General features: G+C 72.3%; 53 protein-coding genes and 3 pseudogenes (2 of these 56 only partly in view). 31 read left to right on the top strand and 25 right to left on the bottom strand.

Annotated features, from left to right (window positions below; genetic code table 11):
* The 6 genes from ABD350_RS30365 to metX all read left to right on the top strand — a co-directional run.
* Window positions 1–175, top strand: partial view of an ABC transporter permease gene (locus ABD350_RS30365; protein ID WP_382466642.1) — the 3' portion only. 701 nt of this gene lie to the left of the window's left edge; only the last 175 of its 876 coding nucleotides appear in the window; its start codon lies beyond the left edge, outside the window; the stop codon is at window positions 173–175.
* 73 nt (window positions 176–248) lie between these two features.
* A complete protein-coding gene (locus tag ABD350_RS30360; RefSeq protein ID WP_344352044.1) occupies window positions 249–1298 on the top strand; it encodes a taurine ABC transporter substrate-binding protein in 1050 nt (349 codons plus the stop codon).
* Window positions 1285–2103, top strand: coding sequence for an ABC transporter ATP-binding protein (locus tag ABD350_RS30355; RefSeq protein ID WP_344352042.1), 819 nt, complete (start codon window positions 1285–1287; stop codon window positions 2101–2103). Before ABD350_RS30360 ends, ABD350_RS30355 begins: the two co-directional genes overlap by 14 nt.
* Window positions 2104–2137: 34 nt before the next feature.
* Window positions 2138–3022 carry a TauD/TfdA dioxygenase family protein gene (locus ABD350_RS30350; protein WP_344352040.1) on the top strand — a complete coding sequence of 295 codons (885 nt, stop codon included), beginning with the start codon at window positions 2138–2140 and terminating at the stop codon, window positions 3020–3022.
* 187 nt (window positions 3023–3209) lie between these two features.
* Window positions 3210–4571: a bifunctional o-acetylhomoserine/o-acetylserine sulfhydrylase gene (locus ABD350_RS30345; protein ID WP_344352039.1), complete on the top strand. Its 1362-nt coding sequence runs from the start codon at window positions 3210–3212 to the stop codon at window positions 4569–4571.
* Window positions 4572–5717: a homoserine O-acetyltransferase MetX gene (gene metX / locus ABD350_RS30340; RefSeq protein WP_344352038.1), complete on the top strand. Its 1146-nt coding sequence runs from the start codon at window positions 4572–4574 to the stop codon at window positions 5715–5717.
* 25 nt (window positions 5718–5742) lie between these two features.
* Here the strand turns inward: metX and ABD350_RS30335 are convergent, their stop codons facing one another.
* Window positions 5743–6090: a hypothetical protein gene (locus ABD350_RS30335; RefSeq protein ID WP_344352036.1), complete on the bottom strand. Its 348-nt coding sequence runs from the start codon at window positions 6088–6090 to the stop codon at window positions 5743–5745.
* A 287-nt stretch (window positions 6091–6377) separates the two neighbouring features.
* Between ABD350_RS30335 and ABD350_RS30330 the strand changes: the two genes are divergently transcribed.
* From ABD350_RS30330 to ABD350_RS30310, 5 genes are all read left to right on the top strand, one after another.
* The gene (locus ABD350_RS30330) at window positions 6378–7304 is read left to right on the top strand and encodes an ABC transporter permease (protein WP_344352034.1); all 927 of its coding nucleotides are present in this window, start codon (window positions 6378–6380) and stop codon (window positions 7302–7304) included.
* A gap of 59 nt (window positions 7305–7363) precedes the next feature.
* Window positions 7364–9139 (top strand): ABC transporter substrate-binding protein, encoded by a 1776-nt coding sequence (locus ABD350_RS30325; RefSeq protein WP_344352032.1) that lies wholly within the window; start codon window positions 7364–7366, stop codon window positions 9137–9139.
* 11 nt (window positions 9140–9150) lie between these two features.
* A complete protein-coding gene (locus ABD350_RS30320; protein ID WP_344352030.1) occupies window positions 9151–10143 on the top strand; it encodes an ABC transporter permease in 993 nt (330 codons plus the stop codon).
* Window positions 10140–11789: a dipeptide ABC transporter ATP-binding protein gene (locus ABD350_RS30315; RefSeq protein ID WP_344352028.1), complete on the top strand. Its 1650-nt coding sequence runs from the start codon at window positions 10140–10142 to the stop codon at window positions 11787–11789. Before ABD350_RS30320 ends, ABD350_RS30315 begins: the two co-directional genes overlap by 4 nt.
* Before the next feature lie 231 nt (window positions 11790–12020).
* Window positions 12021–12410, top strand: a complete 390-nt coding sequence (locus tag ABD350_RS30310; RefSeq protein WP_344352027.1) for a peptidase inhibitor family I36 protein — start codon at window positions 12021–12023, stop codon at window positions 12408–12410.
* A 107-nt stretch (window positions 12411–12517) separates the two neighbouring features.
* Here the strand turns inward: ABD350_RS30310 and ABD350_RS30305 are convergent, their stop codons facing one another.
* The 8 genes from ABD350_RS30305 to ABD350_RS30270 all read right to left on the bottom strand — a co-directional run bounded on the left by ABD350_RS30305 (window position 12518) and on the right by ABD350_RS30270 (window position 20420).
* Complete coding sequence (locus ABD350_RS30305) at window positions 12518–14887, bottom strand: glycosyl hydrolase family 18 protein (RefSeq protein ID WP_382466641.1); 2370 nt, start codon at window positions 14885–14887, stop codon at window positions 12518–12520.
* A gap of 173 nt (window positions 14888–15060) precedes the next feature.
* Entirely contained in the window at window positions 15061–15471 is a 411-nt protein-coding gene (locus ABD350_RS30300) for a MerR family transcriptional regulator (RefSeq protein ID WP_344352025.1), read from the bottom strand.
* Complete coding sequence (locus tag ABD350_RS30295) at window positions 15468–16898, bottom strand: DHA2 family efflux MFS transporter permease subunit (protein ID WP_344352024.1); 1431 nt, start codon at window positions 16896–16898, stop codon at window positions 15468–15470. The genes ABD350_RS30300 and ABD350_RS30295 overlap by 4 nt, the downstream gene beginning before the upstream one ends.
* A gap of 53 nt (window positions 16899–16951) precedes the next feature.
* Entirely contained in the window at window positions 16952–17536 is a 585-nt protein-coding gene (locus ABD350_RS30290) for an NADPH-dependent FMN reductase (protein ID WP_344352022.1), read from the bottom strand.
* Window positions 17537–17593: 57 nt separating this feature from the next.
* The gene (locus ABD350_RS30285) at window positions 17594–18166 is read right to left on the bottom strand and encodes a GNAT family N-acetyltransferase (protein WP_344352021.1); all 573 of its coding nucleotides are present in this window, start codon (window positions 18164–18166) and stop codon (window positions 17594–17596) included.
* A 48-nt stretch (window positions 18167–18214) separates the two neighbouring features.
* Entirely contained in the window at window positions 18215–18673 is a 459-nt protein-coding gene (locus ABD350_RS30280) for a DUF3566 domain-containing protein (RefSeq protein WP_344352019.1), read from the bottom strand.
* A 645-nt stretch (window positions 18674–19318) separates the two neighbouring features.
* A complete protein-coding gene (locus tag ABD350_RS30275) occupies window positions 19319–19732 on the bottom strand; it encodes a hypothetical protein (protein ID WP_344352017.1) in 414 nt (137 codons plus the stop codon).
* A 115-nt stretch (window positions 19733–19847) separates the two neighbouring features.
* Entirely contained in the window at window positions 19848–20420 is a 573-nt protein-coding gene (locus ABD350_RS30270) for a dihydrofolate reductase family protein (protein ID WP_344352015.1), read from the bottom strand.
* A gap of 270 nt (window positions 20421–20690) precedes the next feature.
* Here ABD350_RS30270 and ABD350_RS30265 point away from each other — a divergent pair, with 270 nt between their 5' ends.
* A complete protein-coding gene (locus tag ABD350_RS30265) occupies window positions 20691–21434 on the top strand; it encodes a class I SAM-dependent methyltransferase (protein WP_344352013.1) in 744 nt (247 codons plus the stop codon).
* Window positions 21435–21479: 45 nt separating this feature from the next.
* On the opposite strand, the pseudogene ABD350_RS30260 reads toward ABD350_RS30265, so the two are convergent.
* Window positions 21480–21948: pseudogene (locus ABD350_RS30260) on the bottom strand (LacI family DNA-binding transcriptional regulator); the annotation flags it as partial.
* 191 nt (window positions 21949–22139) lie between these two features.
* On the opposite strand from ABD350_RS30260, the gene ABD350_RS30255 reads away from it, so the two are divergent.
* A complete protein-coding gene (locus tag ABD350_RS30255) occupies window positions 22140–22538 on the top strand; it encodes a winged helix-turn-helix transcriptional regulator (protein ID WP_344352011.1) in 399 nt (132 codons plus the stop codon).
* A gap of 1262 nt (window positions 22539–23800) precedes the next feature.
* Here the strand turns inward: ABD350_RS30255 and ABD350_RS30250 are convergent.
* From ABD350_RS30250 to ABD350_RS30240, 3 genes are all read right to left on the bottom strand, one after another.
* A complete protein-coding gene (locus ABD350_RS30250; protein ID WP_344352009.1) occupies window positions 23801–24784 on the bottom strand; it encodes a carbohydrate kinase family protein in 984 nt (327 codons plus the stop codon).
* A 44-nt stretch (window positions 24785–24828) separates the two neighbouring features.
* Entirely contained in the window at window positions 24829–26037 is a 1209-nt protein-coding gene (gene metK / locus ABD350_RS30245; protein ID WP_344352007.1) for a methionine adenosyltransferase, read from the bottom strand.
* A gap of 298 nt (window positions 26038–26335) precedes the next feature.
* Window positions 26336–27811 (bottom strand): MFS transporter, encoded by a 1476-nt coding sequence (locus ABD350_RS30240; protein WP_344352005.1) that lies wholly within the window; start codon window positions 27809–27811, stop codon window positions 26336–26338.
* Between the two features lie 360 nt (window positions 27812–28171).
* Here ABD350_RS30240 and ABD350_RS30235 point away from each other — a divergent pair, with 360 nt between their 5' ends.
* Window positions 28172–28543 carry an ArsR/SmtB family transcription factor gene (locus ABD350_RS30235; protein ID WP_344352003.1) on the top strand — a complete coding sequence of 124 codons (372 nt, stop codon included), beginning with the start codon at window positions 28172–28174 and terminating at the stop codon, window positions 28541–28543.
* Window positions 28544–28746: 203 nt separating this feature from the next.
* Here the strand turns inward: ABD350_RS30235 and ABD350_RS30230 are convergent, their stop codons facing one another.
* A complete protein-coding gene (locus ABD350_RS30230) occupies window positions 28747–29925 on the bottom strand; it encodes an IS701 family transposase (RefSeq protein ID WP_344352002.1) in 1179 nt (392 codons plus the stop codon).
* Window positions 29926–30184: 259 nt separating this feature from the next.
* Here ABD350_RS30230 and ABD350_RS30225 point away from each other — a divergent pair.
* Window positions 30185–30307: pseudogene (locus ABD350_RS30225) on the top strand (IS701 family transposase); the annotation flags it as partial.
* Between the two features lie 316 nt (window positions 30308–30623).
* Window positions 30624–32609: a hypothetical protein gene (locus ABD350_RS30220; protein ID WP_344352000.1), complete on the top strand. Its 1986-nt coding sequence runs from the start codon at window positions 30624–30626 to the stop codon at window positions 32607–32609.
* A gap of 75 nt (window positions 32610–32684) precedes the next feature.
* Here ABD350_RS30220 and ABD350_RS30215 read toward each other — a convergent pair whose 3' ends face one another.
* The 3 genes and pseudogenes from ABD350_RS30215 to ABD350_RS30205 all read right to left on the bottom strand — a co-directional run bounded on the left by ABD350_RS30215 (window position 32685) and on the right by ABD350_RS30205 (window position 35071).
* Window positions 32685–33350: a hypothetical protein gene (locus ABD350_RS30215; protein WP_344351998.1), complete on the bottom strand. Its 666-nt coding sequence runs from the start codon at window positions 33348–33350 to the stop codon at window positions 32685–32687.
* An 89-nt stretch (window positions 33351–33439) separates the two neighbouring features.
* Window positions 33440–33891 (bottom strand): annotated as a pseudogene (locus ABD350_RS30210) (transposase); the annotation flags it as partial.
* Window positions 33892–34027: 136 nt separating this feature from the next.
* Window positions 34028–35071, bottom strand: coding sequence for a LysR family transcriptional regulator (locus tag ABD350_RS30205; protein ID WP_344351996.1), 1044 nt, complete (start codon window positions 35069–35071; stop codon window positions 34028–34030).
* Window positions 35072–35254: 183 nt separating this feature from the next.
* On the opposite strand from ABD350_RS30205, the gene snpA reads away from it, so the two are divergent.
* On the top strand, window positions 35255–35944 hold the full coding sequence (snpA, locus tag ABD350_RS30200) for a snapalysin (protein WP_344351994.1): 690 nt from the start codon (window positions 35255–35257) through the stop codon (window positions 35942–35944).
* A 144-nt stretch (window positions 35945–36088) separates the two neighbouring features.
* On the opposite strand, the gene ABD350_RS30195 is transcribed toward snpA, so the two are convergent.
* Window positions 36089–36721: a TetR/AcrR family transcriptional regulator gene (locus ABD350_RS30195; RefSeq protein WP_344351992.1), complete on the bottom strand. Its 633-nt coding sequence runs from the start codon at window positions 36719–36721 to the stop codon at window positions 36089–36091.
* 93 nt (window positions 36722–36814) lie between these two features.
* On the opposite strand from ABD350_RS30195, the gene ABD350_RS30190 reads away from it, so the two are divergent.
* Complete coding sequence (locus ABD350_RS30190) at window positions 36815–37759, top strand: beta-ketoacyl-ACP synthase III (protein ID WP_344351990.1); 945 nt, start codon at window positions 36815–36817, stop codon at window positions 37757–37759.
* Between the two features lie 188 nt (window positions 37760–37947).
* The gene (locus ABD350_RS30185; protein WP_344352111.1) at window positions 37948–39429 is read left to right on the top strand and encodes an MFS transporter; all 1482 of its coding nucleotides are present in this window, start codon (window positions 37948–37950) and stop codon (window positions 39427–39429) included.
* Window positions 39430–39727: 298 nt separating this feature from the next.
* Here ABD350_RS30185 and ABD350_RS30180 read toward each other — a convergent pair whose 3' ends face one another.
* On the bottom strand, window positions 39728–40741 hold the full coding sequence (locus ABD350_RS30180) for a zinc-binding dehydrogenase (protein ID WP_344351988.1): 1014 nt from the start codon (window positions 40739–40741) through the stop codon (window positions 39728–39730).
* 98 nt (window positions 40742–40839) lie between these two features.
* Here ABD350_RS30180 and ABD350_RS30175 point away from each other — a divergent pair, with 98 nt between their 5' ends.
* Complete coding sequence (locus tag ABD350_RS30175; protein WP_344351986.1) at window positions 40840–41433, top strand: TetR/AcrR family transcriptional regulator; 594 nt, start codon at window positions 40840–40842, stop codon at window positions 41431–41433.
* A 290-nt stretch (window positions 41434–41723) separates the two neighbouring features.
* On the opposite strand, the gene ABD350_RS30170 is transcribed toward ABD350_RS30175, so the two are convergent.
* Together ABD350_RS30170 and ABD350_RS30165 are read right to left on the bottom strand one after the other, a co-directional pair.
* Entirely contained in the window at window positions 41724–42623 is a 900-nt protein-coding gene (locus ABD350_RS30170) for a dioxygenase family protein (RefSeq protein ID WP_344351984.1), read from the bottom strand.
* Window positions 42624–42716: 93 nt separating this feature from the next.
* Entirely contained in the window at window positions 42717–43655 is a 939-nt protein-coding gene (locus ABD350_RS30165) for an AraC family transcriptional regulator (protein ID WP_344351982.1), read from the bottom strand.
* Window positions 43656–43833: 178 nt separating this feature from the next.
* Between ABD350_RS30165 and ABD350_RS30160 the strand changes: the two genes are divergently transcribed.
* A complete protein-coding gene (locus tag ABD350_RS30160) occupies window positions 43834–44820 on the top strand; it encodes a LysR family transcriptional regulator (protein ID WP_344351980.1) in 987 nt (328 codons plus the stop codon).
* 123 nt (window positions 44821–44943) lie between these two features.
* A complete protein-coding gene (locus ABD350_RS30155; RefSeq protein ID WP_344351979.1) occupies window positions 44944–46311 on the top strand; it encodes a trypsin-like serine protease in 1368 nt (455 codons plus the stop codon).
* Window positions 46312–46392: 81 nt separating this feature from the next.
* Here the strand turns inward: ABD350_RS30155 and ABD350_RS30150 are convergent, their stop codons facing one another.
* Window positions 46393–46557 (bottom strand): hypothetical protein, encoded by a 165-nt coding sequence (locus tag ABD350_RS30150; protein WP_344351977.1) that lies wholly within the window; start codon window positions 46555–46557, stop codon window positions 46393–46395.
* A gap of 145 nt (window positions 46558–46702) precedes the next feature.
* Here ABD350_RS30150 and ABD350_RS30145 point away from each other — a divergent pair, with 145 nt between their 5' ends.
* The 6 genes from ABD350_RS30145 to ABD350_RS30120 all read left to right on the top strand — a co-directional run bounded on the left by ABD350_RS30145 (window position 46703) and on the right by ABD350_RS30120 (window position 51867).
* Entirely contained in the window at window positions 46703–47662 is a 960-nt protein-coding gene (locus ABD350_RS30145; protein WP_344351975.1) for an alpha/beta fold hydrolase, read from the top strand.
* Window positions 47663–47785: 123 nt separating this feature from the next.
* Entirely contained in the window at window positions 47786–48142 is a 357-nt protein-coding gene (locus ABD350_RS30140) for a PRC-barrel domain-containing protein (protein WP_344351973.1), read from the top strand.
* 34 nt (window positions 48143–48176) lie between these two features.
* The gene (locus ABD350_RS30135) at window positions 48177–48350 is read left to right on the top strand and encodes a hypothetical protein (protein ID WP_344351972.1); all 174 of its coding nucleotides are present in this window, start codon (window positions 48177–48179) and stop codon (window positions 48348–48350) included.
* Window positions 48351–48442: 92 nt separating this feature from the next.
* Complete coding sequence (locus ABD350_RS30130; protein WP_344351970.1) at window positions 48443–49612, top strand: polysaccharide pyruvyl transferase family protein; 1170 nt, start codon at window positions 48443–48445, stop codon at window positions 49610–49612.
* Between the two features lie 33 nt (window positions 49613–49645).
* The gene (locus tag ABD350_RS30125; RefSeq protein ID WP_344351968.1) at window positions 49646–51055 is read left to right on the top strand and encodes an FAD-dependent oxidoreductase; all 1410 of its coding nucleotides are present in this window, start codon (window positions 49646–49648) and stop codon (window positions 51053–51055) included.
* Window positions 51056–51150: 95 nt separating this feature from the next.
* A complete protein-coding gene (locus tag ABD350_RS30120) occupies window positions 51151–51867 on the top strand; it encodes a LamG domain-containing protein (protein WP_344351966.1) in 717 nt (238 codons plus the stop codon).
* A gap of 13 nt (window positions 51868–51880) precedes the next feature.
* Here the strand turns inward: ABD350_RS30120 and ABD350_RS30115 are convergent, their stop codons facing one another.
* Window positions 51881–52129 (bottom strand): hypothetical protein, encoded by a 249-nt coding sequence (locus ABD350_RS30115; protein WP_344351964.1) that lies wholly within the window; start codon window positions 52127–52129, stop codon window positions 51881–51883.
* 174 nt (window positions 52130–52303) lie between these two features.
* Here ABD350_RS30115 and ABD350_RS30110 point away from each other — a divergent pair, with 174 nt between their 5' ends.
* On the top strand, window positions 52304–52528 hold the full coding sequence (locus ABD350_RS30110; RefSeq protein ID WP_382466640.1) for a helix-turn-helix domain-containing protein: 225 nt from the start codon (window positions 52304–52306) through the stop codon (window positions 52526–52528).
* Between the two features lie 98 nt (window positions 52529–52626).
* On the opposite strand, the gene ABD350_RS30105 is transcribed toward ABD350_RS30110, so the two are convergent.
* Complete coding sequence (locus ABD350_RS30105; protein WP_344351963.1) at window positions 52627–53310, bottom strand: PepSY domain-containing protein; 684 nt, start codon at window positions 53308–53310, stop codon at window positions 52627–52629.
* Between the two features lie 145 nt (window positions 53311–53455).
* Between ABD350_RS30105 and ABD350_RS30100 the strand changes: the two genes are divergently transcribed.
* Both ABD350_RS30100 and ABD350_RS30095 read left to right on the top strand, forming a co-directional pair.
* Window positions 53456–54970, top strand: coding sequence for an MFS transporter (locus tag ABD350_RS30100; RefSeq protein ID WP_344351961.1), 1515 nt, complete (start codon window positions 53456–53458; stop codon window positions 54968–54970).
* Window positions 54971–55097: 127 nt separating this feature from the next.
* Window positions 55098–55313 carry a hypothetical protein gene (locus ABD350_RS30095; protein WP_344351959.1) on the top strand — a complete coding sequence of 72 codons (216 nt, stop codon included), beginning with the start codon at window positions 55098–55100 and terminating at the stop codon, window positions 55311–55313.
* Between the two features lie 247 nt (window positions 55314–55560).
* Here the strand turns inward: ABD350_RS30095 and htpG are convergent, their stop codons facing one another.
* Window positions 55561–55749 carry the end of a molecular chaperone HtpG gene (htpG, locus tag ABD350_RS30090; RefSeq protein ID WP_344351957.1) on the bottom strand. 1713 nt of this gene lie beyond the right edge of the window, so the window shows 189 of its 1902 coding nt (coding positions 1714–1902); its start codon lies beyond the right edge, outside the window — the gene reads right to left on this strand; its stop codon occupies window positions 55561–55563.

Here is a 55749-nt window from a genome sequence, read left to right as displayed (position 1 = left end):
CGAGTTGGTCAACGGGCTGCCCGGTATCGGCGGCATGGTCAAGGACGCCGCCAACTACAACAACACTCCCGTGGTGCTGGTCGGCATCATCACCATCGGCGTCTCCGGCCTGATCATCGACGGCCTGCTGCTGCGGCTGGAACGCGCCGTCGTGCCGTGGCGCGGCCGCGCGTAGCACCGGCCCGCAGGCCTTCGCTCAGACACCCCCTTTTCCGTTCCTCCGCTCCCAGCACAGAAACGGCTCTGTCATGTCCCCTGTGTCCCACGGCGCTTCCCGCCGGCTCCTGCTGGCCGGTGCCCTCGCCGCCGTCTCCGCGGCCGTCACCGGCTGCTCCTCGGGTGAGGCGGCCACATCGGGCGGCTCCCGGCGGCTGCGCATCGGCTACTTCGCCTTTCCCAGCGGTGACCTGCTCGTGAAGAACAGGAAGCTGCTGGAGAAGGAGCTGCCCGGCTACCGCATCACGTGGATCAAGTTCGACTCCGGGGCCGCCGTGAACCAGGCCTTCCTCGGCAAGTCGCTCGACATCGCCGCGCTGGGCTCCAGCCCGTTCGCCCGCGGGATCTCGGGCGGTTCACCGATCCCGTACAAGGTCGCGTGGGTGCTGGACGTCGCCGGGGAGAACGAGGCCCTCGTGGCGCGCAAGGGCAGCGGCGTCGCCGACGTCGCCGGTCTCAAGGGAAAGACCGTCGCCACGCCGTTCGCCTCCACCTCGCACTACAGCCTGCTGGCGGCCCTGCGGACGGCCGGGCTGGAGACGTCCGACGTGAGGCTCGTCGATCTGCAGCCGCAGGCCATCCTCGCCGCCTGGCAGCGGGGCGACATCGACGCCGCCTACGTGTGGCTGCCCACCCTGGACGAGCTGCGTACGACGGGTACCCAGCTCACCAGCAGCAAGGAGATCGGTGCGGCGGGCAAACCGACGCTCGACCTGGCCGTGGTGTCGGACGACCTCATCGCCAGGGACCCGCGGGCGATCGACGCCTGGCGCAGGACGCAGGCCCGGGCGCTGCGCCTGCTCGGGTCCGACCCCGACGGGTCGGTGGCGTCCGTCGCGGCCGAGCTGGGCATCAGCGCGTCGGACGCGCGGGCCCAGCTCCGGCAGGGGGTGTTCCTCACCCCGGAGCAGGTGGCCTCCGCCGACTGGCTGGGCACCGACGGCACACCCGGCAAGCTGCTCGCGTATGTCAGCGACACCGCGCGTTTCCTCGCCGAGCAGAAGCAGATCGACAGCGCGCCGGCCGAGGACGCCGTCCGCGGGGCGTTCTACCTCAAGGGGCTGCCCAATGTCCTCAAGTGACGTCACCACGCCCCCGCGTGAGGCCGCCGCCGGGCACGCCGGGGCCGTCCGCCTCGACAAGGTCGTCCACCGGTACGGCCGGGGCGAGGAGGCCTTCACGGCCGTGGGGCCCGTCGATCTGACCGTTCCCGCCGGGGAGTTCCTGGTGCTGGTGGGAGCCTCCGGGTGCGGCAAGAGCACCCTGCTGCGGCTCATCGCCGGATTCGAGCGGCCCACGCACGGCTCGGTACACGTCCACGGTGCCGAGCCTAGGCCGGGGGCGGCCGCCGGCGTGGTCTTCCAGACGCCGCGGCTGTTCCCCTGGCGGACCGTGCGCGGCAACATCGACCTGGCGCTGCGGTACGCGGGCGTCGAGCGCGCCCGACGGCCCGAGCGGCGGCGGGAGTTGCTGGACCGCGTGGGCCTGACCGGGGTGGAGAAGCGCCGGATCTGGGAGATCTCCGGCGGCCAGCAGCAACGCGTCGCCATCGCCCGGGCCCTCGCCGCCGAGAACCCGCTGCTGCTGCTCGACGAGCCCTTCGCGGCGCTGGACGCGCTGACCCGGGAACGGCTCCAGGACGATGTGCGCCAGGTGACCGCGCGGACGGGCCGGACGACGGTGTTCGTGACGCACTCGGCGGACGAGGCGGTGTTCCTCGGCTCCCGCATCGTCGTGCTGACCAGGAGCCCGGGCACCGTGGCCCTGGACCTGCCGATCCCGCTGCCGCGCGGCGACGTCGACGCCGAGGAACTGCGCAACTCGGGCGAGTTCGCCGAGCTGCGCGCGCGGGTGTCCCACGCCGTCAAGGCCGCGGCCGCGGCCTGAACTCCCGTATCCCCGACCCGGAAAGGACACACAGATGAGCCTTCTCAGCGAGCGGCCCGTCCCGGCGCGGCTGCCGGTCACCGCGCTCGGCCCGCACTTCGGCGCCGAGATCCACGGCATCGACCTCGCTCGCCTCGACGACGACGAAGTCCTGGCGCTGCGCGAGGCCTTGGTGGCGTACAAGGTGCTCTTCGTGCGCGGCCAGCACGGCCTGGACGACGCGGCGCAGATCGAGTTCGGCCGCCGGCTGGGCGAGGTCACCGCCGGGCATCCGGTCCACGACTCCGGTGACGTGGCCCCCGAGGTGTACTCGCTGGACAGCCAGGACAACGGGTTCGCGGACGTCTGGCACACGGACGTGACGTTCGTACGGCGTCCGCCGGCGATCTCCGTCCTGCGGGCCGTGGTGCTGCCGCCCAACGGCGGCGACACCAACTGGGCCGACAGCCAGTTGGCCTACGAGTCGCTCTCGCCGGGCCTGCGGGACTTCGTCGACACGCTGACCGCCGTCCACGACGGAACCCGCGAGTTCGGGTACTACCTCGCCCAGCGCCGGGGCGGCCGGGGCAACGTGTGGGAGGGCGAGGTGTTCACCGCGCTGACGCCGGTGGAGCATCCGGTGGTGCGCGTCCACCCGGAGAGCGGACGCAAGGGACTGTTCGTGAACCCCGGCTTCACCTCGCACATCGTGGGTGTCTCGGAGCACGAGAGCCGGGGCATCCTCGACATCCTCTACGCCCATCTCACCAAGCCCGAGCACGTCGTACGGCATCGCTGGCAGCCGGGCGACGTCGCCCTGTGGGACAACCGCAGCACGGCCCACTACGCCAACCGGGACTACGGCGACCGGCACCGTGTCATGCACCGCATCACGCTGCGCGGTGACACACCGGCCGGACCGGCGGCCGTGCGCCGCTGACGGTGGGTGCGGGAGGCCCGGCCGCGGCCTCCCGCACTTACGTCCGTCCAGCGGGCGGACGAGCGTTGCACGCCGATGTCGTTTGTGAAGTCCTCGTTGCACGGTGCGGATCGCGCTGCCACCGGGTGGCGGTGCGTGCTTATCTCGTCGCATCCCAGCGCCGCTCTCCCGCACGAGGAGCACCACCATGAGCAGCCAGCCCGTCGACTCCGTCACCGCCGGTCACACCCCCGAGGAGCCGTCCGCCGCTCCCGGCACCTCGGCCTGGTCCTTCGAGACCAAGCAGGTCCATGCCGGTGCCGTGCCCGACCCGGCCACCGGCGCCCGCGCCACGCCGATCTACCAGACCACGTCGTTCGCGTTCCGCGACACCCGGCACGCCGCCGACCTGTTCTCGCTCGCCGAGCCCGGCAACATCTACACCCGGATCCACAACCCCACCCAGGACGTCTTCGAGCAGCGGATCGCCGCCCTGGAGGGCGGTGCGGCGGCCGTGGCACTGTCCTCCGGGCAGGCGGCGGAGACCCTGGCCCTGCTCACCCTGGCGAGCGCCGGCGACCACATCGTCTCCAGCAGCTCCCTGTACGGCGGCACCTACAACCTGTTCCGCCACACGCTGCCCCGGTTCGGCATCGAGGTGTCCTTCGTGGACGACCCGGACGACGCGGAGGCGTGGCGGGCGGCGATCCGGCCGAACACCAAGGCGCTGTTCGCGGAGTCGCTGGGCAACCCGCGCGGCAACGTGCTCGACGTGCGGGCGGTGGCCGACGTGGCGCACGCGGCGGGGGTTCCGCTCATCGTGGACAACACGGTGCCGACCCCGTACCTGCTGCGGCCGCTCGAACACGGCGCGGACATCGTGGTGCACTCGGCCACGAAGTTCCTCGGCGGCCACGGCACCACCATCGCGGGCGTGGTCGTGGACGGCGGTACGTTCGACTTCGGCGCGCACGCCGACAGGTTCCCGGACTTCACCGAGCCGGACCCGAGCTACCACGGCCTGCGGTACTGGCCCGCGCTCGGCCCCGGCGCCTACGCGGTCAAGCTGCGGGTGCAGTTGCTGCGCGACCTCGGCCCGGCGCTGTCCCCGCACTCCGCGTTCCTGCTGTTGCAGGGCGTGGAGACGCTGAGCCTGCGGATCGAACGGCACACGGCCAACGCCCAGGCGCTCGCCGAATGGCTGGAGCGGCGCGACGAGGTCGCCGCCGTGCACTACCCGGGGCTGCCGTCGAGCAGGTGGTACGAGGCCGGGCGGAAGTATCTGCCGCGCGGTGCCGGTGCCATCGTCTCCTTCGAGTTGCGCGGCGGCACCGAGGCGGGCCGGCGGTTCGTGGACGGCGTGGAGTTGTTCAGCCACCTGGCCAACATCGGTGACGTACGCAGCCTGATCATCCATCCGGCGTCCACCACGCACAGCCAGCTGGACGAGGCCCAGCTGGCGGCGACCGGCACCGCGCCGGGCCTGGTCCGTCTGTCGGTGGGCATCGAGTCCCTCGCCGACCTCACGGCGGACCTGGAGGCCGGTTTCCGCGCGGCCAAGGGCGCGTAGGTGCCCGCCGTCGCCGCTGCCGAGGTGCCCCTGCCGCCGGCCACCGGGGCCTGGCGGGAGGGGGACCCGCCCGGCCGGCGCCGGTGGTACGACGCCGAGAAGCCGCTGCCGTTGGAGTCGGGCGGCGAACTCCCCGGCGTGCGGCTAGCGTTCGAGACCTGGGGGACGCTCGCGGCGGACCGTTCCAATGCCGTCCTGGTCCTGCACGCGCTCACCGGGGACAGTCACGCCGCCGGCCCGGCCGGTCCCGGGCACCCGTCGCCCGGCTGGTGGGACGCCCTGATCGGTCCGGGGCGGGCGCTGGACACCGACCGCTGGTTCGTGGTCGCGCCGAACGTGCTCGGCGGCTGCCAGGGCAGCACGGGGCCTGCCTCCTCGCGTCCCGGCGGCGGGAGACCGTGGGGCGGCGCGTTCCCGTTCCTGACCCCGCGCGACCAGGTGGCCGCGGAGGCCGGGCTCGCGGACGCGCTGGGCATCGAGCGGTGGGCGCTGGTCGTCGGGGGTTCGATGGGTGGGATGCGGGCCGTGGAGTGGGCGGTGTCGTACCCGGCGCGGACGGGCCGGCTGCTGCTCCTCGCGACGACGGCGGCGGCGAGCGCGGAACAGATAGCGTGGGCGGACATCCAGGTGCGGGCCATCCGCACGGACCCGCACTGGCAGGGCGGCGACTACCACGACACCGGCCGCGGGCCGCACGCGGGGCTGGGGCTGGCCCGCCGGCTGGCCCATGTCACCTACCGCAGCGAGCCCGAACTCCAGGTCCGCTTCGGCCGTCTGCCGCAGGGCACGGAGGACCCGTGGAGCGGCGGGCGCTACCAGGTGCAGTCCTATCTCGACCATCACGCGGCCAAGCTGGTACGCCGTTTCGACGCGGCGAGTTATGTCGTGCTGACCGAGGCGATGAACGCCCATGACGTGGGCCGGGGAAGGGGCGGTGCCCGGGGTGCCCTCCGGCGGGTGACCGCGCCCACCCTGGTCGCCGGGGTGGACTCCGACCGCCTCTACCCGCCGGCCCAGCAGACGGAACTGGCCGCGCTGATCCCGGGCGCCGACCGGCTCAGGGTGGTGGAATCGCCGTACGGACACGACGGGTTCCTGATCGAGACCGATCAGGTGGCGGCGCTCGTCGGCGAACTGCTGTCCTGAGACCGGCGGGTTCCCGGCGGTCCGCTCACTCGGGCGGGCCGCCGGGGATGGCGAGTTCGCGGCCCCGGTAGAAACCTTCCCGCTCCTCCACGACGTACGGAGCCATGGCGGCACGCCGCTGCCCCTCGGGCTCGGAGGCCCGCCAGGAGTCGCAGGCCTCCTCGGAGTCCCAGAACGACACTCCGGTGATCTCCTGTCCGTCTCCGGACCAGTACGCGAAGGCACGGCGCATTCCCCGCGGCTGGGCCGCGGGCCGCCATGCCCGTTCGAAGTCCTCCAGGGTGCCCGGCTGGATGCGGCGGGTCGTCACCCAGACGAAGTGCTCCTCCATCGCGTTCTCCTCCGCTATGGCCGTCCGGCTCGTCGGCGCCACTGCGACCACGGTAGGTCCCCGGCGCGGAATGCGCCTGGTGTGACCCTCGTCTCCCTCGATCGGGCGGTTCGCGGCATATGGGAGGGCTTTCATTACATCCACGTCACTACGGAAACATTCCCGCAAACTAACGTTGATCAACCCATCAACCTTGCAATCGCAGGCGTTGCAGGCATTTTGATCTTCCGATCTAATGTCCGGTGTCCGGAGCGGCCACCCCGCTCCGGTGTCATCCAGGGCGCTCCCCCACACCCGGGACGCCCGAGGCGAGTCGGGAGTGCGGCAGCATGGCAGCGGTATCGGTGGCACAGGTGTTCCGGCGTGATCGAGTCGGAATCGTCTCGCTCGCCGTCGTCGGGTTCTTCGCGCTCCTCGCCGTCGCCGCGCCCCTGATCACCGCCCTCTACGGCAAGAACCCCACCGAGCACTACGGGCAGAACGGGACCGGCCTGCTGAGCCCGGAGGGCCTGCCGATGCTGCCCAACGGCGGCATCTCCGCCGAGCACTGGTTCGGCATCGAGCCCGGTCTCGGCCGTGACGTGCTCGCCCAGCTCCTCTACGGCATCCGCACCTCCCTGCTGATCGCCTTCGCCTCGACCGCCGTCGTCGCCGTCGCCGGCGTGGTCTTCGGCGTGGCCGTCGGCTATCTCGGCGGCCTTCTCGACCGGGCGTTCACCTTCGTCTGCGACGTCCTGCTCGCCTTCCCGGCCCTGCTGCTCCTGCTCACCCTGGGCCCGGTCGTCCAGACCCGCTTCGTGGGGCCGGACGAGAGCGAACCCGCCTGGATGCAGTTCACCGTCCTCATCCTCGTCTTCTCCGCCTTCGGCTGGGTGCCGCTCGCGATGGTGCTGCGCACCGTCGTACGGTCCCTGCGCGAGCGGGAGTTCGTCGAGGCGGCCCGGGCGCTCGGCGCGAGCCGGCGGCACATCGTCTTCCGGGAACTGCTGCCCAACGTCTGGGCGCCGGTGCTGGTGCACATCACCCTCGCCGTGCCGGCGATCGTCACCACCGAGGCCGCGCTGTCCTTCCTGGGCGTCGGCATCAACGAGCCCATCCCCGACTGGGGCCGCATGATCTCCCGGGGCGCGGAAGTCTTCTACGACGACCCCACCTACATGGTCTTCCCCGGCGCCTCGCTCCTCGTCTTCGTCCTCGCCTTCAACCTCCTCGGCGACGCCGTGCGGGACGCGCTCGACCCGCACACCGTCCGCTGAGCCCCCGCGCCTTCGCTCACCTTCCCCAGCAATACCCGCACCACGCAACGGAGTTCGTCATGCCCGGATTCACCCCGCGCGCCGCAGCCGTCCCGGCTCTCGCCACCGTCGCCGCCCTGCTGCTGTGCTCCTGCTCCGCGGGGGCGGGCACGGACACGGGCGAGAACAGCACCGCCGCCAAGAGCGGCCGGCGGCTCACCGCCACTCTCGGCACCGCCGAGGACAGCCAGGGCCCCGCCCCGAAGATCCCCGGCGCCCGCGAGGGCGGCACCCTCACCATCGCCAACCCGGTCGACTACACCCACCTCGACCCGCAGAAGATCTATGCCGGCGAGGCCTACAGCACCTCGCTGCTGTGGGGCAGGCAGCTGACGCAGTATCAGATCGTCGACGGCAGGCCCAGACTGGTCGGTGACCTCGCCACCGACACCGGCACCTCCTCCGACGGCGGCCGGACCTGGACGTACCGGCTGAAGGACGGTATCGCCTGGGAGGACGGCAAACCCGTCACCGCGCAGCAGGTCAAGTACGGCATCGAGCGCACCTTCGCCCCCGGCTTCGAGGCCGGCCCCACCTACTGGCCCGAGTGGCTCACCGGCTCCAGGGACCGCACCGAGGCGGTGAAGAAGTACGGCGGTCCCCAGCAGGACGGCGACCTCAAGGCCATCGAGACGCCCGACGACAAGACCATCGTCTTCCACTTCCCCGAGCCGCAGTCCGACGTGCCGTACATGGCCGCCCAGTCCTCGTCCTCGCCGGTCCGGCCGGACAAGGACACGGGCACCGGCTACGACGTGAGGCCCTTCGCCACCGGGCCGTACCGGATCGTCGAGCACAAGCAGAACAAGAGCCTCACCCTGGAGCGCAATCCGCACTGGAAGCCGGCCACCGACCCGATCCGGCACGCCTACCCGAACCGCATCGAGTTCGCCTTCGGCAAGGCCGCCCTCAACACCGCCCAGGAGGTGTTCAACGGCCAGGGCTCGGGCCCGACCACCGTGACCACCAAGAGCACCCTGCCGCCGGAGCTGATCTCCACGGTCGAACGCGACCCCGTCAAGCGGACGTTGGCCGTCTCCGGCAGCCAGGGCGCCTACACCTCGGATCTGTACATCAAGAACGACAGGGTCACCGACCCCGAGGTCCGCAAGGCCATCCACTACGTCTTCCCCCGCCAACAGGCCCGCCAGGTCCTCGGCGGCCAGTACGCCGGCGACTTCGCGACCACCCTGTCGTCACCGGCCGTCGTGGGCTGGAAGAAGTACGACCCCTACCCCGTCGCGCCCACCGGGGACATCGCCAAGGCCAGGGAACACCTGGCCAAGGCGGAGACGAAGGTCACCAAGCTGACGTACGCGTACCCCGTCTACAGCCCGCAGGACGACCAGGTCGCACAGGTCCTCGCCGACGCCTTCGCCAAGATCGGCATCGAGCTGGTGGTCAAGGGCCTTCAGCCGGCCGCGTTCAACGCCCGGGTGTTCCGCAACGACGCCCCGTACGACCTGTGGCTGTCCACCAACTCCGTGGACTGGCCCACTCCCTCGACCCTGCTCCCCGACAGCTTCGAGAGCCACCTCGACCCGCTGTCCAACTCCATCCGCTACGCCAACCCGCGGGTGGACGCGGAGCTGGCCCGCATCGCGAAGATCGGTGACGCGCGGAAGAAGGCCGCGGAACTCATCGACCTGGAGCAGACCGTCATGAAGGACGTTCCCGTGGTGCCCTTCCTCTACACCAGCGTCACCCAGTTCCGCGGCAAGGACGTCGGCGGCGCCGCCATCCACCCGATCTACGGCGCCACGGCCGCGGTCGACCTGTACCTCAAGAACGCCTGATCCCCGCGACCATGACCCGATACCTCGTCACGAGGGCCGCGCAGGCCGTGGCGGTGCTCCTCGCGATCACCGCCCTGGCCTTCGCGCTCTTCTACGCCGCCCCCTCCGATCCGGCGCTGATCGCCTGCGGCCCCAAGTGCGACACCGCGCAGGTCGACGCGGTCCGCGCGAGCATGGGGCTCGACCAGCCGCTCCTGTCCCAGTTCCTCGACTACGTCGGCGGCCTCGTGACCGGCCGCATCATCGCGGACGTCGACGGCACCCCGATCCCCTGCCCCGCCCCCTGCCTCGGCTACTCCTACACCCTCCACCAGCCCGTGCTCGCCGCCATCACCGACCGCCTGCCGGTGACCGTCTCCCTGGCGGCCGGCGCCCTCACGGTGATCGTCGTCCTCGGCGTCGGCTCGGGCCTGGCGGCGGCACTGCGCCGGGGCCGGGCGACGGACCGTCTGCTGTCCGGCTTCGGCCTGCTGGGCGCGAGCGTCCAGATCTACTTCCTCGGCTACGTGCTCCAGCTCCTGCTCGTCTACTCCACGGGCCTGTTCCCGCTGCCGCGCTACGTCCCCTTCGCCGCCCACCCCGCCCAGTGGGCCCTCGGTCTGCTCCTGCCGTGGCTGGTCCTCGGCTTCGTCAACGCGGCCGTCTTCGCCCGCCTCACCCGCTCACAGATGCTGGAGACCATGCACCACGGGTATGTGCGCACGGCCCGTGCGAAGGGTCTGGGCACCCTGCGCGCCCATCTGAAGTACACCGCCCGCGGAGCGGCCGGCCCGCTGGTGCAGCTGCTCGGCCTGGAGGTCGGGGCGCTGCTCGGCGGCGCCTTCATCACGGAGACCGTGTTCGGGCTCGGCGGCGTCGGCAAACTGGCCGTCGACGCGGTGAACGGCAACGACCTGCCCACGGTCGTCGGCACCGTGCTTCTGGCCGCGTTCTTCGTCGTCGTGTCCGTGGCCGTGGCCGATGTGGTGGTGGCCTGGCTGGATCCCCGAGTGAGGCTCGCATGACCAGACGATCCGCTTTGCGCGTACGCGACTTGACGGTCACCTTCGGCACGGCGCGCGGCCCGGTGCCGGCGGTCCGGGACATCTCCTTCGACGTGGCACCGGGAGAGGTGCTGGGACTCGTCGGGGAGTCCGGCTCGGGCAAGTCGACCATCGGTCTGGCCGCCCTGGGCCTCCACGATCCGGCGCGCACCCGCGTCGAGGGCAGCATCCGCCTGGGCGGCGACGGACCGGAGTTGGTCGGTGCCCCGGAACCGGCCCTGAAGCGGGTCCGGGGCGCCAGGGTCGCGATGGTCTTCCAGGACGCGCTGGACGCGCTGTCGCCGTACCACACCATCGGCGCTCAGATCGCCGAGGCCTACCGCGTCCACCATCCCAAGGCGGGCCGCAAGCCGGCGCTCCAGCGGGCGGCGGCGATGCTGGAGCGGGTGGGCATCCCGGCCGCCCGGGCCTCGGACCACCCCCACCACCTCTCCGGCGGCATGCGCCAACGGGTGGTCATCGCCATGGCGTTGGTCAACGACCCGGACGTGCTGATCGCCGACGAGCCGACCACGGCACTCGACGCCAGGGTCCAGCGTCAGGTCCTCGACCTGATCCGCGACCTCCAGGCGGAGACCGGTACGGCCATGGTCCTCATCACCCACGACGTGGGCGTGGTGGCGGCGACATGCCACCGCACGCTGGTGCTGCGCGACGGCGAGGCCCTGGAGGAGGGGCCCACGACGCGCCTGCTGACCTCCGCCGCCCATCCCTACACCCGGGCCCTGGTCCAGGCGGCCCCCACCCTGCGCACCCCGCCCGGCAGCCGTCTGCCCACGGTCGGGGATCCGGAACCGAAGCCCGTTGCGCGGTCCCGGCCGCGTACGGACACCGCCCCCGGTGTGCTGGCCGAAGTGCGCGACCTCCGCGTGGACTACCCGGGCCGGCGCCGTTCCCGCCCGCACACCGCGGTCGACGGCGTGAGCCTGCACGTGGGCCGCGGCGAGACCCTGGGCCTGGTCGGCGAGTCCGGCTCGGGCAAGTCCACGATCGCCAGGGTCCTGGCCGGGCTGCGCCGCCCGACGAGCGGGGAGGTGCGCTTCGACGGCCGGGACATCTCCGGGGCGGCGACGAACGCGCGGCTGCGCCGCGAGCTGAGCGGGGACGTCCAGCTGGTCTTCCAGGACCCGTACGCGTCGCTGAATCCGCGTCACACGGTGGAGCAGATCGTCGCGGCACCGCTGCGCGTCCACACGGACCTGGACGCGGCGGGGCGCCGGGACAGGGCGGCAAAACTCCTTGAGCGGGTGGGTCTGTCCGCGTCGCATCTGCCCCGGCACCCGCACGAGTTCTCGGGCGGTCAGCGCCAGCGCATCGGGATCGCCCGCGCGCTGGCCGTCCGGCCACGTCTGGTCATCGCCGACGAACCGGTCTCCGCGCTGGACGTCTCCGTCCAGGCGCAGGTCCTCAACCTCCTGATGGACCTGCGCGAGGAACTGGGTCTGTCGCTGCTCTTCATCTCCCACGACCTCGCGGTGGTACGGCACTTCTGCGACCGGATCGCGGTGCTGAAGGACGGCGGGCTGGTGGAAGTGGGGCCCCGGGACACGGTGTTCGACACACCGAGCGCGCCCTATACGAAGGAACTGCTGGCCGCGGTCCTGTGACCGGACGACGCCCTGGCCGTCGTCCTGCCCCGGCCCGCGACCGGCGCACCCGGTACCGGCACGCTCCCCCGGCCCCGCCGGAGGACCCGGCTCGCCTCCTTGTGCGGGCAACCGCCCATGACGCCTCACGCGCCCTGGTGCACGCTCTGTCGGCCGTCTTCCGCGGCATATGACACTGCAAGCCGTCGTCCGGTGACACCGACGGCAGAACCCGCGGAAAGGAAACCCCCCATGCACCGTGTCACTTCACTCGCCATCGCCTCCCTCGCCGTCGCGGCGACCCTCGGTACGGCTCCCGCCGCGTCCGCCTCCACCCCGGCCCCGGCCGGGACGAGCGCCGCCGCGGCCTTCCGCTGCGACCCGGGACGCTTCTGCATCTACAGCGGCTGGGACGGCGGCGGTACCCGCTGCCAGTGGGCGTCGGAGAGGGTCGCCAACACCGCCGACCTGTGTTCCTTCATCCGCAACGGCCGGAACGTGCTGTCCGTGTGGAACGGCACCGGCCACCGCGTGCAGTACTACACGCAGACCAACTTCAACGCACGCGTCGGATCGACCGCGGCCGGCCACGGAGGAAACCTGATGGGCACCTACCAGATCCGGTCCTTCCAGAAGCAGTAGGCGCCCGCGGACGTGTGGGGCCCGGGCGGGCGGTCCGCCGTCCGCCCGCCCGGGAGCCGTACGCGACGCCGAGCGCCGTGGTCCGGCTGCTTCAGTCCGTCGTCCGGCTATGTCAGTCCGCCGTCCAGCGCGGTCATCAGCCGGCCGTCCGGTGTGTCGCCGGACATCTCCCAGACGAAAGCGCCCAGCAGTCCCTTGGACTTGATCCAGGCCGTCTTCTTCCCGATCGACCAGGTGTCGTCGAACGACCACCACTGGCCGCCCGGACCGGTGTAGCCGTAGGCCGAGACGGACTGCTCGTCGTGGCGTACGGTCATGGCGGGGAAGCTGGTGATCAGGTTGTGGTAGCCGCGCACCCCGGCCTCGGTGTCGAACTGACCGGGTGCCGCGCCGCCCGCGGCCTGCCACTCACCGGCGGTACCGCCGTCGGTCACGCCCTGCCAGCCCCGCCCGTAGAACGGGAAGCCCACCGTCAGCTTGCGGGGGTTGACCCCGGCGTCGAGATAGGCCTTGACCGCGTCCTCGACGCTGAAGTGGAAGGGGTAGGGGTCCTGGGCGTCGGCGTACAGGTTGGAGGCGTGGCCGGTGCGCCCCGGCTCCCAGGAGTTGTCGCTGCCGGCGCCGTGGAAGTCGTATCCCTGGACGTTGGCGTAGTCGAGCGAGTCGAAGATCCGGGTCAGGTCCCAGCCGGCGGAGATCTTCGCGGGGTCGGCCGGGGTGAACGCGGTCAGCAGCCGGTGCTCGCCGCCGAGCGCGTCGAGCTGCTTGCGGAACTCGGCGAGCAGCGCGGTCAGGTTGGCCTTGTCCTGGGCGCCGTAGTGGTTGCCGGGATGTCCTTCGGAGCCGGGCCACTCCCAGTCGATGTCGATGCCGTCGAAGATCCCGGCGGCCGTGCCCGGGCCGCCCGCGCCGTTGTAGACGGGCAGATCGCCCTTGATCCACACGTCGACGCAGGACTTGACGAACTTCTCCCGGGAGGCCTGGGTGGCGGCGGCGTCCGAGAAGAACTTCGAGTACGTCCAGCCGCCGAGCGACACCACGGCCTTCAGCTTCGGATACTTGGCCTTGAGCTTCTTCAACTGGTTGAGGTTGCCCCGGAGTTTCGCCCAGCCGTCGTCGGCGACCCCGTCCACCGACTGGGCGGCCGACATGGGGCGCGCGTAGTCGGCGTCCGCGTCGCCCGCGCCGGTGCCCTCGTCGGGGTCCTGGGGGTTGGCGGAGACGCCCTTGGTGACCCCCGCCTGGCAGGTAAGGTTCACCGGGTCCAGGTTCTCGAAGGCGTAGTTGACCACGTCCAGCTTGGCGGCGGCGCCGGAGGTGTCCAGGTTCTTCACGAAGTACTGGCGGCCGTAGATGCCCCACTGCGCGAAGTAGCCCACCTTGAGCTGCCTGCCCGGTCCGGCCACGTCGTCAGTGGTGAGGGTCAGGGCGTTCGACGCCGGTGAGGTGTTGTCGGCGGTGTCGCGGGCCCTGACGGTGAAGGTGTAGGCGGTGGCCGGGGAGAGCCCGTCGACCGTGGCCGTCGTGGTGTCCGCGCCGACGGACTTCGCCAGCATGCCGCCGCGGTACACGTCGTAGGCGGCCACCTCCACGTTGTCGGTGGACTCCTCCCACGCCAGGTCGACGCTGGAGGCCGTCTTTCCGGTGGCGCGCAGCCGGCCGGGCGCGGTCGGCGGTGCGGGGTCGGTCGCCGGGTCGACGGTCTTGACGGTCAGCGGGGCGCCGGCCGGTCCCACGTTGCCGCGCGTGTCCTTGGCGCGCACGGTGAACGTGTAACTCGTCGCCGGGGTCAGGCCGGTGACGGTGGCCGAGGTGCCGGTCGTGGTGGCCACGGTGTCGGAACCGCGGAGCACTTCGTAGGCGGCCACGGGGTGGTCGCCGCCCTGTGCGGCGGCCCAGCCGAGTGTGACCGAGCGGGCCGTGACCGCGGTCGCCTTCGGGGCACCGGGCGCGGTCGGCGGGACGTCGGGGGTGCCGTCGCACTTGTCGCCGTTGACGGTGCAGCCCGTGGGCGCGGCGATCGGCCCGTTCGCGATGAACCAGTAGCTGTACGGTTCGGTGCTGCCGCCGGCCGGGACGCCGGCGTTGTAGAAGGCGTTCCTGACGGTCACGTGTCGGCCGGAGACGGTCGCGTCGCCGTTGTAGTGGCCGGTGACCGAGACCCCGGCCGGCAGGTCGAACTCCAGGCTCCAGCCGTTGACGGCGGCCGGGCCGCTGTTGCGGACGACGTACGTTCCCTTCCACCAGGAGCCGTTGTCCTGGCTGGTGAACGTCGCCGTGAGCGTCCCCGCCGCCTGGGCGGGCGCGGCGAGGGCGGCGAGCAGCGCGAGCGGCAGGAGCAGCACGGTGCCCAGGGCGGCGGTCCACCGCCGGATCCGGGCACCGCGACGCCGGGTGTCGGGTCCGGGGTTGCCGAGGGATGCTGCGGACGGGTTTCCGCGAGAGGGTGCGAGCGGTGGTCTGCGCCGGTGGACCATGGTTCTCCCTGTGGTTGTGGGGGTGGTACAGGGGTGAGGTGAACCGTGCGTGCGCGTTGTCTGACCGAGCGCTCACAACGTAGAAGGTCTGGACCAATGCGTCAATATTTCGGCGGGCGCGGGCGGGACGCGGTGTCCGCCCGGGTCGCGGTCGGCCGGGCGGTCTCCCCGTCTCACCGCCGCTGTTGCCCTGTCGGGACCTCCGATCGCAGGAACTCCAGCGAGGACAGTTCGCTCACGGTTGTCTGCAGCTCACTGATGCGGGCCCGGCCGATCCGGACGAGTTCCTCCCCCGCGGCGGTCCACCGGTCGAGGTCGGGTGAGAGGGGCGGGATGCCGGCGAGGATGGCGGCGCTCTCCTTGAGGGTGATCCCCACGCGTTGCGCGGCGAGGGCGAGTCTGATCCGGCAGATCGCGTCGACGGTGAAGCGGCGGGCGTTGCCGCTGTTGCGGTGGGCGCTGATCACACCGTAACGCTCGTAGAAGCGCACGGCGTTGGCGGTGACTCCCGCGGCCGTGGCCACCTGCCCGACCGTCAGGGAGGCAGGGTCGGCTTCGCGGCCGGAGTGCTCGGTGGTGGTCATGAGGTAGGTCCCTGGGTCGCTGGTGTTTCCTGCCGGTCAAGTATCACGGGGGTGCGGCGTGGGGAGCGCAGACGCACGGTCAGGGCGAGCGACATCACGACGAGGGCCGCCACCTGGGTCAGCCGCTGGGAATCCACGATGGTGGCCGCGTACGAGGCTTCGGCCGGCGCGGACAGCGAGCCGCCGTCGGTCATCGTGGTGGTCAGCCCCGTGAAGAGCGCGCTGACCGCCGCTGTGCCCAGCCCGTTCGCGATCGTGCTCACCAGTGACAGGAGCGCGGAGGCCGAGGCCAGGTCGGGACCGTCGAGGTCGCGGCTGGAACTCGACATGGTCGGCATCATGACCGCGCCGGTCCCCGCCCCTTGGAAGAAGCCGAGCAGTCCGAGCAGCGGGTAGGGAGTGTCCGGCCGGAGAACGATCACCTGGACGAGGCCGGAGCCGATGGCGAGGCCCAGCCCGGTGCCGACGACCAGCCGGGGGCCGAGCCGTTCGAGGCAGCGGGCGGCGAGCTGCACACTGATTCCCATGCCGACCGTACCGGGAACCATCAACGCCGCCGTGACCGATGCGCTGTCCGACCGCAGGATCTGCACATAGGCGGGCATCAGCACCACCGTGCCGAAGTAGGGCGCCGCGTACAGGGCGAGGACCGCGGCGCCCCGGCCGAACGTCGGATTCCGTAGCAGGCCGATCCGCAACAGCGGTTCCGGGTGGGTCAGCGCCCGCACCGAGAACACCGCGACCAACCCGGCGCCGACGATGACCGTGGCGATCCGCGCCCAGGCCGGACCGTCTTGCGCGCCGATGCCGTAGGCCACCGTGACAAGGCCCGGAATCAGCAGCGCCGCTCCGCACAGGTCGAGCCGGCCGCGCCGGCCGCGTACGGTGTCGGCCGGCAGCCAGGCCAGCGTGCCGGCGGCGCCCAGCAGTGCCGACGGCACGGTGATGAGGAACAGCGGCCGCCAGGACCCGGTGTTCAGGAGCAACGCGCCGAGTACCGGGCCCAGGATCGGGCCGATCAGCATCGGCAGGCCGACGATCGCCATCATCCGGCCGCGGCGCGCGGGCGCGACCGCGCCGAACCCGATCGCCATCCCGAGCGGCGTCATCAGGCCACCGCCGAGGCCCTGTGCCGCTCGCGCGGCGATCAGCCAGCCCAGGCTGCCCGACGCCCCGGCGGCGACGGAAGCGACCGCGAAACCCACCAGCGCCCCCAGGTACACCCGGCGGGCGCCCCAGCGTGCGGCAAGTCCGGCGGCGAGCGGCATCGTCGCGACCATCGCGAGCGTGTACGCGGTGATGACCCATTGGGCAGCGGCCAACGACGTGCCGAACGCCGCCATCAGCCGGGGCAGCGCGACCGCGACGATCGTGGCGTCCAGCACCGCCATCAATCCGCCGGACGCCGGCACGATCGCGGCGCGCACTTCCGCTCTCGTCAGCCTGTCCGCCGCGCGCGCCTGCGGCCCGGCCGGCCTCTTCATTCCCGACCGGCCGGATCAGCGGCCCGGAGGGAACGCAACGCCCGCGCCCACACCTGCAGTTCGCGCATCGTCGCGTGCAGCGCCTGCCGCGCACCCGGTGGCGGAACGAAGCGGCCGTCGGCGTCGAGGTGCTCCCACGGCATCGGCAGCAGAACCGACTCCCGGACCGTGGTGGCGCGCAGTTCCGGGAAGACGGCCCGCAACTGCTCGATCGCCCTGACGCCGCCGGAACCGCCGTATCCGACGAACGCGACCGGCTTGTACGCCCATTCGGTGAAGTGCCAGTCGATCACGTTCTTCACCGGCGCCGGGAAGCTGTGGTTGTACTCCGGTGTGAGGAACACGAATGCGTCGGCGTCCGCGAGCCGGCCGGCGATCGGGGATACGGCCGCCCCGCCCGCCCGCATCTCGTGCATCGGCAGGGAGACCGAGGCTAGGTCGATCATGTCGAGGTCGAGCCGGTACGCCGCGGTGAGCTCGCGCTCCAGCCACGCGGCGAGAGGATCGGCCATTCTGGGCCTGCGTACGCTGCCGATCACCACGGCGATCCGGAGCCGGCCGTCGAGCACGTCTTCTGTCATGGCGTCGACGCTAGGCATTCGCCTATGGGTGAACTCAACACACTTGGGGTGCGGGCATCAGCGTCCGGCGACCCGGCTTCCCGTCGCGGCGCTCCATTCACGGTCGAGGATGGCGTGCACCACGGAGTCCCGCCACCCGCCGGCCTTCCGCACATGCTCCCGGATGACGCCCTCTTCGACCATGCCGACGGCCGCCATGGTGCGGGCCGATGCCTCGTTCCACGGGGACCGCGCGCCCCAGATCCGATGCAGGTTCAGGTCGTCGAAGCCGACGCCCAGCAGGAGCCGTACCATCTCGACGCCGTAGCCGGCCCCCCACGCCCGTGGGCGCAGCGCGAAGCCCAGGGTGGCCGCACTCTGCTGGTGGGGATCAAGGGCCAGCCGTCCGAAGCCGACGAGTTCGGACGTTTCCCGCTCGACGACGGCAAGCGCGTATTCCCCGCGCGGCGTCTCGACGGCCGCGGCGACGGAGCGCGCCACGATCCGGCCGACCTGCTCTCGGCTGCGCGGCTCGAAGGACAGGTGTTCCGTCGCCTCCGGGCTGCCGTAGATGGCCAGCACCGCGTCCACGTCCTCGGTGCTCAGTTCCCGAAGGGCGAGGCGGGCGCTGGAACGCGTGACCGGATACATGCCCCGACTCTACCCACCGGCTTGAGGGCCGTCCTGGTCCTGAACGACCTACTCGGTCTCCCGTTGTGCCCGTGCGGGCCGGGCGCCGGAGGAGCGGTCGCCGGCACCGGGGTCCCCGGGCGCGATGTGTGTACGCAGACGGCGGCGGGCCCTGGCCATGAGCAGCAGGGCCCGGGCGTTGGCCGGGGGCGGTCCGGTCAGGGCCTCGGTCACCGCTATCTCGACTCCGCCGCTGTACTGCGCCGACAGGTTGTAGAGGAAGGCGCCCAGTGTCACCAGGCCCGTGCCCAGGAAGACCTCCACGGTGACGACTCCCACCGCGACGGCCAGGAAGGTGCTGAAAGCGGGCAGGACATCCGGCGCCATGGCGTTCAGCATGAACCAGGAAACGCCCGCCGTGGCGACCACGAGCACCCCGAGGCCGGCCAGCAGCAGAAAACTCGTCACCATCACCGACCAGGGATCGGCCTCCGACAGGCGCAGTCGTATCGGCCGCCGGCCTGACACGGGCGCCCTACCGCCGGGCACCCGCCGACTCCAGGCACCGGAGACCGGCCCGGACCGCCGGGCATCGGCGTCCCCGGGGCGACCGGGGGGACCAGGGGAACCGGGCGGACTCGGCGGATTCGGCGGACTGGACGGGCCGGGCGTCTCCGGTGCTGCCCCGGAGGCACCGAGGGGAATGGCGGGAATGGAAGGACTGGAGGAACCAGGGGGTCGAGGGGGCCCGGTGGATCCGGCAGGGTCAGGGTGCCCCTGCGCCGCGCTCGTGCCGTCGGGGCGGCCGGGCCGCTCCGGCGGTAGGGACTCCCCGTCGGGTATCGGCCGCCCGTCGGGCTCGTCGGGCGGCGCCGCGCGCCGGCGGCCGGTCGCCCCGGTCTTCGCGGAGGGTCTGGGGCCGCCGGCCTGACCGGGTGTCATCCGCCCGCGGAAGGTGCTGCTGGGCCTGCGCTTGGCTCGGCTCATGCCTGTCTCCCTGACTGGCCTGGCAGCCCGGCCGTGCCGTCCACCGTCGAACGGGCCTTTTCGACCGCCAGGCGGCCTCTGGGGCCTGCTGGTCCGTGAATCCGACGGTATCCACACTTTTGTCCGTATGCACCCGCGGGTGGTACGCCGGAGGCATCACGGGACGGAGCCGGTCCCCCCGGTCCGTCAGCCGGTGTGGGGTACGCCGAGGTAGGGGAAGCCGGGGAGCAGATCGGTGTGGGGGCCGATGTGGTCGGTGGCGACCTTGCCCGCGGTGAGCATGGCCAGCCGGGCGGAGGTGACGTCGTCGGTGAGGGTTCGGCCGTTGGGGTAGGCGGCGGGCCTGCCGCGGTCGAGACGCAGGATGTCCGGCAGCACCGTGCACAGGGCCTGCTCGGCCGACTGCTCGTCGTAGCCGCCGAAGTGCTGGAGCACCGCGATCCAGGGGGCGCGGTAGGTGTCCCAGTCGTCGGCGGGCTCGCCCGCGTTGTAGGCGCTGAACGCGACGTCGGCCCGGTCGTCGCCGTCGGTGTCCACGTTGATGCGGTAGACCGCGTCCGGGTGGAAGGACTGACCGCCGGTCGGTGCGACCGGGTTCACGCTGTCGGCACGCCCCGATCGCGCGCATGCCGGCCGGGGCGCTCCGCTGTTCGGGTGATGCGCCGGGCGGTGCCCGGGTGGGCTCCGCCGGGGCCGGTTCCCGTAGGGGTGCGGGTCAGCGTACGACGTCGAAGACGTTCTTCTGGACGCCGTTGGCGTAGGCCTCGTGCTCGACCAGCTTCAGCTTCTGGGCGTCCTTGTCCGTGGCGCTGAACAGGCGCTTGCCCGCGCCGAGCAGGAGCGGGAAGACCAGCAGGTGGTAACGGTCGATCAGGCCGGCGTCCGCGAGGCTCCGGTTCAGGGCGGCACTGCCGTGGACGATGATCGGGCCGCCCTCGGTGGCCTTCAGCGCGGCGACCTCGTCGAGCGAGCGCAGGATCGTCGTCTCACCCCAGTGCGGCACCAGGCCGGCCTCGGTGAGGGTGGTGGACACGACGTACTTCGGCATCACCTTGTACTCCGCGAAGTCCGCCATGTCCGGCCACACCGGGCTGAACGCCTGGTAGCTGACCCGGCCCAGCAGCATCGCGGTGGCTTCCCGCTGCTCCCGGCCCTTGATCTCGAAGGCCTCGGGCAGGAACTCGACATCCTTGAAGGTCCAGCCGGAGTTCCGGTAGCCGGGCTCGCCGCCCGGGGCCTCCACCACACCGTCGAGTGAGACGAAGGCGGTGCTGATCAGTGTGCGCATCCTGGGTTCCTCGGTATCTCGTCATCGGTTGTCGCGGCCGACGACGGTGTCGGCCGCGGCACATCGTTCGTGATCTTTGACCGTGGGGCAGGCGAAAACTCATCGGCCGGTACGGCACGAGCCGCCGCCTCCGTCAACAACCGCCCTCCGGACGCGCTACCGAGGGAATTCCCGCCACCGTCGGGCCCCGTGGCGGTGCCGTGTGCCAGGCTGCCACCGCACGTGCCGCTTCACCCGTCCGGGCCCGTTTCAGTGCAGGAGGCACCGCCCTTGACCGCCGACGAAGAGCCGCTTGGCTGGGACACCACCACCGTCGCCGACGCCTATCGGGACCGCGACATGCGGCTCGCCGAGCGGCTGATCTTCCCCGCCGTGCTGCGACGGCTCGTGGGGAGCGCCGGGCCCGGCCGGCTGGCCCTGGACATCGGGTGCGGCACCGGCGCGGTCGCGGCGCGGCTCGTGACCGCCGGGGAGTGGGAGGTCCAGGGTGTCGACCCCTCGGCCGGCATGCTCGGCATCGCCCGCGCGGACCGCCCCCACCCCCGTGTCTCCTACCGGCTGTTCGACGGCCGCACCCTGGACTGGCTCGCGGACGACAGCGTCGACGCCGCCGTGTGCTGCCTGGTGTACTGCACAGATCCGGACGACGGGCGGCTGGCCGCCCTCACCGCCGAGATCCGCCGGGTGCTGCGCCCCGGTGCGCCGTATCTGCTGGCCGACCTCAACCCGGCGGCGACCGGCGTGGCCTTCTCCACGCTGCGCCACGGCGAGCCGGGCGCGGTCTACGGCGACGGCGACCCCGTGCCCACGCTGCTGCGGCTGCGCGACGGCACGATGATGCCGAGCGTCACGTACCACCGTTCCCTCGACCGGTACCGGCGCTTCCTGACCGAGGCCGGTTTCCCCTCCCCCGCCGTCGAGCTGCCCACGCTCCCCGCCGACGATCCGGGCGCCGCGGCGGTCCCGGCGGAGCTCCGGACCGCGCCGTACATGATCCTGGCGACTCAGGCGTGACCTGCCCGGGTCCCGGTGCGGGGCGCCGCGCGCCGGCGGGCGCCGTCAGGCCGATTCCCGTACGACCGGCCCCGGGTCGAACACGACCGACGTGGGCTCGGTGCGGGTGCCGTGGATGTGTTCCTCCGGCAGACGGGCGATCTCGGTGGCCGTGTCCTCCACGGGCCGGCGCGCGGTGGTCAGGTGGGGGGTGCCGGTCGACGGCGGCCGTGGAGTCGTCGAAGCCGACGACCGCGACGTCCTTTGGTACCCGCCGGCCGTGTTCCCGCAGCGCCCGGCAGGCGCCGCGGGCCATGAGGTCGTTGGCCGCGAACACCCCGTCCACGTCCGGGTGTCCGGCGAGGAGGCCGGTCATGGCCGCGAGACCGCTGTCGTAGGTGGAACCGCCCTCGGCGACGGGGACGCAGACATGGCCGTGCCGGGCGAGGGCGTCCCGGAACCCGGCCGGCCGCTCCTGGCCGGCGGGGACCGCGAGCGGACCGGAGATGGTGGCCGGTCCGCGGCAGCCCCGGGCCCTCGCTGGAGGGTCGGGGTGGCTACGGGAGGGTGTCAAGGGAGACGACCGAACGCGTCGTGGGCCGGTCACGGCGTACCGTCGGCGACGGTGGATCGCCCGTGATGGGGGCGGCCCCCTCCCCCGGGTGCACGATGTGGGGCGGCGGCCGGCTTCGGTAACGTTGGCCCTCCGTGGAAGGAGGCCCATCAATGTCACGGAGTTCGCCCCGTCTTGCCGAGGCCATGCAGGTCGAGGCCTGTCCGGTCACCGAGGTACTCGACCACGTGGCGGGCAAGTGGAGCATCGGCATCCTGATCGCCGTCGCCCACGGCCCCATCCGCTTCACCGAGATCGAACGCGCCATCGGCGGCATCAGCCGGCGCATGCTCACCCTCAACCTGCGCCGCCTGGAACGGGACGGGCTCCTCGTCCGCACGGTGTACCCGACCGTTCCGCCCAGGGTGGAGTACGACCTCACGCCCATGGCCCGCGAGCTGTACACCTCGCTGACCGGACTGGTGGACTGGGCCGAGCGCCACCGTGCCGCCATCGCCCGGGCCCGCGTCGCGTACGACGCCGCGGAGCAGCGGACGGCGGACACCGTCTGAACCGCTCCGGTGTGAGGAGCGGTCCGAGCAGCGGGTCGCCGAGCAGGCCGAACGGGGCCACGTGGTCGTCCCGGTACGGCTCCCAGTGCGGGACCGCCGCGGCCAGCACCCGCCAGGCTGCGTCCGTGTCACCCCAGCGCGCCAGCTCCCGGGCCTCCTCCACCGCGCGTCCGAAGCGGCCCGGCGAGGTGTAGGTGTACGTGCGCTGTCTGATGCGTTCCAGGACCAGCGCGGCACGCTCCCGGTCCGTGGCGTAGTCGTCGGTCACCGGGCCGAGCACGAAGACGTCGTCCCGGTACCCTTCGCGCAGGTGGTCGCGCACCTTCAGGGGCAGCACCTCGCCGGCGTAGAGCGGATCGTCCATGCGCGGGTCGACCGGTACCCAGCCCGCGCCGTCCAGCAGCGCCCTCAACTGAGCGGACAGCAGCCGGGCCCGTGGCCTGCCCAGCTCCTCCGCCTCCGTGAGGACGGCGAGCGCCGTGTCCAGCTCGCCCCGCAGACATGCCAGCCGGGCCTGCTCCACCTTGGCGTCCAGGTCGTCCGTCACGCTGTTGCCGAACCCGGGGTGCGACCCGCCCAGCCGGTAGAACTCCTGGTACATGGCCTCCATGAAGGCGCGGAACGAGACGTACCGCGCGGGGGCTTCGCCGGCCCAGCCGTGGTACACGTACACGGCCCACTCACCGTCCGGGGCCACATCGCCCGGGTCGATGAGCACGTCCGTGAGGTCGGAGTCGAGCGACAGCTGCAACGCCCGGTCCCACATGCCGGCCAGGAGTATCTCCCGCTCGGCCGGGTGCTCGCCCAGACTCCCCTCGTATATCGGCCGCAGGCCGTACGGGTCCCCGTACGGCCTTATGCCGTCCGCTCCCGCCAGCAGATAGACGAAGTCGCCGGCGTTCCGCCAACCGTCCGTCGTCTCGAGGAAGGAGCGCAGGGACGGGGGCAGCGGCGCCTGGATGCCGAGGGCGCTAACGCGCTCCTCCAGTGCCGTGATCCGGTCCGGGCCGGCCGGGGCGAACCCCAGCCAGCGGTCCCGCACGATGTCCTCGTCCAGTTCCTCGTACTCTTCCGGCTCCTGCGCGGCGAGCGCCTCCAGCCATTCCTCGCTCCACCGCTTGAGCAGCGGCCCCCACTCGTCGTTCCCCATGCGTGCCATGGTGGCACCCGCCACTGACAATGCGTGGACGCGGCGGACGCCGTCCGGCCGGACGACGCTCAGGGCCTCGTTGCGGCGTCGGCGCGCCGGGGCCGCGCGCCGCTCATGCCAGGCCGGCCAGGAGGGGCTCCAGTTCGGCGGCGGCGGCCCGGCCGTAGGTCCGGTCGACGCGGGCGGTCAGGTCCCCCGGTACGAGCTTGTACTCCTGTGTGCCGACCGATTCGAGGACGACGGCGGCGAGGGCACAGCCGAGTTCGGCCGCTCGCCGGTGGGGCAGTTCCCAGGCGAGGCCGGCCAGGAATCCGGCGCGGAAGGCGTCCCCGACGCCGGTCGGGTCGGCGATGCGTTCGGTGGGCACCGCGGGCACGTCCACCCGCTCGGTGTGCCCGGACAGCACGGTGACTCCGTCGGCGCCGCGGGTGATGATCCAGGTGCCGACCCGGTTCTGCACCTCGCGCTCGCTCCAGCCGGTGCGGTCCTGGAGCAGGGCCGCCTCGTACTCGTTGGTGAACAGCCAACGGGCGCCGTGCACCAGCCGCTTGGTCTCCTCGGTGCCGAGGCGGGCGAGCTGCTGGGAGGGGTCGGCGGCCATGTCGAGGCCGAGGTCGTGTGCCGCCGCGGTGTGCCGCAGCATCGCCTGCGGGTCGTCGGCGCCGACCAGGACGAGGTCGAGTCCGCCGACGGACCGGCGTACGGCGTCCAGGTCGATGTGCCGGGCCTCGCTCATGGCGCCCGGGTAGAAGGTGGCGATCTGGTTCTGGTCGGTGTCGGTGGTGCAGACGAAGCGCGCGGTGTGGCGTTCCCCGCTGATCCGCACGGTGGAGGTGTCCACTCCGGCCGCGCGCAGGCGCGTGTCGTAGTCGGTGAAGTCGATGCCCGCCGCGCCCACCAGTACGGGGTTCAGGCCGAGCCGGCCGAGTCCGAAGGCGATGTTGGCGGCGACCCCTCCGGTGCGTATCTCCAGGGCGTCGGCGAGGAAGGAGAGGGAGACGTGGGCGAGTTGGTCCGGGATGAGCTGGTCGGCGAAGCGGCCCGGGAAGGTCATCAGGTGGTCGGTGGCAATGGACCCCGTGACAGCGATACGCATCGGTTGCTCCTCTGGGTGGGAACTTCTCGGCCTGCAGCGTCTCCTCAGGCGTTCGCAATGTCCTTGAGCCGCTGGGCGCGGTCGGTGCGTTCCCAGGTGAACTCGGGGAGTTCACGGCCGAAGTGGCCGTAGGCGGCCGTCTTCGCGTAGACCGGGCGCAGCAGGTCGAGGTCCCGGATGATCGCGGCCGGGCGCAGGTCGAAGACCTCGGTGATCGCCTTCTCGATCTTCTCCTGGGCCACCGTGGCGGTGCCGAAGGTCTCGACGAACAGGCCGACCGGGGCCGCCTTGCCGATGGCGTAGGCAACTTGGACCTCACAGCGTTCCGCCAGACCGGCGGCGACGACGTTCTTGGCGACCCAGCGCATCGCGTAGGCGGCGGAGCGGTCGACCTTGGAGGGGTCCTTGCCGGAGAAGGCGCCGCCGCCGTGGCGGGCGTAGCCGCCGTAGGTGTCGATGATGATCTTTCGGCCGGTCAGGCCCGCGTCGCCCATGGGGCCGCCGACCTCGAACCGGCCGGTCGGGTTCACCAGCAGGCGGTAGCCGTCGGTCTCCAGCTTGATGCCGTCGTCGGCGAGCCGCCCCAGCGCGTGCTCGACGACGTGTGCGCGGACGTCGGGGGTGAGCAGGGTCTCCAGGTCGATGTCGGCGGCGTGCTGGGTGGAGACGACCACGGTGTCCAGGCGGACCGGCTTGGAGCCCTGGTACTCGATGGTCACCTGGGTCTTGCCGTCGGGGCGCAGGTAGGGCACGGTGCCGCTCTTGCGGACGTCCGTCAGCCGCCGGGCGAGCCGGTGGGCCAGCTCGATGGGGAGCGGCATGAGGTTGGGTGTCTCGTTCGTGGCGTAGCCGAACATGATGCCCTGGTCGCCGGCGCCTTGGCGGTCGAGTTCGTCGTCGTCGCCCTCGACCCGTGCCTCGTAGGCGGTGTCGACGCCCTGGGCGATGTCGGGCGACTGGGCGCCGATGGACACGGAGACGCCGCAGGAGGTGCCGTCGAAGCCCTTGGCCGAGGAGTCGTAGCCGATGTCGAGGATCTTCTGGCGCACCAGTTGGGCGATGGGCGCGTAGGCTCCCGTCGTCACCTCGCCGGCGACATGCACCTGACCGGTGGTGATCAGGGTCTCGACGGCGACCCGGGAGGCGGGGTCCTCGCGCAGCAGCGCGTCCAGGATCGTGTCACTGATCTGGTCCGCGATCTTGTCCGGGTGGCCCTCGGTCACCGATTCGGAAGTGAACAGACGACGGGACATGACTCTCCAGAGGACTGGGGGTTGAGGGGTGCCACGACGCCTATGACAGTAGGCACCACGTCGTACGGAGAGAACGTGAAGTACCGCAGCCCGGGGAGACTTTGGGAAGTCCGGCCTGTTCATGACGGAGCAGAGTTGGCAGCTCGGACAAGGTGAGCGACTGGTGGGAACACTGGTCCTTGCTCGGTCAGACAGAGAAGTTCGGGCCCGGGAGTGAGCTGTCGCTCGGGTCCCCGGGCAGCCCGGACGGCGGGTGGGGAGCCGGGCGGGACGTCCGGCCGTGCCCGCCGTCCGGGGTTCAGCGGGTAGCGAGGGCCTCTTCTTCGCTGCCGGGCGCGGGTACGGCGGCGGACGCCGGCTGCCGCCTCAGGGCGAGCGTGACGAGCAGACCGACGACCATGCCCGCCGCGGTGAGCAGCACGACCAGGAACTCGCCGTCCGCCCGGGCCGCCGTCAGCGCCTGGCCCGCCTTGCCGTCGGTGCCGATCTCGGCGATGACGGTGAAGATCGCCAGGCCGATGGCGTTGCCGATGTTCAGCGCGGTCGAGGCGATGCCGTTCGCCACGCCCTGCTCCTGTGGGGCGGTGCCGGTGGCCGCGGCGATCCACATCGCGGTCCAGACGATGCCTTGGCCGACGCCGGACACGATCAGGCCGGGCACCAGCATGGCGTAGCTCGCGTCGGAGTCGAATCCGAGGGCGAGGCCGGCCGTGCCGACGATGCCGACGACGAAGCCGATGACCAGTGTGGTGCGGGTGCCGATCCTGCCGGCGAACCGTTCGCCGAGCTGGGTGCCCGTGGCGATCGCGAGCGACGGGATCAGGAAGCCGAGGCCGGTCTGCAGGGCGCTGTAGCCGTGCACGCTCTGCATGAGGACGGTGAGGAAGTACGGCAGGACACCGAAGGTCGCCATGTAGAGGAAGGTGACGAGCATTCCCACGGTGAGGTTGCGGTTGCCGAACAGCCGGAACGGCATCAGGGGGTCGGCGCTGCGCGACTCGACCACGGCGAAGAGCGCGAGCAGCACGACGGCGAGGACGAACGCGCCGGCCACCAGGCCGTCGCCCCAGCCCCGCTCGGGGCCCTCGACGAGGGCGAACACCAGCAGCGTGGAACCACCGGTGACGGTGAGGGAGCCCGGGAAGTCGAACTTGCGGCGCTCGGTGCGGGCCGGGTCACGAGGGATGACGAACAGGGCGCACAGGGCGACCAGGCCGCCGAAGGGGACGTTGACGAAGAAGACCGACGGCCAGCCGAAGTTATCCGTCAGCACACCGCCGAGGAGGGCACCGATGGTCAGACCGCTGGCCCCGGCCCCGCCCCAGACCGCGAGGGCCCGGTTCCGCTTGGGGCCCTCCTCGAAGAGGGTGTTGATCAGCGACAGGGTGGACGGCAGCAGCAGGGCACCGGCGATGCCCTGGACGGCGCGGGCCGCGACGATGACCTCGGGGCTGGGCGCCAGACCGCCGGCCAGCGACGACACCGCGTACATCGAGAGGGCGAGGACGAACATCCTGCGCCGGCCGAGCAGGTCCGCCGCGCGCCCGCCGAACAGCAGGAAGCCGCCCGCGAAGACGACGTAGGCGCTGACCACCAGTTGCTGGGTCTGGCCGGGGAAGCCGAGCTCCTGGCCGATCTCGGGCAGCGCCACGAACACGATGTTCAGATCGAGGCCGTAGAGCAGTTGTGCGAGGGCCAGCAGCGTCAGGATCCAGCCCAGGTGGCGTGGGGCGCCGCCCGGGCTTCCCTGGTCCGGCACTGATGTAGAGGACATGACAGAAGGGCCCCTTCTGGATCTGGCGGCGTGGTTCTCGAAGTTGTGGAACGCGCGTTCTCTCGTGGCCTGGAAGCCCGGGCGACGCGCCCGACAGCCCGAACGGCGCCGCATCATCACGACTGTTCGTATTCTTACGTACCGATTATCGTTCGGCAACTCTAGTACAGTCGAACTATCGCGAGTCCGCCACCGGCCCGTCCGGACGCGGGCATGCCGAGAGGAGATCCATGCGGGAGATCAGCCCCCGAGAGGCGCCGAGAGGGGCGCCGGACCGGCGGCCCGCCACCCGGAAAAGACGCGAACGGCCCGTAAGCGCCCAGGTGATGGAAAGTATGAATGTCGCGGTACTGTGGCGATATGAGCCGCCATCCAGACCGCGACCAGATCCGGATCGAAAGCGTGCTGTCCGCGCTGGGCAGCCCCGTACGACTCGCCGTCGTCCGTGTACTCGACGCGGGCGGGGAACACAACTGCGGCAGCGTCCTGGGGCTGCTGGGGATCACCGCCAAGTCCACGATGACGCATCACTGGCGCGTACTGCGCGAGAGCGGTGTCATCTGGCAGCACCCCTCCGGCAGGGAGAACCTGCTGTCCCTGCGCCGCGACGACCTCGACGCGCGCTACCCGGGCCTCCTGGACGCCATCCTGGCGGGGGCCGGCGACGACGAGGCGCTGGAGAAGGCGCACCGCCTGATGGCTGTCGGCGGCCGGGCCCGACCCGAAACCTGACCCGCGCGTCCGGGACCGGCACGGCCCACGCCTCCCCCGCAGCGGGTGCGCGGCAACGCGACCTGTCGTCACCGCCACCCCTGTGAGGAGCCGTCCCGAGCATTTCGCTGAATACTGCACCTTACGTACGGGGGTGGCCCTCGACGAGGGCAGCCTCGACTTGCGGAAGTCGCAGGGCGGACCGGTGCCGCCCTCGTGCCGGGTCAGGCGCAGGCGCTGTCGGGTGCGGCGAGGGCCATGACACGGCTCCGCGCGGTCAGCCGGGTGAAGGCGTGCGCGGCGGAAGCCATCGTCATGTGATGGTGCCAGCCGGGGTAGGAGCGGCCCTCGAAGTCCTGAACACCGAAGTGGCCGAGGTCCCGGACGGCCGGCTCACCGGCGGCGGCGTGCCGGGCCAGGGCGAGTACCTCCTCGGCCCGCCAGTCGGCCAGGCTGGTGATCCAGTAGCGGGCGCCCGGCCCGCCGACGCCTCCCGGGCCGGCCAGGGTGCGGTAGACGCGCGGCCCGCCGGACGGTTCTCCCGCCCGTCCGGGCAGTCGCACCTCCCCGCAGTGGACGGCCAGCCACTCCGGCCGGCCGGTGACGGCCCGGCGCACCACCACCGGCGGCCGGCGCGGATGGCTGCGCGCCAGCAGGTCACCCAGGCCGGCCGACGGGGCCATGCCGTACGCCGGCAGCGCGGGTTCGGCCGCGTTCACCTCGCAGACGAAGTCCAGCCCGCGCCGCGCGAGCCCCTCCACGACCGTGCCCGCCTCGGCGGTACGGCGCAGGTCGAGCGCCCATGGGATGCCCGACAGCGAGGAGTCGGCGGACACGTCCGCCGCGAAGTCCAGGATGTGCCCCCAGGCCGGGCGAGCGGTGACGGACGGCGGTATACGTGCCCGTGCGCGCCGCTCCTCGTCCGCGCACCAGGACTCCTCCAGCAGCAGACTCCAGTCCACCGGTACGCAGCCGATCGCGGCGGCCAGGAAAAGCCCCGTCGCCAGTTGGCAGTTGACCGTCCGGCCCAGCTCGGTGTCGAAGCGGCGGTGCACGCCCACGGAGTGCACACCGCGCTTGGGGATCGTCAGTTCGGCCACGGTCCAGGCCCGTGGCAGTCCCTGCGCGGCCACGGCCCGGGCCAGGCTGCGCCGGACCGGACCCCAGTCCAAGGGACTGGCGTTGATGAACTGCTGTAGTCCGTGGGCGGCCGCGGGAGCGGGTGAGACCGCCTTGGCCAGCCGCTGCAGCGTCTTCTTGCCAGGCACACTCAGCAGGGCGCCGAGATACGCATGCGCCCAGCGACGCTGGTCCGCGCGCTGGAGTGGTTCGAAGACCTCCTCGGCGAAGGTCCGGAGCTCATGAGTGCCGATCGAAGGTGCGCCTAAGGTGCCTGCCGGCATGCTGAAGCCTCTCCCCCTGGCATCGGCCGCGCCGATGTACGGTGCGATGCTCGATGCATATGCGCAATCAACCCCGGGACAAAATACCTTCTCAGACGTCAGTTTCCGGGGAGCGGTTGACGACTTTCCAATCTTTCCCCGCCACCTGCGGGAACACATCGGCGTCCCGCGCCGCCCCGCACGGCCGGGCCGCCTTCCCAGGGAAGCGGTGGTAAGCGGTTCCGGTTTCGGACAGCTCATCCCACTCCGCGCCTACTGACCGGCCGACACCACACTGGACGAACTCATACGCATCGCGGGCAGCCGCTGGGCTGTTGAGGAATGCCTCCAGACCGCCCAGCAGGAGTGCGGCCCGGACGACCACCAGGTCCGCCGCGATCCGAGATCCGACGGCTGATCACCCGCCTCACCGGCCGCCGTCCCAGGGCCGCAGTCGTGCAGGTGTGTGCGCGGACCCTGCCCAGGATTCCCACTCGGACACGTGACGTGGAACACGTCCGTTAGCGGCGGATAACGACGAACCGCCTGGGTTGGGTACGTTGCCAGGTCATGGTCATGCCACGTAGAAAAAGGGGCGGCGCGACACACACCAGCAATGTCCTGCCTCCGAGTTGAGGGGGTGGGGCCAGAAGGGACATTTCGTGTTTGGCGCATCCAGAACCAGCATAAGACCCGCTGTGAAGCGGGCTGCTGTCGGCATGGCGGCGCTGCTGATGTTTAGTGTCGGCGGAGTGGCTCAGGCTGCATCGGATCCGGCACCGGCGGCAAAGCCCGACCCGAATGCCGCACCGCCCAAGGTGCATGGCCCTGAGAAGCAGACGCGGGCCGCCGCGGCAGGTGCGCGTCCGGCTTCGGGGAAGTCTCCTAAGGCGTCTCCGCTGTCGAGGAACGCGGCGCCGAGTGGGTTTCAGCGGGTGACCTCGCAGAAAGTGCAGCTCAAGAATACTGTAACCGACCCTGACGGCGACAAGGTCAATCTGACCTTTGAGGTGTGGACTGCCAACGCGGCTGGTGAACCGGTTGCCAAGGTCAAGCTGAACGACTCCACGTATGGGGTCATTGTGTCGCCTTATGTGGAGTCCGGGGGCACGGCCACCGTTGATGTACCGGTGGGCAAGCTGGCTCTGAACACCAACTACGTGTTCCACACCAATGCCTATGACGGCTCGCTGTACGAGACCGTGTGGTCGCCGTGGGCAAAGTTCCGTGTGGAGCTGCCGGTTGACCTGACGCTGCCGACTCCGAACTACAGCGCGCCCAACCCGAACCACTACGACGCGCAGGTGCCGAACTACTACCAGACCAAGCCTCTCGGCCAGCCGGGTACGCCGCTGGCGGCGCGCTCCACGACGGCGGCCAAGAGTGCGGTGGAGCAGTGTAGCGAGCCGGATGCGGACGGCCGTCAGGTGTGCTTCGGCAAGTCGGTTCCCGCGCCCAAGGGCAAGGCACCGCACGCCAGTGCAAAGGCCGGTGTGGCGGCGGCGACCGCGGGTGTGGAGTGGTGCAACACCGACTTCGAATCCATTCTCGCGACCCGGTTCACCGAGTGCGATGTGCGGTCGGTGCCGGTCATCATCAAGATGGACGGTGTGCCGCAGGCCGTTGCGAAGTTCATGTTCCTGCGGATGATCCAGCTCGACGGACAGAACTCCTTCACCGAGCACCTGACGATCGAGCCTGCGCAGCAGATTCCGCCCGCGTTCCGTGAAATAAACTTCGTGGGCTGGAATCACCTGTGTGAGGACTCGTGTACGCCGCAGGAGCAGCCCGCGTCGGCGTGGACGGGCAAGACGTGGTGGGTGCCGGGTGAGATGCATTCGGCGTCGCTGACCACGCCGTTCACCTGGGATACGTCCGCCTCGGGTCAAGAGTACCTGTACAAGCCCGACATTCAGATCGACGCGAACATTCTCCCTGCCGACGGGAAGTTCCGTCCGTTTGTGACCGGCTATCAGTGGTCGTTGGACTACGACGGCGGCACCGAGGATCTCGACCGTATCCGATGCGACACCCCCGCTGCGGGCGCTTCGGACGGAGTGGTGCCGGGCTGCGTGTTCGTCAACCACGCCCCGGTCTACACGTTCAACGCGAAGGCTTTCCCGCAGGCCGCCGCGCATGCGTGGCTGATCCAGAAGGCCACCCCCAAGCATCCGGGTTCGATGGCCGATCAAAAGCCGCTGTACTACATGGGCGATGAGGCGCAGAACGCCCGTTCGCGTAACCGGATCTGCCCCACCGGGTGGGCCGCGGACAACGGTGACGCCTCGGCTCTGGTTGACGCGGCGGATACGTTGAACTGTGACGAGTTCGCGTTCGCCTCTTCGTACAACAGCGGCGGTATGTCGGCTACGGAGGGCGGCCTGAACCCGGCGATCCCGGCGGGGAAGACCACCCCGAACGGTGACGCGTGTATAGGCACCTACGCCAAGAAGCACGGCAGCATGGTCCACCTGTTCTCCCTGAACGGCACCGACCCCACGTTCAGCGAGGTGTGCGGCCGGTCGGCGATCTCCGGCATGCACAACCAGGAATCCATGGGTGGACACTTCGCGAACTTCATGAAGCAGATGCGCATCAAGGACAAGGATGCGTACTGGCTGGACACGCGCATGGATGACGGCGGTACCTGCCGTTACGGTGTCGGCGGCGGTCAGCCGGTGATCTGCCAGCTCGCAGCGCAGTAACACCCCCGCTCCAACCGGCACCGGTCCCCACCCTCTTAGAGGGTGGGGACCGGTCGCTGTATGAGTGGCGGGAGATCAGGGCTGGAGGATGAGCAGTCCGGGGAGGTCGCCGGCGGTCACGGCGGCCTGGTCGATACTCACGCCTGTGTAGGCACCCACGGCGGTGAACACCAGCTCGGGAAGGCGCTCGCCGTGTTCCTCGTAGTAGGCCACCACCTCATCCGCGCTGGCGTCGGGTATCGAGGGGTACACGGCACCGGCGGAGGCGAGGGCCTGGTCCAAGGCGCTGTCTTGGCTTGTAGTGGTGCCGAAGTCGGCGCGGTAGGCGCTTCCGTCACCGGGGGCGTGGATGATCAGAGCCGGGGGGCGGAACCGGTTGAGGGTCAGACAGAGGATCTCTTCGCCCTCGCAGGGCACCATCGACTGCACCTTGCCCTGGTAGCCCATGGACCAGGTGGCCATGCCCCAGTTCTCCAGCACATACGTCCATTCCCCGCATGTGCCGTACATGACGGCGTTCACCGAGGGGCTCGGCTGCCCGGGCACTACAGCCGGGGCGCGTAGTTCGGTGTAGAGGGTGCGGGCGTCCAGCTCGTCGAGGTCGGCGCCCAGGTTGATGAGGAACTCGTCTTGCTCTACTCCTTTGGCCAGGGTGAGGGAGATCCCGCCGCGCATGCCTCGCACGCTTGGGTCGTCGGGGGTGTGGTGGTGTGTGCCTATCCACGCGATGCCGTCACTCATGGCGGTCACACTATCGACCTGAGGCGCGCGACACAGGGCGGGGTGATGAGCGGACGCGAGCAGTGACGAGGTCTTGCCACTCGTTACGACTAGATGGCCGCGGTCTTCTCGTAGCGGGCGGCGATCCCTCGCCACTGCTTCGAGCGGTTGATGCAGAGTTCGACCGTATCGCGCTGCTTGTATGCCTCGTGGTCGAAGGCGGGGGGCCTGCCACCCCGGCTGCCGCGCCGCAGACGGTGTCTGCGTTGATCGGCCGACACGGGGATGATCGCCCGGATGCCGCGCCGCCTGAAGTGTTCACGGATGGCCCGCGACGAATACGCCTTGTCGGCAAGGAGGGCCTCTGGCCGGGTCCGGGGCCGGCGGTTGCCGTCGGCCGTGAGATGGATCTTCGTGGTCAGCCCGCCGCGGGACCGGCCGATGGCGTGGTCGTCCGGCTCGCCGGCCGGGGCCCCTTTTCGCGGGCTCCGGCCGCGTGCTGGTGGGCTCGCACGAACGTGGAGTCCACCGGGACGACCCAGTTCAGCTCCACGCCGTCGTCCCCTGCAGGCGGGACCCTCGGTACGTCAGCCCGTATCCGCACGAGGTGTCCACGGCGCGCGAGCCCGTACCCGCGCGACCGCCGGCCGCGCGGGCCTCCCCTGGCCCGGCACCGGGCCGTGGCCTCGCCCGGAGGTCTACCCCGTGCGCAGATCGGCCGTCAGCGGCCGTGGCCGGCGTGCCGGCGAGGTGCCCGTGTCGGGGTGGTACGCAGGCGGGCGGTCCGGCACACGGGGAGTCTCCGGTCCGCTGCCCGCCGCGCGGCCGAGCCATTCGCGGTAGGCCGGTGCCTCGCGTGCCACCGTCCAGTAGGCGTCCTCCAACTCCTCATAGACGGAGTCCAGTTCGTGCTCGGTACGGGCCGCCAGCAGCAGCCGTACGCCGATCGGGTCACCCTCCAGGGGGCGGATCGCGAGATCAGGTCGCACCGGGGCGGTCGGCTGGCTGACCGTGACCACCTCGCCGATCGCGGCCAGCGAGTAGGCGGTGAGGTAGTCGCCGTGCAGCATCTCGGCGTCGAGGCCCGGCGCGCGCAGCACCCGGCACAGGGCGTCCCACTCGCCGTCGACCGTGGAGTCGACCATCCAGCGGTCGCCGGCCAGGTCGGCGAGGCGCACCTCGGAGCGTGCCGCCGCCGGATGGTCCGCGGCGAGCGTGACGAACTGTGGTTCCCGCTCGACCAGCACCCGCAGACACAGTCCGGGCGGCACGCGCAGCGGACTGCCCTCGACCTCGTGCACGAAGGCCATGTCGAGCCGGCCGGCCGCGACCATGCCCAGCAGCGCGTTGGCGGACACGCTCATCTGCAACGTCGGCTCGATCCCCGGGCGGCGGGCCCGCAGCAGTCGCAGCCAGCCCGGGATGGCCCTGCTCGCCGTGGCCCCAATGCGCAGCTGGAACCCGCCGGCGGCACGGGCCGCCGCCGCCCTGGTCTCGGTGACGATCGCCGTGAGCTCCGCCACCAGCGGCCTGGCCCGGCTGAGCACCGCCAGCCCCAGCGGGGTGGGCCGGCAGCCGGTGCGGGCGCGCACGAAGAGCTGGGCGCCGAGCGCGCGCTCGATCCGCCGTAGCTGGGTGCTCAACGAGGGCTGTGCCAGGCCGAGTTCCCGGGCCGCTTTGTGCAGGCTGCCGGTGTCGGCGATGGCGCAGAGCACACGCAGATGTCTCACCTCCAACTCCATGGGGGGAGCGTAGGGCGGCACGGAACACGACACCAGATGTTCAAGTTACAAGGAAAGCGGACGAGTCGGCCGGTGATAGCCCGGAGCTATCCCCAAGTGCCATCATTCCCCGCCGTGTTGGGCTGACCGAGACTCACTGGCAACCGATCGTTCAACCCCACAGGACGAGAAGGAGCCCTCCCCATGGCGTCGTTCCGAAACAGCACCGGGTCCAAGAGCACCAGGAGACTCCTGGGCCTGGCACTCGGCCTCGGACTGGCCTCCGCCGCGCTCGGCACCGCGAGCCCCGCCGGGGCCCAGGACACCGCCCCGGCACCCGCCCGCACCGTTGCCGCCGGCTACGTGGCCGGCGCCGAGGACGCCGGCACCAAGGCGTTCTTCGACGCGGTACTGAAGTCGGTCGCCAAGCGGCAGGCCGAGCAGCCCTCCCTACAGGCGGTGACCGTCTACTACAACGCCTCACAGGCCCCGAGCTTCCGCACCCAGATATCGAGCTCCGCCTCGATATGGAACAGCTCCGTGTCGAACGTCAAGCTCCAGGCGACCTCCAGCGGCGGCGACTTCGCCTACTACGAGGGCAACGACTCGCGCGGGTCCTACGCCTCCACCGACGGCCACGGCCGCGGCTACATCTTCCTGGACTACGCGCAGAACCGGCAGTACGACTCCATCCGCGTCACCGCCCACGAGACCGGCCATGTGCTGGGCCTGCCCGACCACTACAGCGGGCCGTGCAGCGAGCTGATGTCGGGCGGCGGCCCCGGCCCCTCCTGCACCAACCGCTACCCGAACGCCACCGAGCGTTCCCGGGTCAACCAGCTGTGGGCCTACGGTCTCGCCAAGGCGGTCGCGCAGGTGACCAAGACGGGCTGACCACGAGGAACCCCACGGGCCGGCTTCCCCGCAGCCGGCCCACCACGCCCACCACGGACCGCGGCACGGGGCCCGCGGTCCGTGGCCTTGTACCGCCGCGGTCCGCGGGCTTGTACCGCCGCGGACCGTGGCACCGTACCGCCGCTACCCGGCCGGGCGCTCCGGGCGCGGGCCGAGCAGGCGGTCCAGGGCCCGCCGGGTGCGGTCCGTGGCGTCCGGCGCGGCGAAGAGCTGGATCTCCTGGTTCAGGGCCATGAAGAGGCCGATCAGTTCGAACACGACCTGGTCCGGGTCGGTGTCCGCCGGCAGGTCGCCCGCCGCCACCGCCGTACGCGCCTCGGCGGCCAGACGGCGCCGCCACACCCGGGACATCCGGGCCACGGCCTCGCGGACGGGGCCGCCACGGGCGTCGAACTCGATGGAAGCCGTGGTGAAGAAGCAGCCACCGGGGAAGACGGCACGCCCGGCGTCCAGGTCGAGGTAGGCGATCCAGGCCTCGCAGACGGCCCGCAGCCGGGGCAGGCCCGGCTCCACGTCCGCCGCGGGCTCCCACACCAGGCGGGAGAACGCCGCCGCCGCGCCCTCCACAGTGGCCAGCTGAAGGGCCTCCTTGGTGCCGAAGTGCCCGAGCACACCGGCCTTGCTCATCTTCAGCTCGGCGGCCAGCCGCCCGATCGTCAGCCCTTCGAGACCGTGGCACGAGGCGAGGGCGATACCGCGCTCGACGATGCGCTGCCGCGTCCTGCGGGCTTCGGCCACGGAATTGCGAGGGCTCATGCCGACCATCGTAGGCGAGGGGGCCCGCTTCAGCTTCCGACCGATCGGTTGCTATATTCCGGGCACCTGGAACCGAGCCGAGGAGATCACGCCGTGCCGGGAAGCCGTATCGCCGCCCTGGGTCACTACCAGCCGACGCGCGTCCTGACCAACGACGATCTGGCCGCCACGGTCGACACCAGCGACGAGTGGATACGGCGCCGTACCGGCATCGCCACCCGCCGTATCGCCGCCCCCGAGGAGTCCGTCACCGACATGGCGGCGGCCGCCGCGAGCAAGGCGCTGGCCGCGTCGGGGCTGGAGCCCGCCGACATCGGACTGATCACCGTGGCGACCTGCTCGGCCATCGACCGCTGCCCCTCCATCGCCGCCCAGGTCGCCGGGCGCCTCGGTCTGCCCGCTCCGGTGGCCTTCGACCTCAACAACGGCTGCGCCGGCTTCTGCACCGCGCTGGCCTGCGCCGATCACTCGCTGCGCGCGGGCGCCGCCCGGCATGCCCTGGTCATCGGCGCCGAGAAGATGTCCGACGTCACCGACTGGACCGACCGCCGTACCTGTGTACTGCTCGGCGACGGGGCGGGCGCCGCCGTACTGAGCGCCTGCGCCGAGGAGGGGATCGGCCCGGTGTGCTGGGGCTCGGATCCCACCCGCGGTGACGCGGTCCGGCTCACCGGCGACTGGCATCCGCGCTTCGCGCAGGAGGGGCAGACCGTGTTCCGCTGGGCCACCGGCGAGTTGCCCGGCATCGTCCGGGAGGCCTGCGCGCGGGCCGGTCTGACGCCGGCCGAGCTGGCGGGCGTGGTCACCCACCAGGCCAATCTGCGGATCATCGACGCCGTCGTACGGCAACTCGGCCTGCCCGAGAGCACGGTGATCGCCCAGGATGTCGTGGAGTCCGGCAACACCTCCGCCGCGTCCGTCCCGCTCGCCCTGTCCAAGCTGACCGAGCGCGGCGAACTGCCCAGTGGCGCCCCGGTGTTGCTGCTCGCCTTCGGCGGCGGCCTGTCCTGGGCCGGCCAGGTGGTCACCTGCCCCTGAACACCGCACCCCGGCAGCGTCCGCGCTGCCGACTTCCGGCCGGCCCGTCACATCGCTGTGACGGTGAGACATAAAAGTGCCTTCTTCCCCGCTCGCGGACGGCTGCCCAGGATGGAGCCCGTAACAAAACAGCTCCCATGAAAGGCACACGCATGTCCGCTCGGACCGTGCCCGCCCCCGCCTCCAGGATGTCCCGCTGGTTCGCGCTGGCGATCCTCTGCGCCGGCCAGTTGATGGTGATCCTGGACGGCACCATCGTGAACGTGGCGCTGCCGGCCATCCAGGAGAGTCTGGGCTTCTCCTCCTCGGCCCTGGGCTGGGTCGTGAACGCCTATCTGATCCCGTTCGGCGGCCTGTTGCTGCTCGCGGGCCGGTTCGGCGACCTCTTCGGCCGCACACGGGTCTTCGTCACCGGTCTGGTCATCTTCACCGTCGCCTCCCTGCTGTGCGGCCTGGCGCAGAACGCGACCGTGCTGCTCGCCGCCCGGTTCCTCCAGGGCGCCGGCGGCGCGGTGACGTCCTCCGTCACCCTCGCCATGATCGTCACCATGTTCACGGAGCCGGGCGAACGCGCCCGGGCGATCGGCGTGTACAGCTTCGTCCAGTCCGCCGGCGGGACCCTCGGTCTGCTGCTGGGCGGTGTGCTCACCCGGGCCGCCGGATGGCACTGGATCTTCTTCGTCAACGTACCCATCGGGGTCGCCGCCGCCGTCCTGGCCCAGCGGGTGCTGGTCGCCGAGCGGGGCGCGGAACGGGGCAAGGGCACCGACGCGTTCGGCGCCGCACTGATCACGGCCGCGCTCATGCTGGGCGTCTACGCCATCGTCGCGGCGGCCGACCACGGTTTCGGCTCCGTCCGCACGCTCGGCTTCGGCCTGGTCGCCCTGGTCCTGCTCGCCGCGTTCGCCGTACGGCAGGCCAGGACCGGGAACCCGCTGCTGCCGCCCCGGATGTTCCGGTACCGCGATGTCTCCGGTGCGCTGGGCACCCACGCCCTGATGATCTCGGGCATCTTCGGCTTCCAGTTCCTGGTCGTGCTGTACCTGCAGAAGGTGCTGGGTTTCGACGAGTTGGAGACCGGTGCCGGTGTGGTGCCCGTCTCGCTTCTGATCGGGCTCATGTCGCTGTTCCTCGCTCCCCGGCTCATCGGCAGGTTCGGAGCCCGGGCCGTGCTGCCGGCCGCGCTCGTGCTGATCTGCGCGGGCCTGGGCATCCTGGGGCGGATCCCGGCGGACGGCGCCTATCTCACCGATGTGTTCCCCGCGACCGTGCCGCTCGGGATCGGCTTCGGCCTGGCGATGCCGGCGCTGGCCGGACTGGCCATGTCGGGCGCGACCCCGCAGGACTCGGGCCTGGCCTCCGGGATGTTCAACACGGTGCAGCAGGTGGGCGCCTCCCTCGGACTCGCCGTGCTGAGCGCACTCGCCGCCTCGCACACCGGCGCCCTCCTGCACGACGGCGCCTCCCGCGACGAGGCGCTGACCGACGGCTACCGACTCGCCTTCCGGGTCGGCGCGGTCTTCGTCCTGGGTGCCCTGGTGATCGCCGTGACCGTCCTGCGCGGTCCGCGCGGGACCGCGAGCGCCGCCTCCGCCTCCGGCCCCGCCTCCGCCTCCGGCCCGGCGTCCTCCCGGCCTGCGGAAGCCGACAACCCGCCGGTGACACCCTGAGCCGGCCGGGTCGCGACGACGCGACGACCGGCCGACATCACCGCGCGGGTGTCGCCGGACCGAGACCTGACGAGGTATCAGGACGGACGATGTACAGGGACGACGGCTGTGCGTCCCGGCCGCCACGACGGGAGCCACGATCGCCAAGTGCGGCCGGCCGCTCCGCGTTCGGTGCCACGTGCGCGGGGGTCACGCGGCGGTCCTCCGAGAGGGTGCTCGCCCACGGGTGAAGTCCGTCCGGTGGCAAGGAAGTCGGGCCGCGGGACTCCACTCCGTGCCGGAGGAGGGGCACATCGGCTCACGGGCGCAGGATCAGCCGGATCGGGTTGCCCTCCTTCTTCTCCAGGCGGGCGACCGCCTCGGCGGCCCGGCTCAGCGGGAGGGTGGCGCTGATGGAGCCGGAGAAGTCCAGGCGGCCGGCCTGGACGAGGCGGAGGAGCTGGGGCAGGGCTGTCGTCATGTCCGAGCCGTAGTGGCCGAGGACGCGCTGCTGGAGGTAGCTGAAGCGGGTGCCGTCGGTGAGGGTGAGGGGCTGGTCGGTGAGGCCGACCAGGACCAGGCGCCCCTTGGGGGCGAGGACGGACACCGCCTGCTCGCGGACGGCCGGCACCCCGGCGAAGTCGAAGGCGGCGGCGAGCCCCGCCCCGCCGGTCGCCGCCGCTACCGTCTCGCGCAGGCCGGGGTCGGCGGGGTCCAGGGCGAGGTCGGCCCCGGCGGCCAGGGCGCGTTCCCGGGCGACGGGGTTGGGGTCGACGGCGACGACCGGGCACGCCCCGACGGCCCGCAGCAACTGCACCGCGTGCACGCCCAGTCCGCCCACGCCCCAGACGCCGGTCGCCTCCGCGGGACGTACGGCGCCGGTCTCGGTGATCGCTCCCCACGGCGTGGAGACCGCGTCGGGGATGATCGCGCCCTGCTCGAAGGGGATGGAGTCGGGCAGCGGGGTCAGGGCGTGCGCGGCGGACAGGGCGAACTCGGCCCACCCGCCGTCGTAGTCGACGCCGCGCGTGTACGTCACTCCGTTGCGGTGCTCACCGGCGTGCAGCACCACGCGCTGTCCGGGCGTCCAGTCGGTGACGCCGGCGCCGGCCTCGGCGATGGTGCCGGACACCTCGTGGCCGAGGGTGACGGTGTCGCCGCGCAGGAGGAGCGGTGTGAGGGTGCCGTCGATCAGGTGGACGTCGGACAGGCACACCCCGGCGGCCTCGACCTTCACCAGCACCTCTCCCGGGCCCGGCTGGGGCCGCGGCACCTCCTCGACCCGCAGGGTGCGGCTCGGTACGTGCAAGCGGGCCGCGAGCATCGTCTCCATGACATGGCCTCCTTCGGGATGGCGCCCGGCGCTGTATCGCAGGTCGACTTGCGTTAACCGTACACCCAACGCAAGTGCGGCTGCTTTAAGCTGGGACGATGCACGGTCCCCAGTCCCCCGAGCCCGCCGTCCCGCCCCTGCGCCGCCGCGGGGAGCGGATGCGGCGGGCGGTGCTCGGTACGGTGGTCGAGCTGCTGTCGACCCAGGGCCTGGCCGGCACGACGGTCGCCACGGTCGCGCGCGCGGCCGGGGTGCACGAGACGTCGATCTACCGGCGGTGGCGGACCCGGGAGAACCTGATCCTGGACGCGCTGGCCACGGAGCTGGACGCCGCGCTGCCGATCCCGGACACCGGGGTGGTACGGGAGGACCTGCTGCGTTTCCTCACCTCGCTGGGGCGGCTGATCGCCACCGCGCAGGGGCGGGCGCTGCTGCGGCTGAGCGTCGAGCGGGACGAGACCCTGGAGGACCGGCGCGGGCCCTACTGGAGCGATCGCCTCGAACGCGCCAAGGTCATCGTCCGGCGTGGCGTCGAGCGCGGTGAACTGGCCGCGGACACCGATCCCGGCCTGGTGATCGAGGCCGTCGCAGGCCCCCTCTTCGTCCGTGCGCTGCTCAGCGGAGCCCCCCTGGACGACACGCTCGTGGCGGGTCTGGTCGACCTGACCCTGGAGGGGGCCCGGCCCCGGTGAGCCCGGGCGCCGGCGGATCGCCCACGAGCCGGCCCGGCGCCCGGCGCCGGTAGAGCCCGGTGGAGCGGCCGGACGGCCACGGTCGGTGGACTTCGGGCCGCCGGATGGCCGGCGAGGGGAACACCGGGGCCGAGGAGGTCACGCCTGCCGCCCCGCCGGAGGCCCAGGCGGCCGGTGGTGGCCGCCGGAGGACTTCCCCGGCGAGGCGGGCAGCGTGCTCCGGCGGGCCGGTGCCGGCCGTGACCGGCAGACCGGTGCCCGCCGTGTCACGGCCGTCGCGCCGCGCTCTCTCAGACCGCGCGCCACAGGGCCGGTACGGCCGGGGGTTCCCAGCCCGGCTGGGCGGTGTGCGGCTGGAGGCAGACGTAGCCGCGGCCACCGTAGGTGACCTGGTCCCCCGTCCGGTACGCGGTGCCGACGGCCCAGGTGCCGCCGGGCGGTGTGGGGCCGGGGCCCGGGTCCTGCGCCACGTCGAGGACGAAGTCGAACGCCGCCTCCCGGCCGCCGTTGCCGTCGCGCACGGTCATCAGCAGCCGTGGGTCGAAGATCGAGTCGGTGTTGTTGCGCGGCTCGTTCGGGAAGTACAACTGCGTGGTGAGTACGGGCCGGTTGGGGGCCTGCACCTTGACGTGGATGTGCCGGGTGCGCCCCGGGTACAGGCCCGGCACGATCGTGGTGAGCGCGAAGGCGCCGCGCGAGTCGGTGTACTGGTGGCCCCGGAACCGGAACCCGGTGTTGTCGTAGGCGCCGTTGTTGTCCGCCTGCCAGAAGTCCAGCAGGACGCCGGACAGGGGACGGCAGGCCCGGCCGAAGACATAGCCGGACACGGTGAGCCGGGTGCCGGGCAGGCCGGGCTCCAGGAGGCTGGTGCGTTGCGGCGAGTTGGGCTTGAAGTAGGGGCCTTCGATCTGCTCCGGGGTGGGATCGTCGCCGTCGTCGCACGGCGGGGTGAGCTGGGGCTCCGTACCGCTCGCGGCCAGGGAGCGGGCGAGGGCGGGGCCGCCGGTGAGGGCCAGCGGGATCGCGGCGGTGGCCGCGAGTGCCGCGCGCAGCACCGTCTTGCGGCGGACGAGCCGGGCGGACCCGGATGTGTCCGGCGTCTCCGCGCCGTGTGCGCCGGTGCCGTTCGGGTCGGCGCTGTTCCGGTTCATTCCGTTCCGGTCGGTGTCGTGCGTACCTGCTCCGTCCATGTGTCTCCTCCTCCTGTGGGGGCGGACCTGCGCCTTTCGCCTGTGCGGGCGGATCCGTGGGGGCGGGCGCCCGGGGCCGGACCGGCAACGAACCTAGGCGTGCGACGGCGGGGCTTCGAGGGACTGATGAGGGCGGCTGTGGTGTTTTCGGAAGTCGCCGGGGCTGCTGCCGGTCTCCCGCCGGAAGAACCGGCTGAAGTAGGCGGGGTCGGCGAATCCGGTGCGGGCGGCGACCTGCCGTACCGACAACTGGGTGTGGGCCAGCAGCCGTTGCGCCTGGTAGGCCCGGGCCTCGATGAGCAGCCGTCCGGGTGGGCGGCCGGTGGCGGCCCGGACCGCCTGGGTGAGGTAGTGGGGGGTCACACCGAGCCGGTCGGCGCACTCCCGGACGGACCAGGTCGCCGCCTCGGGGCGGGTGATCAGCCGGGCGAACGCCTCGGCGACGGCGGCCGGCCGGCCCTGGGCGCGCGGGTCCCGGCCGGTGCCGGTGCGTCCCGGCAGCCGGGAGGCGCGCACGACGAGCACATGCAGCAGGGAGCGCAGCACGCTCTCGTGTCCGGGGGCCCGCTCCCGGTGCTCCGCGACGAGTTCGGTCATCAGGCACCGGACGGACCGGTCCTGTTCGGGGTCCAGGGCGAACCAGCACCGCTCGCCGAGCTCCCGCAGCACCTCGCGGTCGTGGGGGTGGTCCACCAGGAAGTCGTCGGTGAACAGCGCGAGCGTCCCTTCCGGTCCCCGGCCGCCCTCCCAGTGGTGCACCTGGCCGGGCAGGATCACCGCCAGGTGCGGGGGGCGCAGCGGCCAGCGCGCGAGGTCGACGACATGGGTGCCGGAACCGGCGCTGACGTGGACGATCTCGTAGAAGGTGTGCCGGTGCGGCCGGTCCCACCTGGACAGCGGCCCCACGGCCTCGAAGGAACCGGCGGCGAAGGGCGGGGCGCCGGGCCCGGCCACCTCCAGCCGGTGCAGGGGCACGTCCCCGGCCGCGGGCGGCGAGCCGGGGGTTCCCGGTAACACGGTGGTGCTGCGCATCGGCCATGCTCCCCTTTCTCCAGGACCTGCCGGGCACCGCACGGGCGCGGATCAGGTACAGACCAATCGCGTCGCTGTGACCATGCCACGGACCGGGACACCGGGAAACAGCGAAACCCGCCCCTCTGGTCCGTACCAGCCTCTTGCCCCGGGCCCGCCCACCCCGCAAGCTCCCCTCATGGAGCTGGAGTTGCGGCATCTGAGAACGATTCGGGCCATCGCGGAAGCGGGCAGTCTGACCAAGGCGGCGACGGCCCTGGGACTCGCCCAGCCGGCGCTCAGCGCGCAGCTCAGGCGCATCGAGCGGGCCCTGGGCGGCACCCTCTTCGAGCGCGGACGGTTCGGCGTACGGGCCACCGCCCTCGGCGAGCTGGTCCTGGAGCGCACCCGGATCGTGCTGCCCGCGGTCAGCGAACTCCAGCGGGAGGCGGCCCGGTTCGCGCGCGCCCGGCGCGACGGGGAGCGGCTGCGGCTCGGCGGCACCCACGGTCCGCTGCTGGGCGCGCTGGTGGACCGGCTCGCCGACGCCGTCCCCGGTACCACCGTGACCACCTGTGCCTCCTGGTCGGAGCGGGAACTGGCGGAGCTGCTGGCCGAGGGGCGCCTGGACTTCGCGCTCGCCGGCGCCTGCGGCTCCGCTCCCCCGCCCGACGCCCCGCAGCTGGCCTGGGAGGAGGTCGCGGTCGACCCGGTGTTCGTGATGCTCCCCGACGGCCATCCGCTCGCCCGGGGCCGGGAGGCCGACCTGGCCGCGCTCGCCGACGAGGAGTGGGCGTGCGTCCCGGGCGACGGCTGTTTCGGGGACTGTTTCACCGCGGCCTGCGCCCGGGCCGGTTTCACGCCCCGCCGCATGTACGAGACGGACACCGCGTCCTGTGTCCATCTGGTGCAGGTGGGCCGGGCGGTGGGCCTGTGCCGGGCCACCTTCCCGCCGACGCCCGGGCTCACCACCCGTCCGCTGGCCGGAACCCCGCTGGTGTGGCGGCATCTGCTGGGCTGGCACCGGGCCGGCCAGCGGCCGGAGACGGTGACGACGGTGCTGGCGCAGGCCCGCGCGGCGCACGCCGGCGTGGCGGCCCGCAGCGACAGCTACGCGCACTGGCTCGCGCGGCGCGAGGACCGGGACGCCGCGGCCCGGCACCGCCGCACCGGTCTGGCCTCCTGAACGCCCCCGGTTCACACCCCCGTCATCCATAACGCGGGGGCAGGGGGTCGGCTGACGTCTTATCGGGCGGGGCGGGATCTCCCTACGGTTTCGGCACTCCACCGAATCCGAGGAGACCTCCCCATGCTCCCACGACACCTCAGAGCCGCGTGCGCCGCCGCCGCGGCAGCGGGTGCCCTGCTCGCGGCCGGGCTCAGCGGCTCCGCGAGCGCCCAGCCGTCCGCCTCCCCCGCCCCGCCCACGGCCGCCGAGACGCTCCGCACCGACGCGGCACCGCCCGCCCTCCTCGGCGCGCTCCAGCGGGACCTGGGGCTGGACCGCCGGCAGGCGGAGCGCCGGCTGGCCAACGAGGCCGAGGCGGGCGCCACCGCCGGACGGCTCGGGGCCGCACTCGGCGGGGATTTCGCCGGCGCCTGGGTGCGGGGCGCGGAGTCGGACACACTGACCGTGGCCACGACCGACCCGGCCGACGTGCCGGCGATCCGGGCGCACGGCGCCCGCGCGGTCGTCGTGGAGCACTCCCTGGCCGCGCTGGACGCCGCCAAGGCCCGGGTGGACCGCGCCGCGGCCCACCGCGCCACCACCGACGCCCCGGTCTGGTACGTCGACGTGCCCACCAACACCCTGGTGGTGGAGGCGGTACGGCCGGACGCCGCGCGCTCCCTGCTGGCCGCCGCGCACGTCGACGCCTCCCTCGCCCGGATCGTGAAGTCGGCCGAACGCCCGCGCGCGCTGTACGACCTGCGCGGCGGCGACGCGTACTACATCGGCAGCGGCAGCCGCTGCTCGATCGGTTTCCCGGTGACCCGGGGCACCCAGCAGGGCTTCGCCACGGCCGGGCACTGCGGACGGGCCGGCGCCACCACCACCGGCTCCAACCGGGTCGCGCAGGGCACCTTCCAGGCGTCGGTCTTCCCGGGCAACGACATGGCGTGGGTGGCGACCAACGCCAACTGGACGGCGACGCCGAACGTCACCGGTTCCAGCGTCCAGGTCGCCGGGTCCACGCAGGCCCCGGTGGGCTCCTCGGTGTGCCGCTCCGGTTCCACGACGGGCTGGCACTGCGGCACGGTGCAGCAGCTGAACACCAGCGTGACGTACCAGGAGGGCACCGTCAGCGGCGTCACCCGTACGTCGGTGTGCGCCGAACCGGGCGACTCCGGCGGCTCGTTCATCTCCGGCAGCCAGGCGCAGGGCGTCACCTCGGGCGGTTCGGGCAACTGCACCAGCGGCGGTACGACGTACTTCCAGCCGGTCAACCCGATCCTGCAGTCCTACGGCCTCACCCTGAAGACGACCGGGACCGGCCCGGAGGACCCGGAGGACCCCGAGGACCCGGGCGAGCCGGGCGGCACCTGGGCGGCCGGCACCGTCTACCAGGCGGGCGACACGGTGACGTACGGCGGGGCCGCTTACCGTTGCCTCCAGGGCCACCAGGCGCAGAGCGGGTGGGAGCCGCCGAACGCCCCGGCGCTGTGGCAGCGGCTGTGAGCGGCTGACCGAGCAGGCCACCGAGGGTCCGGGCGCCGGCGACGGGGCGCCCGGGCCCGACGCGCGTCCCGGCTCACCGTGTCACGGCCCGGCCGCCACCATCACGACGAGGACGGCCACCAGCAGGACGACGTAGGCGACGGAGTGGACGCGGTCCGGGACCCGGCCGGTGATCCGTCGCAGCAGGGGGATGGCGGGCAGCGAACCGAGGAGCAGGGCGGGGCCCGCCGCGATGTATCCCGACAACCCCGCCGCGTACACGGCCGCCTTCCGGACGCTGCTCGGCCGGCCCCCGTCGGCGTACCGCGACCCCGGCGCGGCCCCCGGCCCTCCGCAGGGCGAGGGTGCGGGTCGCCGTCCGCGCGATGATCACGCGAGTAGTCTCGGGACCATGGTTGAGCATCGCATGGTTGACGTGAACGGCATCCGGCTGCACATCGCCGAGGAGGGCGAGGGCCCCTTGGTGGTCCTGCTGCACGGCTTCCCGGAGTCGTGGCACTCCTGGCACCGCCAGTTCGGCCCGCTGGCCGCCGCCGGCTTCCGGGTGGTCGCTCCCGATCAGCGCGGATACGGGCGCAGCGACCATCCCGAGGCGGTCGACGCGTACACCATCCTGCATCTGGTCGGCGACGTCGTGGGGCTGATCCGGGAGCTGGGCGAGGAGAAGGCGTACGTCGTCGGGCACGACTGGGGCGCGCCGGTCGCCTGGCACACCGCGCTGCTGCGGCCGGACCTGGTGCGCGGGGTGGCCGGTCTGAGCGTGCCGCCGCCGTTCCGGGGGTCGCGGCCTCCGCTGCCCGCCATGGACCAGAGGTTCGGCGGCCGCTTCTACTGGAACTACTTCAACCGTCCCGGAGTGGCCGACGCCGAGTTCGCCGAGGACACCCGCACCGCGCTGCGCAAGTTCTTCTACTGGGGTTCCGGCGACGCTCCCGGCGCCGGACAGCGGCAGCCGCTGGTGGACCCCGAGCGCGGCTGGCTCGCGGACATGGCCGACCCCGAGGTGCTGCCGGAGTGGTTCACCGAGGAGGATCTCGACGCGCTCACGGAGAGCTTCTCCCGGGGCTTCACCGGAGCCCTGAACTGGTACCGCAACCTCGACCGCAACTGGGAGCTGACCGCCCCCTGGCACGGTGCCGTCGTCACCCCGCCGGCCCTGTACATCTACGGCGACCGTGACGTGGTCCCCGCCTTCCCCGGCACGCCGGAACTCATCGAGCGGCTGCCGTCGCTGATGCCCAGCCTGTGGCGCGAGCCGGTGAAGCTGGCCGGCTGCGGCCACTGGACCCAGCAGGAACGGCCGGACGAGGTGAACGCGGCGCTGATCGAGTTCCTGACCTCGTGCCCGTGAGCTGATCACTCGGCGTACCGGCCGGGCATCCGGCCCCGGACCGGTACGCCGTACGAGGGCATCGACACCACCGGCGCCACATCCCCGGCCCGCGAGTGGGTACCCCGTGCACAGGAGGTACCGATGTTCGAAGCATCCGATATCCGCGAGTGGCGCAATCACGACGTGGTCGACGAGGACGGTCACAAGATCGGTGTCCTGGAGTCGGTCTACGTCGACACCGCCACCGACGAGCCCTTCTTCGCCACGGTGACCGTGGGGGTGCCCACCCGCCGCCGGCTGGTGTTCGTCCCCCTCACGGGTGCGAAGGTCGGTCCGGGCTACCTGAAGGTCGCCCAGGGCAAGGGCCACGTCAAGAAGGCCCCGTCCATCGACACCGACGGCGAACTGACCGCCGCCGACGAGCCGGGGGTCTTCGCCCACTACGAGCTGCCCTACGCACCGGGCGCCGGCGGCGAGCGACGTCTGGCCCGCCGCTGACCCACCGAACCCGCCGGGAGATCCGGGAGATCCGATGAGCCTGTTCCTGTTGCTGATCCTCGTGGCCGTCGTCCTGGGGATCATCGGCTTCGTCGTCGAAGGCCTGTTCTATCTCCTGGTCATCGGCGCCGTGGTGCTGGTCCTCGCGCTGGTCTACGCCGCCCTGCGCTTCCGCCGGGGCGGGCGCAGGCACCGCGTCGCCCGCTGACGCGGCCGGCCCCGGCGCGGCCCCGGTCGCGTGTTCCCACCGCAAGGCGGCAAGCTGATACAGCTTCTGCTGTGAGCCGTAAGGGAGCGGTCATGGATGGCGCGAACGGCGTGACCGTAGGCGTACTGGGCTCCTACGGGGGCCGCAACGTCGGCGACGAGGCGATCCTCACCGCCCTGCTGGACCAGGTCCGGGCCGGCCGCCCGGACACCCGGTTCGTGGTCTTCTCCCGCAATCCGGCGCACACCCGCTCGGTCCATCCGGACGTCGAGGTCGCCGGCTGGGAGGGGGTCTGCCGGGAGGGCGTCTCCGATTCGCTGCGCCGGCTGAACGTCCTGGTGGTCGGCGGCGGCGGGATTCTCTACGACACCGAGGCGCGCCGGTATCTGCGGCTGGCCGGCACCGCGCAGAGCCTCGGCGTCCCCGTCTTCACCTACGCGGTGGGGGCCGGCCCGCTCACCGACGAGACGGACTGCGCGTACGTGCGGGCGGTGCTGTCGGACGCGGTGGAGGTGACGGTCCGCGACGAGGAGTCGAAGCTCGTCCTCGAAGAGGCCGGGGTCACCCGGCCCGTCTCCGTGACCGCCGACCCCGCGCTGCTGCTGGAACCCGGCGACCGCGGCCGGGCCCTGCTGCGGGCGGAGGCGGTGCCCCGCCGGGTGCGGCTGGTGGGGATGAGCGTCCGCGAGCCCGGGCACGCGGCCGAGCATCTGGACGAGGAGGGGTACCACCAACTGCTCGCGGGCGTCGGTGACTTCCTGGTGCACCGGCTGGACGCGCACATCGTCTTCGTCTCCATGGAGCGCGGTGACATCCGGCACGCGCACGCCGTGGCGTCCCGGATGGCGGCGGCCGATCACTGCACGGTGCTGCACCAAAACCACGGGCCCCAGGAGGTCCTCGACATCGTCGCGCAGCTGGACCTGGCCGTCGGCATGCGGCTGCACTTCCTGGTCTTCGCCGCGCTGGCCGGGATCCCCCTGCTGCCGCTGCCGTACGCCGGGAAGGTCTTCGACTTCGCCCAGCGGATCGGCGCGCCCGCGCTGCGCGGTGTCGTCCGGGAGACGGCCGGGCTGCTGCTGGCGGAGGTGGACCGGCTGTGGGACGAGCGGCACGCCCGCGCGGCGGACGCGGCGGTGCGCACGGCCGCGATGCGGCTGCGGGCGGCCCGGACCGGCGAGCGGCTCCTCGCCTATCTGGACGGCGCCGCGCCCTGCGTCCGCCGCACCGGCACGCCGGTGCCCGCCTCCGCCGCCGGCTGACAACGACGGCCGCCGGTCCCCGAGGGAGTGATCGTGTCCTATCTGATGCCGCCCCGCGTCCCCACCACGGTGGAGCTGCCGCCCCGCCAGGCCCTGCACGCGGGGTCCACCCAGGTACTGGTGGTCGGCGGGGGTCCGGCCGGCCTCGGCGCGGCCCTCGGGGCGGCCGACGCGGGCGCCGAGGTGGTCCTCGTGGAGCGCTACGGCTTCCTCGGCGGCAACGCCACCGCGGCCCTGGTCATGCCGCTCATGAGCTTCCACAACGAGGTCAAGCAGGCCGTGCCCGGCGACACCACGCGGCTGCTGCCCGCCGACCACGGCGAGGGCGAGCCGGTCGTCGGCGGGGTGCTGTGGGTCCTGCTCGACCAGCTGGTGCGTACCGGGGCGGCGATCCGGCCCTCGCTGGAGACCGGCTACACCGTGCCGTTCGACGCGGAGCTGTTCAAGCTGGCGGCGTACGAGCTGCTGGAGAACCACGAGGTCCGGATGCTGCTGCACGCCTTCGCCTCCGACGTGCTCAGCCTGCCCGACCGGGTCCGGGCGGTGTTCGAGACCAAGTCGGGGCCGCTCGTGCTGGACGCGGACGTGATCGTGGACTGCACCGGCGACGGCGACATCGCCGCGGCGGCCGGGGCGGGGTACGAGATCGGCCGGCCGGAGGACGGCTGGACCCAGCCCATGACGCTGATGTTCCGCATGGTCCGCTTCGACCACGAGCGGTTCACCGCCTACACCCGCGCCCGGCCGGACCAGTGGAAGGGCGTGCACGGGCTGTGGGAGCTGGTCCGCGCGGCGACGGACGCCGGTGAGCTGGACCTGCCGCGCGAGGACATGCTCTTCTTCGCCACCCCGAACGCCGGTGAGGTGGCGGTCAACTCCACCCGGGTCACCGAGGTTCTCGGCACCAGCGTCTGGGACCTGACCCGCGCGGAACTCGCCGCGCACCGGCAGATGGCGCAGATCTCCCGGTTCCTGCGCAGCCGGGTGCCGGGCTTCGCCGATTCCTACGTGGTGCAAAGCGGTGTCCAGGTCGGCGTCCGCGAGACGCGGCGGATCGCCGGCGAGTACCGGCTGACCGGGGAGGATGTGCTGACGGCCCGCAAGTTCGACGACGCCGTGGCGCGCGGCGCCTACCCGGTCGACATCCACAACCCCAGCGGACGCGGCACCAGGCTCCAGCGGCTGCCGCGCGGCGCGTCCTACGACATCCCGCTGCGCTGTCTGCTCCCCCGGGACCTGGACCGGGTGCTGGTCGCGGGCCGCTGCATCTCCGGGGACCACGTGGCCCACTCCTCCTACCGTGTGATGCCCATCTCCATGGCCACCGGGCAGGCGGCGGGCGTCTGCGCGGCCCTCGCGGCGTCCCGGGGGCGGCGGCCGCGGGACGTCCCGGTGAGCGCCATCCAGCGGGAGCTCCGGGCCCAGGGCGCCAGCCTGCCGTGACGCTCCCGGCGCGTCATCTTCACCCACACGAAGGAAATACGACGCGTTGATCAGCCCATATGCATGTCCGGAGCGCCGCCGGTGAGACATCGGACATGAACGAACCGACGACAGGCGCGTCGCCTCCGGCCCCCCGCGATCCCCGCCGGACCGACGTGGTGTTCACGGCGGACTTCACCTCGACGGCGCAGTGGACCGCGGGCCGCTCCTCGGCCTATCCGGGTGGCGGCCCGGTCAATCCGGACGACGACAAGCTGGACCACCTGGTGGAGGACGCCAGCCACAGCCGCTCGGGCGTGTTCCGGGCCACCCGGCGGCCGGACGGCAGGTGGGACACCGGCCTGCTGACCACCGAGGACAGCGAGGAGGAGTTCGTCCTCCTGGCGGGGGACGTGCTGGAGACCCGGGTCCGGCTGCCCACGGAGACCGGCGCGTGGCCGGCCGTCTGGACCTGGCGGGACGGCGGCCACGAGGTCGACGTCTTCGAGTACCACCCGGACCACCCCGACCTGCTGGAGTTCACCAACCATGTGCGCGGGTCCCAGCGGTACGTGCACCACGACGCGGTCCGGCCGGGCGCCTGGATCGACCTGCGCACCGAGTTCGGGCGCCACTCGGTGGTCTGGTGGCTGAACGGCGAGCAGGTGTTCGCCGACCGGCGTGGGGTGGGGCGCCGCTGGCACGCCTTCCTGATCGTCAACCTCTCGGTGTGTGCCGGGCGCTATCACCCGCCGCCCGAGCCGGAGACGACCGAGATCACCTTCGAGGTGAGCCGTCTGCTCGTACGGCGCCCGTCCGAGGAGGACGGGTAGCGTCCGGCGGCGGTCAGCCCTCGGACCGGTCCTCCTCGCCGCCCCGCGGCCGGTCGTCACGCCGCCGGTCCCCGGCCTCGACACCGCGCAGCGGCTCGCCGGCCACGGTGCCGCTGTCGGGCTGGTAGCCCTCCTTCGCACTGGACGTCCCCGGGACCGTGCGCTCGCGGGCCTGGCTCTCGCCGCCCGAGTGCGCTCCGGGCTCCTCCTCGTCGCGGGCCCGTCCGTACCGGTCGGCGGGCTCGCCGGTGTGTCCGCTCATGGCGTCCTCCGCTCCACTGGTCGCCGCGCCCGGGTTCCCCCGTGCCGGGCGGGAAAACGGGGGCCGGCCCCACCGTCGGCGGGGACGGGAAAGAACGCGGCGGTCAGGGGCATCGAGTCCTTTCCGGGGTAGACGACGCTCACGACCGGAACGGACCACGGAAGGAGACGAGCTGTGCGCAAAGGCGAACAGATCACCGGTGCGGCCCGTGAGGAGCTCGCGCGGGAGATGAAGCAGCAGTACGAGGCCGGCAGGTCGATACGGGCCATCGCCGAGGCCTACGGCCGGTCGTACGGGTTCGTGCACCGCGTCCTCACCGAGACGGAGGTCTCCCTGCGCGGCCGAGGCGGGGAGCGACCGCGGCGGCACCGCGGCACGGCCGCCCACGCAGGCCGGTAACCGTCCTCCGCCGGGCGGCGGTCGGCCGTCCCGGCGGGCGGACCGGTGCGGAGCGGCCGCGGTTCGCTTCCCGCGGGCCGTGGGCCGCGGGCGGAGCGTCAGTCGCGGTCGACGTGCTCCCGGAGGATCTTGCGGTTGGTCGCGTCGATGTCGAAGGTCGTCTTGTTCCAGTCGTCGGTCGTCACCACGTCGACGGACCACTTCGGGGTGCCGCCGTCGTCGTCGTCGAGTTCGACGGCGGTGACGGTGCCCTTGGTCTTGCCCGTGGCGGTCTGCGCGGCCTGCTGCGGGGTGACGGTGGCCTTCTTCAGCAGGTCCGCCAGTTCCCGCTTGTCGTCGCTGTCCTTGTCCTCGGCCCGCGCCTGGCCGGCCTTCCCGCCGACCGCGTCGACGGAGACGGTGTGGGCGGTGCCGTCGCCCGTGGCCACCTCCGCCTCCCACCGGGGGCTGTCCGGGGAGCCCTTGAGTTCGACGGAGACCGGCTTGGAGTCCGGTACGGCCCCCACCGCCGCGCTGAGTGCCTGCTCGTAGCCGGTCTTGGCCTTGGGGACGAGCGCCTTGCGCTCCTGCTGGTCCTCGGTGAGGTTGCCCGACGGCGCGGGGGAGGTCGCGGCGATCCGGTCGGCCTCGGCCGCTCCGCTCCGCGCGGCTTCGCCGCCGGAGTCGGTGCCGCATCCCGCGAGCAGGGCTCCGGCCGCGGCTGCCGCGCAGATCAGGGCGGTGCTCCGGGAGAGCGGCGGATGCTCACGGCGTGAAAGTATGTCGTCACTCTTTGTGTCCATGAGGTCAGTTTAGGCGAGATGTCCGTCCGGTGCCTCGTCGGCGACCGGGTGCCGTGCCGGGGTTGCGGGTAGCGGCCGGGTATGTGTGTCCGGCAGGGGCGGGGGAACTTGGTCCGCCCGGTTGCCTCGGTCGGAAGGAGTCCACGTGACAGCGTCGACGGCGGCCGCGGGCGGCCGGGAACCGGACACCCGCGACGGCGGGTACGAGCCCGATCCGCGGCGGTGGCGCGCCTTGTGGGTGACGCTGGTGGCCGGGTTCATGAGCCTGCTCGACGTCACCATCGTGGCGGTCGCCCTGCCCACCATCCAGCACGATCTGGGCGCCTCGCCGGCGCAGGTGCAGTGGGTGGTGTCCGGATACGCCCTGACCTTCGCCCTCGCCCTGGTGACCGCCGGCCGGCTCGGTGACGCCCTGGACCGGCGCCGTATCTTCCTGCTGGCCCTCGGCGGCTTCGTGGTGTTCAGCGCGGCCTGCGGCGCGGCCCCGGACATCACCCTGCTGGTGGCGGCCCGGCTCGCCCAGGGACTGGCGGCCGGCTTCATGGCCCCGCAGAACTCCGCGCTCATCCAGCAGATGTTCCGCGGCGCCGAACGCGGCCGCGCCTTCGGCTTCTTCGGCGCCACCGTGGGCATATCCTCCGCCGCCGGTCCGATCACCGGCGGCGCCATCCTCGCCCTGGCCTCCGGCGCCCAGGGCTGGCGGTGGATCTTCTACGTCAACGTTCCCATCGGCATCCTCGCCGTCCTGCTCGGCCGCCGTCTGCTGCCCCGCACCCGGCGCTCCGGGCGGGGCCGGGTGGACCTGCCCGGCGTGCTGCTCCTCGGGCTCGGCGTGCTCGCGCTGATGTGTCCGCTGGTGCTGGCGGAGTCCGGCGGCATCGAGCGCCTGTGGTGGCTGTTCCTCGCCGGCGCCGCGCTCCTCGCCGTCTTCTCCCGGCGGCAGCACCGTCTCGTCGCCCGGGGCTCCCAGCCGCTGCTGGACCCGCGGCTGTTCACCACCGTGCGCGGCTACGCCATCGGCGCCGGCATCGGCACGCTGTACTTCGTCGGGTTCAGCGGCGTGTGGCTGGTGTTCGCCCTCTTCTACCAGCGGGGGCTGGACTTCTCCCCGCTCCGGTCCGGTCTCGCCGTCACCCCTTTCGCGCTCGGCTCGGCGAGCGCGGCCGTGGTCTCCGGCCGGCTGGTGGAGCGCTACGGCCGGCTGCTCACCGTCTGCGGCCTCGCGGGGGTGATCGCCGGCCTGGGCGGCACCGCGCTGCTGGTGCGGCTCGCACCCCTGGATCTCGCGCCCTGGCTCGCCGCGCCGGTGCTCTTCCTCGGCGGCGTCGGCGGCGGCTTCGTGGTCTCCCCCAACATCACCATGACCCTGCGCGAGGTGCCCGTGCGCATGGCGGGCGCGGCGGGCGGCGCGCTGCAGACCGGGCAGCGGCTGGGCGCGGCGCTGGGCACCGCCGCGTTGCCCGGCCTGTTCTATCTGGTGCTGGGCCGAAGCGGCGACTACCGCGGCGCTCTCGTCACCGCACTGGGCGCCGGGCTGGCCGGCATGGCGGCCTCCCTGGCCCTCGCGGTGTCCGACTGGCGGCGCGACCGGCGGCGCGACCCGCGCCGGAAGTGTCCCGACGAGGTCGCCAACGCGCCCGTGCACGCCCGGCAGACCTGACGGGCCCGGGGCGGGAGGGGCGGCAGGGCCATCAGGGTGGCCCGGGCCCGTGTCGGGCGGCGGGCGCGCGCACGGTTGGCCATGCTGGCCGGGAGCGGCACCCCCTCGCGGCGACAAGGAGCACGGCATGCCGACGGACCCGGTCGAACGATTCCTGGCGGCGCTGGACCCCGACCACCGGGAGGCCGTCGGCGCGCGGCCGCGCGAGGAGCAGGAGCGGCTCGCGGCGGCCTGGACGCGGGAGCTGGAAGCGGACGACGAGCTGGACACCCTGGACGAGCTGTCCCCGCCGGCGGCGGAGGCCGAGGCGGCCCGCAGGGTGCTGGAGCGCGGCACCGGCTGACGCACCCCGCCCGGACCCGCGACGGCGCGTTGTCCCCGGGTACGACCGGACCCGGCCGGGCGAATGCTTCATCGTCCCCCTGCGCCGTCCGAACCGGCCGGCCCCGTGGCAGCCGCCGCGCGCGGCGGCCCTCGATCCGGACGTGCCCGCTCCGCCGTCGCCTCGACGGCGGAGCGGGCGCGTGTCCACGCGGTGGTACGGCATCCGGCGGGAGCGCGCCGGGCTGACAGCGCCCCGCGCGGGCTGTTTACAGCGCGCGTTCCAGGCGGTCCGTCATCAGCTTGACGAAGCGGGCCGGCTCCTTGGGCTGGCCGCCCTCGGCGAGCACCGCCAGGCTGTACAGCAGCTCGGCGGTCTCGGCCAGCTCCGTGCGGTCCTCGCGCTCCCGGTACGCCTGGTTGAGGCCCTTCACCAGCTGGTGGTCCGGGTTCAGCTC

The organism is Streptomyces nogalater (assembly GCF_039532885.1).
Classification (GTDB): Bacteria; Actinomycetota; Actinomycetes; order Streptomycetales; family Streptomycetaceae; genus Streptomyces; species Streptomyces nogalater.
The sequence above is the reverse complement of the archived record's forward strand: the minus strand, read 5'-3'. Positions and strand labels throughout refer to the sequence as shown.

Coding starts and splice junctions, on each gene's coding strand:
- ABD350_RS30170 (WP_344351984.1), bottom strand. CDS start 42,623: ATGGACGGAGCAGGTACGCACGACACCGACCGGAACGGAATGAACCGG.
- ABD350_RS30160 (WP_344351980.1), top strand. CDS start 43,834: ATGGAGCTGGAGTTGCGGCATCTGAGAACGATTCGGGCCATCGCGGAA.
- ABD350_RS30360 (WP_344352044.1), top strand. CDS start 249: ATGTCCCCTGTGTCCCACGGCGCTTCCCGCCGGCTCCTGCTGGCCGGT.
- ABD350_RS30220 (WP_344352000.1), top strand. CDS start 30,624: ATGGCGGCGCTGCTGATGTTTAGTGTCGGCGGAGTGGCTCAGGCTGCA.
- ABD350_RS30130 (WP_344351970.1), top strand. CDS start 48,443: ATGGATGGCGCGAACGGCGTGACCGTAGGCGTACTGGGCTCCTACGGG.
- ABD350_RS30185 (WP_344352111.1), top strand. CDS start 37,948: ATGTCCCGCTGGTTCGCGCTGGCGATCCTCTGCGCCGGCCAGTTGATG.
- ABD350_RS30330 (WP_344352034.1), top strand. CDS start 6,378: ATGGCAGCGGTATCGGTGGCACAGGTGTTCCGGCGTGATCGAGTCGGA.
- ABD350_RS30230 (WP_344352002.1), bottom strand. CDS start 29,925: ATGCCGGCAGGCACCTTAGGCGCACCTTCGATCGGCACTCATGAGCTC.
- ABD350_RS30155 (WP_344351979.1), top strand. CDS start 44,944: ATGCTCCCACGACACCTCAGAGCCGCGTGCGCCGCCGCCGCGGCAGCG.
- ABD350_RS30145 (WP_344351975.1), top strand. CDS start 46,703: ATGGTTGAGCATCGCATGGTTGACGTGAACGGCATCCGGCTGCACATC.
- metK (WP_344352007.1), bottom strand. CDS start 26,037: ATGTCCCGTCGTCTGTTCACTTCCGAATCGGTGACCGAGGGCCACCCG.
- ABD350_RS30140 (WP_344351973.1), top strand. CDS start 47,786: ATGTTCGAAGCATCCGATATCCGCGAGTGGCGCAATCACGACGTGGTC.
- ABD350_RS30115 (WP_344351964.1), bottom strand. CDS start 52,129: ATGAGCGGACACACCGGCGAGCCCGCCGACCGGTACGGACGGGCCCGC.
- ABD350_RS30305 (WP_382466641.1), bottom strand. CDS start 14,887: ATGGTCCACCGGCGCAGACCACCGCTCGCACCCTCTCGCGGAAACCCG.
- ABD350_RS30175 (WP_344351986.1), top strand. CDS start 40,840: ATGCACGGTCCCCAGTCCCCCGAGCCCGCCGTCCCGCCCCTGCGCCGC.
- ABD350_RS30180 (WP_344351988.1), bottom strand. CDS start 40,741: ATGGAGACGATGCTCGCGGCCCGCTTGCACGTACCGAGCCGCACCCTG.
- ABD350_RS30235 (WP_344352003.1), top strand. CDS start 28,172: ATGAGCCGCCATCCAGACCGCGACCAGATCCGGATCGAAAGCGTGCTG.
- snpA (WP_344351994.1), top strand. CDS start 35,255: ATGGCGTCGTTCCGAAACAGCACCGGGTCCAAGAGCACCAGGAGACTC.
- ABD350_RS30120 (WP_344351966.1), top strand. CDS start 51,151: ATGAACGAACCGACGACAGGCGCGTCGCCTCCGGCCCCCCGCGATCCC.
- ABD350_RS30250 (WP_344352009.1), bottom strand. CDS start 24,784: ATGCGTATCGCTGTCACGGGGTCCATTGCCACCGACCACCTGATGACC.
- ABD350_RS30215 (WP_344351998.1), bottom strand. CDS start 33,350: ATGAGTGACGGCATCGCGTGGATAGGCACACACCACCACACCCCCGAC.
- ABD350_RS30315 (WP_344352028.1), top strand. CDS start 10,140: ATGACCAGACGATCCGCTTTGCGCGTACGCGACTTGACGGTCACCTTC.
- ABD350_RS30285 (WP_344352021.1), bottom strand. CDS start 18,166: ATGTATCCGGTCACGCGTTCCAGCGCCCGCCTCGCCCTTCGGGAACTG.
- ABD350_RS30165 (WP_344351982.1), bottom strand. CDS start 43,655: ATGCGCAGCACCACCGTGTTACCGGGAACCCCCGGCTCGCCGCCCGCG.
- ABD350_RS30325 (WP_344352032.1), top strand. CDS start 7,364: ATGCCCGGATTCACCCCGCGCGCCGCAGCCGTCCCGGCTCTCGCCACC.
- ABD350_RS30095 (WP_344351959.1), top strand. CDS start 55,098: ATGCCGACGGACCCGGTCGAACGATTCCTGGCGGCGCTGGACCCCGAC.
- ABD350_RS30310 (WP_344352027.1), top strand. CDS start 12,021: ATGCACCGTGTCACTTCACTCGCCATCGCCTCCCTCGCCGTCGCGGCG.
- ABD350_RS30290 (WP_344352022.1), bottom strand. CDS start 17,536: ATGACAGAAGACGTGCTCGACGGCCGGCTCCGGATCGCCGTGGTGATC.
- ABD350_RS30350 (WP_344352040.1), top strand. CDS start 2,138: ATGAGCCTTCTCAGCGAGCGGCCCGTCCCGGCGCGGCTGCCGGTCACC.
- ABD350_RS30240 (WP_344352005.1), bottom strand. CDS start 27,811: ATGTCCTCTACATCAGTGCCGGACCAGGGAAGCCCGGGCGGCGCCCCA.
- ABD350_RS30195 (WP_344351992.1), bottom strand. CDS start 36,721: ATGAGCCCTCGCAATTCCGTGGCCGAAGCCCGCAGGACGCGGCAGCGC.
- ABD350_RS30320 (WP_344352030.1), top strand. CDS start 9,151: ATGACCCGATACCTCGTCACGAGGGCCGCGCAGGCCGTGGCGGTGCTC.
- ABD350_RS30355 (WP_344352042.1), top strand. CDS start 1,285: ATGTCCTCAAGTGACGTCACCACGCCCCCGCGTGAGGCCGCCGCCGGG.
- ABD350_RS30345 (WP_344352039.1), top strand. CDS start 3,210: ATGAGCAGCCAGCCCGTCGACTCCGTCACCGCCGGTCACACCCCCGAG.
- ABD350_RS30255 (WP_344352011.1), top strand. CDS start 22,140: ATGTCACGGAGTTCGCCCCGTCTTGCCGAGGCCATGCAGGTCGAGGCC.
- ABD350_RS30205 (WP_344351996.1), bottom strand. CDS start 35,071: ATGGAGTTGGAGGTGAGACATCTGCGTGTGCTCTGCGCCATCGCCGAC.
- ABD350_RS30105 (WP_344351963.1), bottom strand. CDS start 53,310: ATGGACACAAAGAGTGACGACATACTTTCACGCCGTGAGCATCCGCCG.
- ABD350_RS30300 (WP_344352025.1), bottom strand. CDS start 15,471: ATGACCACCACCGAGCACTCCGGCCGCGAAGCCGACCCTGCCTCCCTG.
- ABD350_RS30270 (WP_344352015.1), bottom strand. CDS start 20,420: ATGCGCACACTGATCAGCACCGCCTTCGTCTCACTCGACGGTGTGGTG.
- ABD350_RS30135 (WP_344351972.1), top strand. CDS start 48,177: ATGAGCCTGTTCCTGTTGCTGATCCTCGTGGCCGTCGTCCTGGGGATC.